The sequence below is a fragment of the Amycolatopsis sp. CA-128772 genome (assembly GCF_002904295.1).
In the GTDB taxonomy this organism is placed as follows: domain Bacteria; phylum Actinomycetota; class Actinomycetes; order Mycobacteriales; family Pseudonocardiaceae; genus Amycolatopsis.
The window spans coordinates 1-57,671 of sequence record NZ_PPHG01000026.1 but is presented as its reverse complement, the minus strand read 5'-3'; the positions used below and the strand labels follow the sequence as shown (position 1 = coordinate 57,671).

The 57,671-nt window shown below is 75.7% G+C and carries 4 protein-coding genes (1 of these 4 running past the window's edge); 1 reads left to right on the top strand and 3 read right to left on the bottom strand.

Annotated elements, in window-relative coordinates; genetic code table 11:
* Positions 1-622, top strand: partial view of an ABC transporter permease gene (locus C2L59_RS11695; protein WP_103349564.1) — the 3' portion only. 146 nt of this gene lie to the left of the window's left edge; only the last 622 of its 768 coding nucleotides appear in the window; its start codon lies off the left edge, out of view; the stop codon is at positions 620-622.
* A 123-nt stretch (positions 623-745) separates the two neighbouring features.
* Here C2L59_RS11695 and C2L59_RS11690 read toward each other — a convergent pair whose 3' ends face one another.
* The 3 genes from C2L59_RS11690 to C2L59_RS11680 all read right to left on the bottom strand — a co-directional run.
* Positions 746-10,195, bottom strand: a complete 9,450-nt coding sequence (locus C2L59_RS11690; RefSeq protein ID WP_370444731.1) for an SDR family NAD(P)-dependent oxidoreductase — start codon at positions 10,193-10,195, stop codon at positions 746-748.
* 37 nt (positions 10,196-10,232) lie between these two features.
* A complete protein-coding gene (locus C2L59_RS48830; protein ID WP_103349562.1) occupies positions 10,233-35,324 on the bottom strand; it encodes a type I polyketide synthase in 25,092 nt (8,363 codons plus the stop codon).
* 26 nt (positions 35,325-35,350) lie between these two features.
* Positions 35,351-57,671, bottom strand: a 22,321-nt coding sequence (locus C2L59_RS11680; RefSeq protein WP_103349561.1) for a type I polyketide synthase, incomplete at its 5' end; no start/stop codon positions are given.

Sequence of the window (57,671 nt, the reverse complement as noted above, 5' to 3'; positions counted from 1 at the left end):
GGGCGTGCCGGCCCAGACGTCCTGGGTGGACCTGACCCCGGCGCTGATCATCCAGATCGCGGCGACCAACGGTGTGTATTGCGGGTTCGTCCTGCTCTCGGGCATCCGCGCGGGCGCCGTCGACCGGCTGCGGGTGACCCCGGCCAGCCGCACGGCGCTGAGCCTCGGCCAGGCCCTGCCGTCGGTGACGCTGTCGCTGGTGCAGGGGGTGATCATCCTGCTGCTGGCGAGCCTGGTGTTCGGCGTGGCGCTGAGCGTGGTGGGCGTGGTGCTGGTCCTGGCGATCACGGCACTGACCGCGCTGGGGATCGCCTGCTGCGCCAACGCGATCGTGCTGAAGCTGCGCAACGAGGACACGTTCTCCTCGATCGTCAACATCGTGATCCTGCCGCTGACGCTGCTGTCGGGCATCCTGCTGCCGATCACCCCGGACCGCGCGCCGATGTGGCTGTACGTGCTGTCGCGGCTCAACCCGCTGGCGTACGTGGTGGACATCAGCCGGGCGAGCTTCCGGGAGACCCTGCCGCTGGTGCCGACCCTGGTGGCCGCGGTGGTGATCATCGCGCTGACCGGGCTGGCGGTGCGGTGGAACTCGCGCACCTTCCAGTCGGTCGCCGCCTGATCGATCCCGTCGGAAACCGGGCCGGGGTTCGCCCCCGGCCCGGTTTCGTGTCTCCCGCGCAGGCATGAAGGCCACCCCGGGGAACCTGGAGTTCCCTGGAGTGGCCTTCACGCATGTCCCCGGTCAGTCGGTGCTCAGCTCCGAGTCGATCAGCCGGAACAGCTCGCCGTCGTCGGCGGAGTCCAGGGACTCCAGGAACTCGCTCTCCCCGCCGAGACGGTCGAGCAGCGCGCGCAGCCGCGTGGTCAGGAAGCCGACGGTCTCGGGAGCCAGTGCGGGATCGTCGGCCAGCGCCTCGAACCGGCTCAGCGACGACAGCACCTGCGCGGACGGGTCCGCCGGCTCCGGGCTCAGCAGCGCGAGCAGGTGCGTGCTCAGCGCCCGCGGGTTCGGGTGGTCGAACAGGACCGTCGCCGGCAGCGTCAGGCCGGTCGCGTAGCCCAGGCGGTTGCGCAGCTCCACCACCGTCAGCGAGTCGAAGCCGATCTCCGTGAAGCCGGTGTCCGGGTCGATCGCCGCCGGCGAGCCGTGGCCCAGGACGCTCGCCGCCAGCTCGCGGACCAGGCCGAGCAGCTCGCGGTCCCGGGCGTCCGGGGCCAGCTCGCCCAGGCGGGGGACGAACGACCGCACGCCGTCGGCGTCGATGCGGGCCGTGCGGCGGGTCTTCGGGACCAGGTCCCCCAGCACCGGCGGGACGATGTGGCCGCGCAGCACCGCCGGGTCCAGGCCCACCGGGACCACCACCGCGGCCGGGGACGCGACCGCGGTGTCGAACAGCGCCAGCCCCTCCTCCGGGGTGAACCGGCGCATGCCGGACTTCGCCAGGCGCTGGGCGTCGACGTCGGCGAGCGCGCCCGCCATGCCGTCCTCCTGCGCCCACGGGCCCCACGCCAGCGACACCGCCGGCAGGCCTTCGGCGCGACGCCGGGCCGCCAGCGCGTCGAGGAACGAGTTCGCCGCCGCGTAGTTGCCCTGGCCGACGCCGCCGAGCAGGCCGCTCGCCGACGAGTACAGGACGAACGCGGCCAGGTCGAGCCCGCGGGTCAGCTCGTGCAGGTGCCAGGCGCCGTCCACCTTGGGGCGCAGCACCTTCTTCAGCCGGGCCGGGGTCAGCGAGCCCACGACACCGTCGTCGAGGACGCCCGCCGCGTGCACGACCGCCGTCAGCGGGTGGCCTTCCGGGACGGTCGAGAGCAGGTCGGCGACGTCTTCGCGGTCGGCGGTGTCGCACGCCGCGACGCGCACGTCCGCGCCCAGGCCCTTCAGCTCGGTGACCAGGTCCGCCGCCCCCGCGGCGCCGAGGCCCCGGCGGCCGGTGAGCAGCAGGTGCCGGACGCCGTGGTGGGTCACCAGGTGGCGGGCCAGCAGCCGGCCGAGGCCGCCGGTGCCGCCGGTGACGAGGACCGTGCCGTCCGGGTCGCCGAAGCCGGGTTCCGGCTGCGGCACCGCCGGCGCCCGGACCAGCCGGGCGCGGTGCGGCACGCCGTCGCGCACCGAGATCTGCGGTTCCCCGGAAGCGACGGCCGCGTCGGCCGCGTCGGCCGCGTCCCCGTCGACCAGCACGAACCGGCCCGGGTTCTCCGACTGCGCCGCCCGGACCAGGCCCTGCACAGCCGCGGCCGCGGGGCCGCCGCCGGTGCGGAACACGACCTGGACGTCGTCGGCGGCGAGGAAGTACTGCAGCTGGTCCAGCACCAGCGCGGTGGCGCGGTGGGTGGCGGCGACCGGGTCGCCGCTCGTGTCCACTCCGACGACGGCCACGCCGCCGTCCTTGGCCGCGGCCACCAGCGCGGCCAGGTCGGTCGCGTCCTCGCCCAGCACGGCGAACCGCCGGCCGGTCGGCGCGACCTCCGGCAGCGGGGTCCACTCGAGGTGGAACAGCGAGTCGTGCCCCTGCTGCCGCGGCGGCGTGGCGGCCGCCCCGAACGACACGGCTTCCGCGGACGCGACCAGTGCGCCGGTGGCGTCGGTCAGGGTGAGGGTGACCGTGTCGCCGGTCCGGCGGAGGTGGACCCGCGCGGCCGCCGCGCCACCGGCGTGGAGCGCGAACCGCGTCCAGCCCGTCACCGGGCGAAGGGGCAGGTCCAGCAGCGTCACGGCCTGCAGCGCCGCGTCCAGCAGCGCCGGGTGCAGCCCGAAGGCGGCGGCGTCGTCCTGGCGCGACGCGGGCAGTGCCACTTCCGCGTAGACGTCGTCGCCCGAGCGCCACGCCGACCGCAGGCCGCGGAAGGCCGCACCGATCCCGGGGTGGTCCTCGTGGAAGCCGTCGAGGACCAGTTCGACCGCGGACGGCGGCCGGTCCGGGTCGATCGCCGGTTCCGGGGCGCCGGGGGCGAGCCGGCCGGCCGCGGTCCGCGTCCAGACCTGCTCACCGGCGGCTTCGGGCCGGGTCCAGATGGTCAGCTCCCGCGTCCCGGCGGGCGCTGCCGGGCCGACGACGACCTGCGCGTGCACCCCGCCGACCGGCGGCAGCGCGAGCGGGACCTCGACGGTCAGCTCTTCGAGGAGGTCGCAGCCGACCTCGTCGCCGGCGCGGACGGCCAGCTCGACGAACCCGGCCTCCGGGAACACGATCACGCCGCCGGCGGTGTGGTCGGCCAGCCACGGCTGCAGCTGCGGCGACAGCGCGCCGGTGAACAGGAACCCGCCGGACTCCGGCAGCGCGACCCCGGCGCCGAGCAGCGGGTGCTCCGCGGAGTGCAGGCCGGACAGGCGCAGGTCGCCGTGCGCGCCGTGGAAGCCTTCGGGCCAGTAGCGCTCCGGGGCGAAGGGGTACGTCGGGAGCGCGACCGGGCGCCCGCCGCCGAAGAACTTCGCCCAGTCCACCGGAACGCGGGCGTGGTGCAGCCGCGTCAGCGCGGTGACCAGTGTCCGGGGCTCGTCACGGACGGCGACCACTTCGCCGCCGGTGAGGTTTTCGGCCGCCATCGCGGCGGCGACGCCGTCCGGGCCGACGTCGAGGAACGTCGTCACGCCCGCTTCGGCCAGCGTCGTGACGGCGTCGGCGAACCGCACGGCTTCCCGGGCCTGCCGCACCCAGTACTCCGGCGAGGTGAAGTCGGCGTCCCCGGCGACGGTCGAGACGAGCGGGATCGACGGCGCCGCGAGGTCCAGCCCGGCCACGACCCGGCCGAACTCGGCCAGGGCAGGTTCGATGAGCGGCGAGTGGAAGGCGTGCGACACGGCGAGCCGCTTGGTCTTGGCGAAGTGCTCCCCCACCGCGAGCACGGCGGCTTCGGTGCCGGAGACGACGATCGAACGCGGGCCGTTGACGGCGGCGATCACGACGTCGTCGCCGAGCAGCGGGGTGACTTCTTCTTCGCTCGCCACCACGGAAAGCATCGCGCCGCCCGGCGGCAGGGCCTGCATGAGCCGGCCGCGCGCGGCGACCAGCCGGCACGCCCCGGCCAGGCTGAACACCCCGGCGACGTGCGCGGCGGCGATCTCGCCGACCGAGTGCCCGGCCAGCTGATCGGCGGTGACGCCCCACGACTCCAGGAGCCGGAACAGCGCGACTTCGAACGCGAAGATCGCCGCCTGCGCGTACTGGGTCCGGTTGAGCAGTTCGGCGTCCTCGCCGTGCATGACCTCGCGCAGCGGGCGGTCGAGTTCGACGTCGAGGTGGGCGAGGACGGCGTCGAGCGCGTCGGCGAACAATGGGTAGGTGGCGGCCAGTTCACGGCCCATGCCGAGGCGCTGGCTGCCTTGCCCGGCGAACAGGATCGCGAGCTTGCCTGCCGGCCCGGCCGCGGTCGGCCCGTCGAGCTCGCGCAGCCCGGCCAGCAGCGACTCCCGGTCGGTCGCGACGACCGCGGCCCGGTGGTCGAAGTGCGTGCGGGTCGTGGCCAGCGCGGCGGCGAGATCCGTGAGATCCGGTTCGGTGGCGAGGAAGTCCGCGATCCGCGCGGCTTGGGCGGCGAGCCGCTCCGGGGTCCGGGCGGAGAGGAGGACCGGCACCGGGCCGGCCACCGAGGCGGGAAGCACCTCGGTGGCCTCGGCCTGTTCGAGGACGACGTGCGCGTTGGTGCCGCTGACACCGAACGACGACACCGCCCCGCGGCGCGGTCGCCCGGTTTCGGGCCACGCGCGTTCCTCGGTGAGCAGCGAAACCGCCCCGGCCGTCCAGTCCACTTGGGACGTCGGCTCGTCGAGGTGCAGGGTCTTCGGCAGGACGCCGTGGCGGATGGCCTCGACCATCTTGATCACGCCCGCGACGCCGGCAGCCGACTGGGCGTGCCCCAGGTTCGACTTGATCGAGCCGAGGAGCAGGGGCTCTTCCCGGTCCTGGCCGTAGGTGGCGAGCAGGGCCTGGGCTTCGATCGGGTCACCCAGCGACGTGCCGGTGCCGTGCGCCTCGACGGCGTCCACGTCCGAAGTGGACAGTCCGGCGGCGGCGAGGGCCTGGCGGATCACGCGTTGCTGCGAGGGGCCGTTGGGGGCGGTGAGGCCGTTGGAGGCGCCGTCGGAGTTGACGGCGGTGCCGCGCAGCACGGCCAGCGGCGGGTGTCCGTGGCGGCGCGCGTCGGACAGCCGTTCCAGCAGCAGCAGGCCGGTGCCCTCGGCCCAGCCGGTGCCGCCCGCGGTCTCGGCGAACGACCGGCAGCGGCCGTCCGGGGCGAGGCCGCCCTGGTAGCTGAACTCGACGAAGGCGCTGGGCGTCGCCATCACGGTGACCCCGCCCGCGACGGCCAGCGAGCACTCGCCGGCGGCCAGCGCCCGCGCGGCCATGTGCAGCGCGACCAGCGAGGACGAGCACGCGGTGTCGACGGTGACCGACGGGCCTTCCAGGCCGAACAGGTAGGAGATCCGGCCGGACAGCACGCTGGTGGCGGCGCCGGTGAGCAGGTGCCCGGCCAGTTCCGGCGGCGGCGAGTAGCCGTTGCCGGAGCCGCCGACGTAGACGCCGGTGGTGCTGCCGCGCAGGTCTTCGGGGTCGACGCCGGCGCGTTCGAACAGCTCCCACGCCACTTCGAGGAGCTGACGCTGCTGCGGGTCCATCGCCAGGGCTTCGCGCGGCGAGATGCCGAAGAAGCCGGCGTCGAAGTTCGCGACGCCGTCGACGAAGCCGCCCTCGTGGACGTAGGACGCGCCGTCGCGCAGGCCGAGCAGGTCCCAGCCGCGGTCGCCGGGGAACTCCGTGATCGCGTCGGTGCCGTCGGCGACCAGGCGCCACAGGTCTTCGGGCGAGCGGACGCCACCCGGATAGCGGCAGCTCATGCCGACCACGACGATCGGGTCGCCGTCCACCACCCCGGCCGCGACCGGGGCCGTCACCTGGTCGTCGTCGCCGAGCAGTTCGGTGGCCAGGAACCGGGCGACGGCGTCCGGGCGCGGGTGGTCGAAGACCAAAGTGGACGGCAGGGTGAGACCGGTGGCGGCGTTGATCCGGTTGCGCAGTTCGACCGAGGTCAGCGAGTCGAAGCCGAGTTCCTTGAACGGGCGGCGCGGTTCGACCGCCGCCGCGCCCGCGTAGCCGAGCAGGCCGGCGACCTGCTCGCGGACCAGGTCCAGCAGCAGGGTTTCCCGCTCGCGCGGGTCGGCCTCGCGCAGGCGGCCCAGCAGGGCCGAGGTCGAGGTGACGTCGGCGCCGGGCGCCGCGTCGAGCGCCCGTACCTCGGGCAGCTCGTCGAGCAGGGTGCCGTCGCGCCGCGAGGTGACCGCGGGGACGAACCGGTCCCACCGGACGTCGGCGAGCACGACGGCGGTGTCGTCGTGGGCGACGGCCTGGCCGAGCGCGAGCAGCGCCTGCCCGACCGGCAGCGGCGGAAGGCCGCGGGCGCGCAGGAACCCGGCGGTTTCGTCGTCTTCGGCGACGCCGGTGTCCGCCCAGGCACTCCACGCGATCGCGGTCGCCGTCCGGCCGCGGTCCCGCCGGTGCCGAGCGAGCGCTTCGAGGCCGGCGTCGACGGCGGCGCGGTCGCGCTGCCCTTCGGCCCCCCACACCGCGCTCACCGACGTGAACAGCACGAACGCTTCCAGTTCGGTATCGGCGAGGGCCTCGTCGAGGCGGACGGCGGTGGCCCACGCGCCGGGGTCGCCGGTCATCCCGGCGGTGTGCACGACGGCGGTCAGCGGCCGGTCCCCGGGAACGTCGGTCACGACTTCGGCACCGCACTCGGTGACCCACTCGGCGACGCGCGCGCCGAAGCCTTCGCCGGCGCCGGTGACCAGCACCGTGCCGTGCGGGCGCCACGGCTCGGCGGCGCCTCCGGCCGCGGCGTGCACGAGCCGGCGGCCGAAGAGCCCGGACGCCCGGACGGCGACCTGGTCTTCCGGGCCGCCGAGGGCGGCGGCGAACCGGGCCGCCGCCCGCTCGTCGAGGGTTTCGGGCAGGTCGATCAGGCCGCCCCAGGCCCGCGGGTGCTCCAGGGCCAGGACGCGCCCGGCGCCCCACAGCGCGGCGCGGGCCGGGTCGGCGAGCGGGTCCGACCGGCCGACGGACACCGCGCCGCGGGTGACGGCCCACAGCGGCACCACCGGATCAGTGGCGGCGAGGAACTCCACCAGCGCGGCGGTCATGGTGAACGTCGTCCCGTCGAGCTCCAGGAACGAGACGACGCCGGCGTACTCGCCGTCGAGGCCGTCCCGGAGGACGCCGACCGGGTCGGCGTCCGGCGCCACCACCAGGCGGTCGGCGTCGAGGGGGATGTCCAGGCCTTCGGGCACCAGCGCGAGCCAGCGACCGGCCGCGGGCGCGCCCGCGGGCAGCGGCTTCCAGGTGACGCGGTGGCGCCAGCCGTCCACCACGGACTGCTCGCCGCGGCGGCGGCGCCACGACGACAGCGCGGGCAGCACCCGGGTCAGCGCGTCCGCTTCGACGTCCAGGGTGCTGCTGAGGCTACCGAAGTCGGCGTCGTCGACGGCGGTCCAGAATTCGGCGTCAGCCGGGTCCGCGCTGCTCACCGAGGCGGGCTCGGGCCAGTAGTTCTCGTGCTGGAAGGCGTAGGTCGGCAGCGGGACGACCCGTGCGCCCTCGGCCAGCAAGCTCGCCCAGTCCGGGCTGACCCCGCGGACGTGGGCCTTGGCCACCGACGTCAGGAACCGGTCGAGGCCGCCGTCGGTGCGGCGCAGCGTCCCGGTGACGACCGCGCGGGCACCGGCGTCCTCGGCGATCTCCTGCAGCGGCACGGTGAGCACCGGGTGCGAGCTGATTTCCAGGAAGGCGTTGTACTGGAGGGAAAGCAGCTCTCGAATGGCTTCTTCGAACCGGACGCGCTGCCGGAGGTTCCGGTACCAGTAGCCGGCGTCCATCCGGGTCGTGTCGAGCCAGTCACCATCCACCGTGGAGAAGAACGGGATCTCCGACGGCCGCGGCCGCAGCCCGGCGAGCGCGGTCGCCAGCTCGCCGGAGATCAGCTCGACGTGCGCGGAGTGCGAGGCGTAGTCGACGTCGATGCGGCGGGCGCGCAGGCCGGCCGCGGTCAGCTCGGCGAGCAGCTCCTCCCCCGCGGCCGGGTCGCCGGCGACGACGACCGACGACGGGCTGTTGACCACGGCGACCGACAGCCGGCCCGCGAACCGGCCGAGGCGGGCTTCGACATCGGCCGCGGGCACCGAGACCGACAGCATCATCCCGGCGCCGGCGAGCCGCCGGGCGATGGCCTGGCTGCGCAGGGCGACCACGCGGGCGGCGTCGGCGAGATCGAGCGCGCCGGACACGCAGGCCGCGGCGATCTCGCCCTGGGAGTGCCCGACGACGGCGTCCGGCGTGATGCCGTGGGCCTGCCACAACGCGGCCAGCGCGACCATCACGGCGAAGGACGCGGGCTGCACGACGTCGACGCGGTCGAGCGGGGCCGCGCCGCGCAGGGTTTCGGTCAACGACCAATCGGTGTACGGGGCCAGTGCGGCCTCGCACTCGGCGATCCGGGCGGCGAACACCGGCGACTCGTCGAGCAGCCGGGCTCCCATGCCCGCCCACTGCGCGCCCTGGCCGGGGAAGACGAACACGACCCGGCCGTCGACGTCGGCGACGCCGGTGGTGACCGCCGGGCCCGGGGTGCCGGAGGCCAGCGCGGCCAGGTCGGCGCGCGGGTCCTCGGCGACGATCACGGCCCGGTGGTCGAGCGCGGCCCGCGACTTCGCCAGGGACCACGCCACGTCGGCCGCCGGCGCGTCCGCGGTTTCGAGGTGGTCGCGCAGGCGCGCGGCCTGCGCGGCGAGCGCGGCTTCGGTGCGTCCGGAAACGACGAAGGCGCGGACCCCGGGCCGCGCTTCGGTGGCGGGCCGTTCGGCGGGCTCGGGTTGTTCGAGGATCACGTGGGCGTTCGTGCCGCTGATGCCGAACGACGACACGGCGGCGCGGCGGACGCGCTCGGCCTCCGGCCAGGCGCGGTTTTCGGTGACGACCTCCACGGCCCCCGCGGTCCAGTCCACGTGGGACGAAGGCTCGTCGAGGTGCACCGACTTCGGCACCACACCGTGGCGCATGGCCTGGACCATCTTGATCACGCCGGCGACACCCGCGGCGGCCTGGGTGTGCCCGATGTTGGACTTCACCGAGCCGAGCAGCAGCGGCGTCGCCCGGCCCCTGCCGTACGTGGCCAGCAGGCTCTGCGCCTCGATCGGGTCGCCCAGCGGGGTGCCGGTGCCGTGCCCCTCGACGACGTCCACATCGGACGCTGCCAGGCCGGCGCTCTTCAGCGCCTGGCGGATCACCCGCTGCTGCGACGGCCCGTTGGGCGCGGTGAGCCCGTTGGACGCGCCGTCCTGGTTCACCGCCGAACCCCGCAGCACCGCCAGGACCTCGTGGCCGTGGCGACGCGCGTCCGAGAGCCGCTCCAGCAGGACGAGCCCGACGCCCTCGGCCCAGCCGACGCCGTCGGCGGCCTCGGCGTAGGACTTGCAGCGCCCGTCCCGCGCGAGCCCGCCCTGGGCGGAGAAGTCCACAAAGGACCCCGGAGTGGCCATGACGGTCACGCCGCCGGCGATCGCCAGCTCGCAGTCCCCGGCGCGCAGCGCCTGCGCCGCCCAGTGCATCGCCACCAGCGACGACGAGCACGCCGTGTCGACCGTGACGGCCGGGCCTTCCAGGCCGAGGGTGTAGGAGACGCGGCCGGACAGCACACTGCCCGCGGTGCCGACACCGAGGAAGCCGAGGGCCTCCTCGGGGAACTGCGCGCCCTGGCCGTAGTCGTGGTACATCACGCCGGCGAACACGCCCGTCCTGCTGCCGTGCAGCGAAAGCGGGTCGAGGCCGGCGCGCTCGATCACCTCCCAGGCGACCTCGAGGAGGTGCCGTTGCTGCGGGTCCATGGCCAGCGCTTCGCGCGGGGAGATGCCGAAGAGGCCAGGATCGAAGCGGCCCGCGTGGTCGAGAAAACCGCCTTCACGAACGTACGAACGTCCTCGTTCATCGCCGAACAGACCTCCCAGGTCCCAGCCCCGGTCTCCCGGGAACGCTCCGATGCCGTCGCCGCCGTCGAGCACGAGGTCCCACAGCCCCTCGGGCGAGGTGACCCCGCCCGGGTAGCGGCAGGCCATCGACACGATCGCCACGGGTTCCGGTTCCGCCGTTTCGAGCTCTTCGACGCGCTTGCGCGTCTTGGCCAGGTCGGCGGTGACCCACTTCAGGTACTCGACGAGCTTCTTGTCCTCGGTCATGACGGCCTCAGCTCTCCTGCTCGAGTCCGGGCCCGTCGCCGAGCCGGCCCAGTTCGTGGTCGATGAAGGCGAACACCTCGTCCGTGCTGGCCGCGTCGAGCCGCTCGGAGACGTCTTCGCCGGCGGGCTCGGCGTCCGGCAGCTTCGCCAGGAGCCGGCGCAGGCGCGCCGCGACGTCCGCTTCCGCGAACTCGCCCGCCGTGCTCGCGGCGAACAGCTCTTCGAGCCGGTCGAGCTCGGCCGGCAGCGAGGTCGCGGCGGCCGGCGCCGGGGCCAGTTCCGCCCGCAGGTGCCCGGCGAGCCCGGCCGGGGTCGGGTAGTCGAAGACCAGCGTCGCCGACAGGGTGAGGCCGGTCGCCGCGGCGAGCCGGTTGCGGAACTCGACCGCGGTCAGCGAGTCGAAACCCAGCTCGCGGAACTCCAGCCCGGCCCCGACCTGCTCGGCCGGGTGCCCGAGCACGGCCGAGACCTGGCTGCGGACCAGGGAAAGCAGCGTCCGCTCCTGCTCGCTCTCCCGCATCCCGGCCAGCCGGCCCCGCAGGTCGCCCGCGGCGGCCCGGTCCGCCCTGGCGGCCGCGCTGCGCCGTCCGGGCCGGCCGACCGGGCGCAGCAGCCACGGCAGTTCGCCGCGGGTGCGCAGGGCCGGCAGGTCGACGCGGACCGGAACGAGGTGCGCGGTGTCGCCGGCCACCGCGCGGTCGAACAGCGCCGTGCCCCGGCCGGCGTCGAGCGGGGGCATCCCGCCGCGGACCATCCGGTCGCGGTCGGCGTCGGTGAGGTCGCCGGTCATCCCGGTGTCCCAGGCGCCCCAGGCCAGCGACAGCCCGGCCAGTCCCCGCGCGCGCCGGTGCTCGGCGAGGGCGTCGAGGAAGGCGTTCGCGGCCGCGTAGTTGGCCTGGCCGGGGGTGCCGATGGTGCCGGCGACGGAGGAGAACAGCACGAACGCGGCGACGTCGCCGGCGAGCTCGTGCAGGTGCCACGCCGCGTCGAGCTTCGGCCCGAACACCGTCTCCAGCCGCTTCGCCGACTGCGACGCGAGCACGCCGTCGTCGACGACCCCGGCGGTGTGCACGACCGCGGTCAGGTCGGGCACCTCGGCGAGCACGGCGGCGAGCGCGGCCCGGTCGCCGACGTCGCAGGCCTCGATCCGGACGTCCGCGCCGGCCAGCTCGGCGACCAGCTCGTCGACCCCTTCGGCGGCCGGCCCGCGCCGGCTGAGCAGCAGCAGCTTCCGCGCCCCACGGGCCACCAGGTGCCGGGCGAACACCCGCCCCAGCCCGCCGGTCCCGCCGGTGATGAGCACCGTCCCCCCGGGGTCCCACGCCGGGGTTTCCGGGGAAACCTCCGCTCGGGCGAGGCGGGCGACGCTCACCGTGCCGTCGCGGAGGAGGAGCTGCGGTTCGCCGGTGGCCAGGGCGGCCCGGAAGGTGGCGCCGTCGGGTTCGTCGGCGTCCAGCAGGACGAACCGGCCGGGTTCCTCGGACTGGGCCGAGCGCACCAGGCCCCAGACGGCGGCCGCGGCGACGTCGTCGCCGCCGACGGCCCCGCGGGTGACGAACACCAGCCGCCGCGCCGGGCTCTGCAGGTACTCCAGCACCTGCGCGCTGAGCGCGTGGGCCGAAGCTGCCGCATCGGGGCCGCCGGTGACCGGGATGGCCAGGACGTCGGCGCCCGACGCCAGCGCGGTCGCGAAGTCCGGGTGGGCGGCGCAGCCGAGGGCGGCGGCGAGCTCGTCCCCGACGGCCGCCCACGTCTCGGATCCCGGCTCGGGGACCGGAACCGGCGTCCAGCGCAGCTCGAACAGCGGGTCGGCCTCGGCGGGCGCCTCGGCCGCGCGAAGGGTGACGCCGGTCGCCGTGAGGACCGGGTTCCCGGCGTCGTCGGCCAGCGCCAAGGTCACCGAGCCCCCGCCCGCGGGGGTGATCCGGGCGCGGGCCCGGCTCGCGCCGGAGGCGTGCAGGGTGACGCCGGTCCACGCGAACGGCAACCCGGCCGGGGCGCCCTCGCCGAAGCCGATGGCCTGCAGGGCCGCGTCGAGCAACGCCGGGTGCAGCCCGAACCGCCCGGCTTCGACGCCGTCGGGCAGGGCCAGCTCGGCACCGACCTCGGCGCCGGAGCGCCAGACGCGTTGCAGGCCCCGGAACGCGGGCCCGTAGCCGAACCCGGCGTCGGCAGCCTGGGCGTAGAAGCCCGTGAGGTCCGCTTCGACCGCCCCGGCGGGCGGCCACGCCTCGGGCAGCGGCGCGGCCGGGACCGCGCGCGGGCCGAGGGTGCCGGTCGCGTGCCGGACCCAGTCGTCGCCCGAGCGCGACGAGATCGTCAGCTCGCGGCGGCCGCTTCCGTCCGGCTCGCCCACGGCCAGCTGCAGGACGACGGCGCCGTCCGGGTCGAGGACCAGCGGCACGGCCAGGGTCAGCTCCTCGACCGCCGCGCAGCCGGCCTCGTCGGCCGCGCGGACCGCCAGTTCGAGGAACGCGGCGCCGGGGAACAGGATGGCGCCGCCGACGACGTGGTCGCGCAGCCACGGCTGGGTGGCCGCGGACAGCCGGCCGGTGAGCACCACGCCCGGCGAATCGGCCAGGGCGAGGGTCGCGCCGAGCAGCGGGTGCCCGGCCGGGGCGAGGCCGAGGCCGGTGGCGTCGCCGCCGGTGGCGGGCCGCGGCCAGAACCACTCGTGCCGGAAGGCGTAGGTCGGCAGCGCGACGCGCCGGGCGCCCGGGAAGCGGGCGGCCCAGTCGACGGCGACCCCGGCGACGTGCAGCCGGGCGAGCGCCTCGGCCACGGCGGTGGCTTCGTCGCGGTCCTTGCGCTGCACCGGGATCACGTGCGCGGCCGGCTCGTCGACGACCGCGGTGAGCGTGGCGTCCGGGCCGAGCTCGGCGAACACCGCCACGCCGGCGGCGGTGAGCCGTCCGACCGCGTCACCGAACCGGACGGTGTCGCGGATCTGGCCGACCCAGTACGCCGGCGACGTGACATCGCCGGCGGACACGACCGGCAGCCGCGGCTCGGCGAACGCCAGCTTCGCGACGACCTCGCCGAACTCGGCCAGCACCGGTTCCATCAGCACGGAGTGGAAAGCGTGGGAGACGCGCAGGCGCCGCTGCTTGGCGAACTTGGCCGCGACCGCGGCCACGGCTTCCTCGCGTCCCGACAGGACGACCGAGCCGGGACCGTTCACCGCGGCCACGTCGACGCCCTCGCCGAGGAACGGCAGAACGTCCTCTTCGGACGCCCGCACCGCGACCATGACCCCGCCGGCCGGCAGGGCGCCCATCAGCCGGGCCCGCGCAGAGACCAGCGCGCACGCGTCCGGCAGGGACAGCACCCCGGCCACGTGGGCGGCGGCGATCTCGCCGACCGAGTGCCCGGTGACGAAGTCGGGGTGCACGCCCCACGACTCCAGCAGCCGGAACAGCGCGACCTCGAAGGCGAACAGCGCGGGCTGCGCGAACTCCGTGCGGTCGATCCGCTCTTCGTCGTCGAGCGCGGCGCGCACTTCCGGGTCGAGCAGGGCCAGGACCTCGTCGAACGCGGCCGCGAACACCGGGTGCGCGGCGGCGAGACCGCGTCCCATGTGGACGCGCTGGGCCCCTTGGCCGGAGAAGAGGAACGCGACCGGCGGCGCGACGCGGGCCTCCCCCTGCACGGCCGCCTCGCCGGCGGCGACGGCCCGCAGGCCGGCGACGATCTCGGCGGGCTCGCCGCCGACGACCGCGGCGCGGTGCGGGAAGGCCGCCCGGCTCGTCGCGGCCGCGTGCGCCAGGTCGGGCACCGGCGAGCCCGTCTCCTCCAGGTGGTCGGCCAGGCGGGCGGCCTGGGCGCGCAGGGCCGCGGGGGTGCGGCCGGAAACCACGACCGGCACCGGACCGGTTTCCGGCGCGCCGGGCCGGGGCGCGGGCGGTTCGGCCGGCTGTTCGAGGATGACGTGGGCGTTGGTGCCGCTGATCCCGAACGACGACACCGCCGAACGGCGGACGCGGCCGGTCCCCGGCCACGCGGTGTTGGCGGTGACCAGGTCGACCGCGCCCTCGCTCCAGTCCACGTGGGACGAGGGTTCACCGGAATACCGCGACTTCGGGACGACGCCGTGCCGCATGGCCTGCACCATCTTGATCACGCCGGCGACACCCGCGGCGGCCTGGGTGTGGCCGATGTTGGCCTTCACCGAACCCAGCAGCAGCGGCGTTTCGCGGCCGCGGCCGTAGGTGGCCAGGAGGCTCTGCGCTTCGATCGGGTCCCCGAGCGGGGTGCCGGTGCCGTGCCCCTCGACGACGTCCACTTCGGACGTCGTCAGCCCGGCGACGGCCAGCGCCTGGCGGATCACCCGCTGCTGCGACGGCCCGTTGGGCGCGGTGAGCCCGTTGGACGCGCCGTCGGAGTTGACCGCGGAGCCGCGGACCACGGCGAGCACTTCGTGGCCGTGACGGCGGGCGTCGGAAAGCCGTTCCAGCAGGACGACCCCGACGCCTTCGGCCCAGCCGACGCCGTCGGCGGAGTCGGAGAACGACTTGCACCGGCCGTCGGCGGCCAAGCCGCCCTGGGCCGAGAAGTCGACGAAGGCGCCCGGGGTCGCCATGACCGTGACGCCACCGGCGATGGCGAGGTCGCAGTCGCCGGCCCGCAGCGCCTGGGCCGCCCAGTGCATGGCCACCAGCGACGACGAACACGCGGTGTCGACGGTGACCGCCGGGCCTTCCAGGCCGAGCGCGTAGGCGACGCGGCCCGACATGACGCTGCCCGCCGTGCCGATGCCGAGGAAGCCGAGCGCCTCCTCCGGGAACTGCACGCCCTGGCCGTAGTCGTGGTACATCACGCCGGCGAACACGCCCGTCTTGCTGCCACGCAGCGAGAGCGGGTCGATACCGGCGCGTTCGGCGACCTCCCACGACGTCTCCAGCAGCAGGCGCTGCTGCGGGTCCATCGCGAGGGCTTCGCGCGGCGAGATCCCGAACAGGCCGGGGTCGAACATCCCGGCCTCGCCGAGGAACCCGCCTTCGCGGGTGTAGGAGCGGCCGCGGTCGGCGCCGAACAACCCGGCGAGGTCCCAGCCGCGGTCGGCCGGGAACGGGCCGACGCCGTCGCCGCCGTCGAGGACCAGCTGCCACAGCCCTTCCGGGGAGGTGACCCCGCCCGGGTAGCGGCAGGCCATCGACACGATGGCGATCGGGTCGTCGGACACCGGGGCCTTGACCGTGGTGCGCGCGACCGGGACATCCTCGCCGGCCAGTTCGCCGCGCAGGAAGCGGGCCAGCACGACCGGGGTCGGGTGGTCGAACACGAGCGTGGCCGGCAGGCGCAGGCCGGTCGCGGTGGCGAGCTGGTTGCGGAATTCGACCGCGGTGAGGGAGTCGAAGCCGAGGCCGCGGAACTCGCGTTCGACGTCGACGCCCGCGGCGTCGAAGCCGAGCACCGCGGCGACCTGGGTGCGGATGACCTCCACCAGCGCCTTGTGTTGTTCACTCTCGCGCAGGCCGGCCAGCCGGTCGCGCAGGGCGTTCGCGGCCGGGGTGGCCCGGCCCGCGCCGCGGCGGCTCGTGCGGCCGACCGGGCGCAGCAGCCACGGCGGCTCGGCCAGGCCGCGGACGCGCGGCAGGTCCAGCAGCACCGGCACGAGCACCGGCTCGGCGAGCGCGACGGCCCGGTCGAAGAGCGCGCAGCCCTGCTCGACCGGCAGCGGCGGCATGCCCGCGCGGGTCATCCGCTCGCGGTCGGCGTCGGTGAGCGTGCCGGTCATGCCGGTCTCCCAGGCGCCCCAGGCCAGCGACGTCGCGGCGAGGCCGCGGGCGTGCCGGTGGACGGCGAGCGCGTCGAGGAACGCGTTGGCGGCGGCGTAGTTGCCCTGGCCGGGCGAGCCGATGGTGCCGGCGACCGAGGAGAACAGGACGAACGCGGCGACGTCCCCGGCGAGCTCGTGCAGGTTCCACGCCGCGTCGGCCTTCGGGCGCAGCACGGTGTCGAGCCGGCCGGCGTCGAGGGAGCCGATGACACCGTCGTCGAGGACGCCGGCCGCGTGGAGGACGGCGGTCAGCGGCCGGTCGGCGGGGATGGCGCCGAGGAGGTCGGCGGCGGCGGCGCGGTCGGCGAGGTCGCAGGCGGCGACGGTGACTTCGGTGCCGTGCGCGGCGAGTTCGGCGACCAGCTCGACGATCCCCTCGGCGTCCCCGCCCCGGCGGCTGGCGAGCAGGACGTGCTTGACGCCGTACTCGGCGGCCAGGTGCCGGGCGAACACCCGCCCGAGCCCACCGGTGCCGCCGGTGATCAGCACGGTCCCGTCCGGGTTCCAGGCGGCGCTTTCATGTGAAAGTGCCGCTTTGCCGAGGCGGGCGGCGCGGGCGGCGCCGTCGCGCAGGAGCAGCTGCGGTTCCCCGGTGGCGACGGCGGCGGGCAGCCCGGCCAGGGAGGCGTCGTCGACGTCGGCGAGCACGAACCGGCCGGGGTTCTCGGTCTGGGCGGAGCGGACGAGGCCCCAGACGGCGGCCGCGGCGAGGTCTTCCCCGGCGACGGCGTCTTCGGTGACGAAAACGATCCGGGTCTCGGTGGCCGTCTGGAGGATGGTGAGGACGTCGGCGGTGAGGCGGTGCGTGCCGGCGAGGACGTCGGTGCCGCCGTGCACCGGGACCAGCAGGACGTCCGGCTCGGCGGCGAGCGCCGTGGGGAGGTCCGGGTACTCCGTGCCCAGGTCCGCGAGCCGGGAACCCAGTACGGCCCAGTTTCCCTCCGGGGTACCGCCGGGCAACGGGACCCAGTCGAGGCGGAACAACGACTCCGGACCGGACTCGACCGGGGTCGCCGCACGCAGGGTCAGCGCGTCGACCGACAGCACCGGCGCGCCGGTTTCGTCGGCCAGGTCCAGGGTCACGGAGTCGTCGCCGGCGCGGGTGATCCGCGCCCGGACCCGGCTCGCGCCCGTCGCGTGCAGTTCCGCGCCCGCCCACGAGAACGGGAGCCCGCCCGGCACTGATTCAGCGAAAGAGATCGCGTGCAGCACCGAGTCCAGCAGGGCCGGGTGCAGGCCGTAGTCCTCGTGGTCCTCGCCCGGCAGCTCGGCTTCGGCGAAGACCTCGCCGTCGCGCAGCCACACCCGGCGCAGGCCGCGGAACTGCGGCCCGTAGGCGAACCCCGCCTCGGCGAAGGTGTCGTAGAACCCGGTCAAGTCGACTTCGGACGCTCCGGCGGGCGGCCACTCCCCCCGGCGCCCCAATGTGGCGTTGGTTGCGTCTGACGCACCGAACGCCACATTGGGGCGCTGGTGACCGGTCACCAAGCCGGCGGGGGCCAGGACGCCGGTGCCGTGCCGGACCCACTCGCCGCCGGTGTGCGAGGACACGCGGACCTCGCGGCGGCCGTCCGCGTCCGGGGCGCCGGCGACGACCTGGACGAGCGGCGCGCCCGAGAGCACCAGCGGCGCCGCCACGGTGAAGTCCTCCACCCGGCCGCAGCCGACGTGGTCGCCGGCCCGCACCACCAGTTCGAGGAACCCGGCGCCGGGGAACAGGACCTGGCCGCCGATCACGTGCTCGTCGGCCCACGCCGCCGAAAGCCGGCCGGAGAAGACGACCTCGCCGGAGCCCGCCACCTCCGTGACCGCGCCGAGCAGCGGGTGCCCGGCCGCGGTGATGCCCAGCTGGTGCGCCCCCGGGACCAGCCGCGGCCAGTACCGCCGCCGCTGGAACGCGTAGGTCGGCAGCGGGACGCGCCGGGCGCCGGTGCCGTCGAACAGCGCCGCCCAGCCGACGGGCACGCCGTGGACGTGCAGCGTGGCCAGCGCGGTGACGGCGGTGGTTTCTTCGTCGCGGCCGGCGCGCAGCAGCGGGGCGAGGACTTCGCCGTCGACGAGCGCGGTGAGCACCGCGTCCGGGCCCAGCTCGGCGAACGCCGTGACGCCGGCTTCGCGCAGCCGGGCGGTCGTGTCGGCGAACCGGACGGTGTCGCGGACCTGCCGCACCCAGTACTCGGGCGAGGTGAAGTCGCCGGCGACCGGCATTTCCGGCTCGCTGAACGTCAACCCCGCGACGACCGCGCGGAAGTCGTCGAGCATGGGGTCCATCGCCGCCGAGTGGAACGCGTGGGACACGGTGAGCCGCTTGGTCTGCTCGAAGCCCGCGGCCGCGGCCAGGACGGCGTCCTCGGTTCCGGACAGCACGACCGACGACGGCCCGTTGACCGCGGCGAGCGAGACGTCGTCGGACAGCAGCGGCCGGACCTCGGCTTCGGTGGCGCGCACGGCGACCATCGCCCCGCCGGACGGCAGCGCCTGCATGAGCCGGGCGCGGGCCGCGACGAGCGTGCACGCGTCGGCCAGCGACAGCACCCCGGCGGCGTGGGCCGCGGCGATCTCGCCGACGGAGTGCCCGGCGACGAACGCGGGCCGCACGCCCCACGAGCGCACCAGCCGGAACAGCGCGACTTCCAGGGCGAAGAGCGCGGGCTGGGCCCAGCCCGTCTCGTCGAGCAGGGCGGGGTCGTCGCCGAAGACGACGTCCCGCAGCGGACGCGGCAGGACCGGGTCGAGGTGCGCGCAGACCGCGTCGAAGGCGTCGGCGAACACGCCGAATCGCTCGTAGAGCCCGCGGCCCATGCCGAGCCGCTGCGACCCCTGGCCGGTGAACAGGAACGCCACCGACCGTTCCCGCGCGACCCCGCGAGCCACCGGGGAGCCATCGACGAGCACGGCGCGGTGTTCGAACGCCGAGCGCGTGGTGGCGAGCGAGAACCCGGCGTCGACCGGGTCGAGGTCGCGGGGCAGGGCGGCGAGCTGGGCTTCCAGGGCGGCTTCGGAGCGGCCGGAGACGGGCCACGGCACCACCCGCGGCGTGGCTTCGCGCCGCGGCGGAGCCGGAGTGAACGCCGGGGCCTGCTCGATGATCACGTGCGCGTTGGTGCCCGACAGCCCGAACGACGAGACGCCGGCCCGGCGCGGGTGCCCGTTCTCCCGCCAGTCGACGGCCTCGGTGAGCAGTTCGACCGCCCCCGAGCTCCAGTCGACGTGCGTCGAAGGCGCGGTCACGTGCAGGGACGCCGGAAGGCGGTCGCGCTGCAGGGCCAGGATCACCTTGATGACCCCGGCGACGCCCGCCGCGGCCTGGGTGTGCCCGAGGTTGGACTTCACCGAGCCCAGCAGCAGGGGCGCGGACCGGTCTTGGCCGTAGGCGGCCAGCAGGGCTTGTGCCTCGATCGGGTCGCCGAGGGTCGTGCCGGTGCCGTGGCCTTCGACGACGTCCACTTCGGACGGCCGCAGCCCGGCGCTCGCCAGTGCCTGCCGGATCACCCGCTGCTGGGACGGGCCGTTCGGCGCGGTGAGGCCGTTGGACGCGCCGTCGGAGTTGACGGCCGAGCCCGCGACGACCGCGAGGACGTCGTGGCCGTGGCGGCGCGCGTCGGACAGCCGCTCGACGACGAGCACGCCGGCGCCTTCGGACCAGCTCGTGCCGTCGGCGGAGTCGGAGTACGCCTTGCACAGCCCGTCCGGCGCGAGGCCGTTCTGGCGGCTGAAGCCGACGAAGCTGACCGGGGTGGCCATCACCGTGACGCCGCCGGCCAGCGCGAGGTCGCACTCCCCCGCCCGCAGGGCCTGCGCCGCGAGGTGCAGGGCGACCAGCGACGAGGAGCACGCGGTGTCGACCGTCATCGCCGGGCCTTCGAGGCCGAGCACGTAGGACAGCCGCCCGGACACGACGCTCGCCGCGACGCCGGTGCCCGCGTGGGCCTCGACGTCGGTGGCGGAGCGGACGATCACCCCGGCGTAGTCCTGGCCGTTCGTGCCGACGAAGACGCCGGTCCGGCTGCCGCGCAGGCCGGTGGGGTCGATGCCGCTGCGCTCCACGGCCTCCCACGACGTCTCCAGGAGCACGCGCTGCTGCGGGTCCATCGCGAGGGCTTCGCGCGGGGAGATGCCGAAGAACTCCGGGTCGAAGTCGGCGGCGTCGGGCAGGAAGCCGCCGCGGTCGACGTAGCTGCTGCCGCGGCCCTCGCCGCCCAGCTCGGACAGGTCCCAGCCGCGGTCGGCGGGGAACCCCGTGATCGCGTCGCGGCCTTCCGACAGCAGCGTCCACAGGTCTTCGGGCGTGCGGACGCCGCCGGGGAAGCGGCAGCTCATGCCGACCACGACGATCGGGTCGTCGGTCGCGTTCGCCGGGCCCGCCACGGCGGTCACCGGGACACCGAGGACATCGCCGCCGAGGACCTCGGCGAGCAGGAACCCGGCCAGGGCCACGGGGTTCGGGTGGTCGAACACCAGGGTCGCGGGCAGGCGCAGCCCGGTCGCGGCGTCGAGCCGGTTGCGCAGCTCGATCGCGGTGAGCGAGTCGAACCCGAGGTCCGAAAACGCCCGGGTGGCCCCGATTTCCGCGGTGCCCGCGTGCCCGAGCACCGTGGCGACGTGCTCGCGGACCAGGTCCAGCAGCACGCTCGCGCGTTCGGCCGCGGGGGTCGCGAGCAGGCGGGTCGCGAGCGCCCCGCCCGCCGCGGGAGCGGTCTCGAGTTCGGCCAGCACCCGGCGCACGACCGGCAGGCCGGCCAGCAGCGGGCTGCGGCGGATGCTCAGCAGCGACCGCAGGACGTCGGCGTTCTGGATGTCGGCGACGACGAGCTGCGCGGCCGGGCCGCCCGCGTCGGCGAGCACGGTGACGGCGAGGCCGGGCTCCAGGCCACCGCCGAGCCCGGCGGCCATGCCGTCCCCGGCCCAGGCGCCCCAGGCGATCGACGTCGCGGCCTGCCCGCGGGCGCGGCGGGCTTCGGCGAGCGCGTCGAGCACCGCGTTGGCGGCGGCGTAGTTGGCCTGGCCCGGGTTGCCGACGGCGCCGGCCACCGAAGAGAACAGGATGAACGCGTCGAGGTCGCCGGTCAATTCGTCGAGCAGCAGCGCGGAGTCGACCTTCGCGCGGAACACGGCGTCGAAGCGGTCCGGGGTGAGGCTGCCGAGGACGCAGTCGTCGAGCACCCCGGCCGCGTGCACCACGGCGTCGGGCCGGTGGGCTTCGAGGAGGTCCGTGAGCTGCGCACGATCCGCGACATCGCAGCGGGCAACGACCACGCGCTCGTCCGGACCGGGCTCGCCGCCGGACCGGCCGGCCAGCACGACCCGCTCGGCACCTTGCTCCAGGAGCCACGTCGTGACGTGGCGGCCGAGTGCGCCGGTGCCGCCGGTGACGAGGACCGTGCCGCGCGGCCGCCACGGCGTGGCCGCGGCGGTCGCCGGGACGAGACGGCGGCCGTGGACACCCGAGGCGCGGACGGCGATCTGGTCGTCGTCGCCGTCGAGGGCCCCGGCGAAGCGGCCGAGGAGCCGGGCGTCGAGGTCGGCCGGAAGGTCGGCCAGGCCGCCCCAGCGGCGCGGGTACTCCAGCGCGGCCACGCGGCCGAGGCCCCAGAGCGCGGCCTGGGCCGGTGCGGTGACCGGGTCGGCCGGGCCGGTGGACACCGCGCCGCGGGTGACGCACCACAGCGCGGTGTCGGCGCCGAGGTCGTCCAGCGCCTGGATGAGCGCGGTGGTCCCCTCGAGCCCGAGCAGCGAGACGACGGTCGGGGCGACCCGCGAGCGCAGCAGCTCGGCCAGCTCTGCCCGGTCCACAGTGGACACGGTCAGCGAGGTGCCCAGCGCGTCCGCGACCTCGCGGACCCACGGGTCGTCCGTGGGCGGGACGAGGACCAGCCGGTCGGCCGCCGTCGCGGTCGGTGTGGGCAAGGGGCGCCATTCCACGCGGTAGCGCCAGCCGTCCACAACGGACTGCCGCTGCCGGCGGGCCCGCAGGGCCGACAGGGCCGGGACGACTGACTCCAGGGCCGGGGCGTCGACCTGCAGGTCCGCCGCCAGCGACGTGAGGTCGCCGTTCTCCACCACCGACCAGAAGGAGTCGTCCGCGGCGGTGCGCACCGCGGGTTCCGGCCAGTAGCGGCGGCGCTGGAAGGCGTAGGTGGGCAGGTCGGTGCGGCGGGCGCCGGTGCCGGCGAACCAGGCCGCCCAGTCGATCCGGGCACCGGCCGTGTACAGGGCGGCCACCGCGGTGGCCACGGCGGCGCGGTCGCCGCGGTCGCGGCGCAGCACCGGGACGACGGCCGCGCCCGGGACGTCGACCAGGCCGCTGAGCACGGCGTCCGGCCCGACCTCGACGAACGCCGTCACGCCGCGCCCGGCGAGCCCGGCGACCGCGTCGGCGAACCGGACGGTGCCGCGGACGTGCCCGACCCAGTACTCCGGGTCGGTGACGTCCCCGGCGGTGACGAGCGGGATTTCCGGCTCGGCGAAGGCCAGGCCGGTGACGACCCGGCGGAACTCGTCGAGCATCGGATCCATGAGGTGCGAGTGGAACGCGTGGCTGACGGGGAGCCGCTTGGTCTTCCCGAACCCGGCCGCCACCGCCAGCACGGCGTCCTCGGCACCGGAGAGCACGACCGAGCGCGGCCCGTTCACCGCCGCCAGGTGGACCTCACCGGTCAGCAGCGGGCGGACGTCCTCTTCGGACGCTTCGACGGCGACCATCGCGCCCCCGGCGGGCAGCGCCTGCATCAAGCGGCCCCGGGCGGACACGAGCGTGCACGCGTCGGCCAGTGACAGCACCCCGGCGACGTGGGCGGCCGCGATCTCGCCGACGGAGTGGCCGGCGACGAAGTCCGGCCGCACGTCCCACGACGCCAGCAGCCGCGCCAGGGCGACCTCCATCGCGAACAGCGCGGGCTGCGCGGTCCCGGTCTGCGCCAGGGCTTCGGCGTCCGAGCCCCAGATGACGTCCCGCAGGCCGGGGTCGAAGAAGGCGAGCACTTCGTCGAGGGCGTCGGCGAAGACCGGGTACGCCCCGGCCAGTTCGCGGCCCATGCCGAGCCGCTGCGCGCCCTGTCCGGTGAACAGGAACGCCGCCACGGGCGGGCGGGGAGTCTCGGCCGGCCCGGTCAGCGCCCGCAGCTCGCGGATCGCCGCCGCGGGTTCGGTGGCGACGACGGCGGCGCGGTGGGCGAAGCTCGCGCGGGTGGTGGCCGCGGCGAACGCGACGTCGAGCAGCTCGCCGGCCGTCTCCAGCTGCGCGGCCAGCCGGGCGGCCTGGTCCCGCAGCGCGTCGGCGGTCCGGCCGGAAACCACGAGCGGCACCGGGATGGCGGCCGTCTCGTCACGCGGCGCTTCCGGTCGTGGTTCGGGGGCTTCGAGGATGACGTGGGCGTTGGTGCCGCTGATCCCGAACGACGAAACACCCGCGCGCCGGACCCGGTCCACCGACGGCCAGGCCACGGCCTCGGCGACGACCTCGACCGCGCCGGCTTCCCAGTCCACGTGGGACGACGGCGTGCCGACGTGCAGCGACTTCGGCACGATCCCGTGCCGCATCGCCTCGATCACCTTGATCATCCCGGCGACGCCGGCCGCGGCCTGCGTGTGGCCGATGTTGGACTTGATCGAGCCCAGCAGCAGCGGCTTCACCCGGTTCTGGCCGTAGGTCGCCAGCAGGGCTTGCGCTTCGATCGGGTCGCCCAGGGTGGTCCCGGTGCCATGCGCTTCGACGACGTCTACGTCCGAAGCGGACAGACCGGCGTTGGCCAGCGCGGCGCGGATGACCCGCTGCTGGGACGGGCCGTTGGGCGCGGTGAGGCCGTTCGAAGCGCCGTCCTGGTTGACCGCGGACCCGCGGACCACGGCGAGGATCCGGTGCCCGTGGCGCAGCGCGTCGGACTGCCGCTCGACGACCAGGAGACCGGCGCCTTCGGACCAGCCGGTGCCGTCGGCGGCGTCGGAGAACGCCTTGCACCGGCCGTCGGGGGCGAGACCGCTCTGGCCGCTGAAGCCGATGAACCCACCCGGGGTGGCCATCACGGTGACCCCGCCGGCCAGGGCGAGATCGCACTCCCCCGCGCGCAGCGACTGCGCGGCCAGGTGCAGGGCGACCAGCGACGACGAGCACGCGGTGTCGATCGTCATCGCCGGGCCTTCGAGGCCGAGCACGTAGGACAGGCGGCCGGAGGCGACGCTCGCGGCCAGGCCGGTCCCGGTCTGCCCGCGCAGGTCGGCGTCGGTCGTCATGAGCAGGTCGGAGTAGGTCTGGCCGTTGGTGCCGACGAACACGCCGGTCCGGGAGCCGCGCAGGCGCGTCGCGTCCAGGCCGGCGCGCTCGAACGCCTCCCAGGACACCTCCAGGAGCAGCCGCTGCTGCGGGTCCATCGCGACCGCTTCGCGCGGCGAGATCCCGAAGAACGCGGCGTCGAACTCCGCGGCGTCGTGGAGGAAGCCGCCCGCCTGGGTGTCGCTGGCCGCGAGGGCGGCGGTGTCCCAGCCGCGGTCGGCCGGGAAGCCGGAGACGGCGTCGCCGCCCGCGGCGACCAGGTCCCACAGCTCGCCGGGACCCGTGACGCCGCCGGGGAACCGGCACGCCATGCCGACGACCACGACCGGGTCGCCGGACACCGGCCCGGCGGTCGCGACGGCGGTGCCGGGGGTGGCCGAGCCGACGAGCTCGCCGCGCAGGAACTCCGCGACCGCGCCCGGGGTCGGGTAGTCGAACACCAGCGTCGAGGGCAGCCGCAGGCCGGTCACCGCGGCGAGCCGGTTGCGGAACTCCACCGCGGTCAGCGAGTCGAAGCCGAGTTCGCGGAACTCCCGCGTGGTTTCGACGTCGTCGGGCGCGTGGCCGAGGACGGTGCCGACCTCGGTGGCGACCTGGCCGGCCAGCAGGCGCAGCTGCTCGGCCGGGCGCATCCCGGCCAGCTGCTCGCGCAGCGAGCCGCGCACGTGCTCGGCGTCGCCGCCCGCGCGGCGGCGGCCCGGGCGGGCGACCGGGCGCAGCAGCCACGGCAGCTCGCCCTGGGCCCGCATGGCCGTCAGGTCGACCCGCATCGGCACGACGACGGCGCTCGGCGAGCGGGTCGCGCGGTCGAACAGGCGCAGGCCCTGCTCGACGGTCAGCGGCGGCACGCCACCGCGGGCCATCCGCTCGCGGTCGGCGGCGGAGAGCGTGCCGACCATGCCGGTCTCCCAGCCGCCCCACGCCAGCGACAGGGTGGCCCGTCCTTCGGCGTGGCGGCGCTGGGCGAAGGCGTCGAGGAAGGCGTTGGCCGCGGCGTAGTTGCCCTGCCCGGCCGAGCCGACCGTGCCGGCGACCGAGGAGAAGACGATGAACGCCGACAGGTCGAGGTCGCGGGTCAGCTCGTCGAGGTGGACGACGGCGTCGGCCTTGGGCCGCAGCACGGTGTCCAGCCGCGCCGGGTCCAGGGAGGCGACCACGCCGTCGTCGAGGACGCCCGCGGTGTGCACGACGGCCCGCAGCGGGTGCGCGGCCGGGATCCGGGCGAGCACGGCGGCGAGCTGGTCGCGGTCGGCGGCGTCGCAGGTTTCGATGGTGACGCCGGCGCCCAGCTCGTCGCGCAGTTCGGCCGCGCCGGGAGCGGCGGCCCCGCGGCGGCTGGTGAGCACCAGGTGCCGGACGCCGTGGACGCGCACGAAGTGCCGGGCCAGCTCGCGGCCCAGGCCACCGGTGCCGCCGGTGATGAGCACGGTGCCGTCGGGCTCCCAGCGCGGCGGCAGGGTCAGCACGATCTTGCCGACGTGCTTCGCCCGGCTCATGTGCCGGAAGGCGGCCGGGGCCTGGCGCAGGTCCCAGCTGCGGATCGGCAGCGGCGTGAGCACCCCGCGGGCGAACAGGCGCAGCAGCTCGCCGAGCAGTTCGGCGGTGCGGTCGGGGCCGGCCTCGCCGAGGTCGAACGCGCGGTAGCGGATCCGCGGCAGCGCGGCGGCGTCGCGGATGTCGGTCTTGCCCATCTCGAGGAACCGGCCGCCGTCGGCGAGCAGGTTCAGCGAGGCGTCGGCGAACTCGCCGGCCAGGGCGTTGAGCACGACGTCAACGCCCGCGCCGCCGGTGACGCGGCGGAAGTCGGCTTCGAACTCCAGCGAGCGGGAGGAGGCGATGTGGTCGTCGGCGACGCCGAGTTCGCGCAGGACGTGCTGCTTGCCCGCGCCGGCCGTCGCGAAGACCTCGGCGCCGAGGTGGTGGGCGAGCTGGATGGCGGCCATGCCGACGCCGCCGGCGCCCGCGTGGATCAGGATCTTCTGCCCGGGCTTGAGCCCGGCGAGGTCGACCAGCGCGTAGTAGGCGGTCAGGAACACCAGCGGGACGGACGCGGCGGTGCGCGCGGACCACCCGGCGGGCACCGGGGCGAGGTAGCGGGGGTCGGCGACGCTGTGGGTGCCGAACGAGCCGGGCAGCATGCCGAAGACGCGCTCGCCGACGCGGGACTCCTCGACGCCCGGGCCGGTCGCTTCGATCACGCCGGCGCCCTCGGCGCCCAGGTCGCCGAGCTGGCCCGGGTACATGCCGAGCACGGACAGGACGTCGCGGAAGTTGAGCCCGGCCGCTTCGAGCCGGACCCGGACGTGCCCGGCGGGCGGGTCGTCCAGGACCGCCGGGCAGGCTTCGGCGCCCAGGTCGTCGATTCCCGCGGGGCCGGCGGTGAGCCGCCACGCCGGACCCGCGGGTGGCCGGAGGTCGCCGTTGCCGGCCAGGCGGCCGAGCCGGGCGACGCGCACGCTTTCGCCGCGCACGGCGAACTGCGGTTCGCCCGAGACGACGAACCCGGTGCCGGGCAGCGGGGCACCGGCCTCGAGGTCGACGAGCACGAACCGGCCGGGCTGCTCGGACTGCGCGGACCGGACCAGGCCCCAGGCCGCCGCGGCGGCGGGATCGGCGATCCGGTCTCCGGGGTCGGCGGCGACGGCGCCGCGGGTCACGAAGACGACCCGGCGGGCGCGTTCGTCGGCGTTCTGCAGCACGCTCAGCGCGGTGGCGGTGACCTCCCGGACGGCGGTGAGCAGGTCGTCGTGCCCGGCGCCGAGGGGCACCAGGAGCACGTCCGGTTCGAGGGCCAGTGCCTCGTCGAGGGTGGCGCACGGGCGGGCGACCGGCACCAGCAGCGGGTCGTCGCCGAGGAGGGCCCAGGTGCCCGCGGGGGCGTCCTTGGCCAGCGCGGCCGGCACCCACGCCGGCTGGAAGAGGGCGTCGTCGTCCGCGTCGCGCTGGGCCGCTTCGCGCAGTTGCAGCGACTGGACGGTGAGGACCGGCTGACCGGTCTCGTCGGTGACGGCGATCGCCACCGACTCGCGGTCCACCGGGGTGATCCGGGCGCGGATGCGGGTCGCGCCCGAGGCGTGCAGGGACACCCCGGACCACGCGAACGGCAGGCCGCCCGCGATCGCGTCCAGCCGCCGCAGCGCGTGCAGGGCCGCGTCGAACAGGGCCGGGTGCAGGCCGTAGTCGCCGTCGGCTTCGCCGGGCAGCTCGGCCTCGGCGAAGAGGGTGTCGCCGTCCAGCCAGGCGCGGGTCAGGCCCCGGAAGGCCGGTCCGTAGACCAGGCCGGTCGCGGCCAGCTCACTGTACACAGTGGACACATCGAGGGCGGTGGCGCCGGCCGGCGGCCACTCGTCCAGCGTGACGGGCGGGTGCTCACCGACCGCGGCGAACCCGGCCGCGTGCTGCACCCACTCGGCGTGCGGATCGGTGCCGCGGGAGGAGATCGACAGCTCCCGGCGGCCGGCGTCGTCGGGGCCGCCGACGGCGATCTGCAGCAGCACCGGCTCGTCCGGGCGCAGCCACAGCGGCGCGGCGATCGAGAGGCTCTGCACGGCCGAGCAGCCGACCTGGTCCGCCGCGCGGACGGCGAGGTCGAGGAACCCGGTGCCGGGGAACAGCACGTGCCCGCCGACGACGTGGTCGGCCAGCCACGGCTGCGCCTGCGCCGACAGCAGCCCCGACAGCACGACACCGCCGGAGTCGGCGAGGTCGACGGCGAAGTCCAGCAGCGGGTGCCCGGCCGGTGTCAGCCCGAGGCGCTCGACGGCGCCGCGGCCCGGCACGATCCGCGGCCAGTAGTGCTGCCGCTGGAAGGCGTAGGTGGGCAGGGTGATCCGGCGGCCACCGGGCAACCACGGGGTCCAGTCGACGTCGGCGCCGGCGACGTGCAGCCGGGCCAGCCCGGTGAGGACGGCGTCGGGTTCCGGACGGTCCTTGCGCAGCAACGGCGTCACGAGCGCGCCGGGCTCGTCGACCATCGCCGCGAGAACACCGTCCGGGCCGATTTCGACGAACGCCGTGACATCGAGCGCCGCCAGGACGTCGGCGAAGCGGACGGTGTCGCGGACGTGCCGGACCCAGTGCTCCGGGTCGGTGACGTCGCCGGTCGTGACGACCGGGATCCGCGGCGGCGCGAACGCCAGCCCGGAGACGACCGCGCGGAAGGCGTCGAGCATCGGGTCCATCAGCGCCGAGTGGAAGGCGTGGCTCACCTTGAGCCGCTTGGTCTTCTCGAACTGCGCGGCCACCCGCAGCACGGCGTCTTCGGTGCCGGACAGCACCACCGCGCGGGGGCCGTTGACCGCGGCGATGCCGGCCCCGTCGGTCAGCCGGGCGCGGACGTCCTCTTCGGACGCTTCGACGGCGACCATCGCGCCGCCGCGCGGCAGGGCCTGCATCAGGCGGCCGCGGGCGGTCACCAGCGTGCAGGCGTCTTCGAGGGTCAGGACGCCGGCGATGTGGGCGGCGGCGATCTCGCCGACGGAGTGCCCGGCCACCTGCGCGGGCCGGACGCCGTGCGCCTCGGCCAGCCGGGCGAGGGCGACTTCCAGTGCGAACAGCGCGGGTTGCGCCCAGCCGGTTTCGGCGAGCAGGCCCGGGTCGTCGCCCCACACGACTTCGCGCAGGCCGGGGTCCAGGTGGGGCAGGACGGCGTCGAACGCGTCGGCGAACGGCTTTGAAGCGGCGTAGAGCTCGCGACCCATGCCGAGCCGCTGGGAACCCTGGCCGGTGAACAGGAACCCGATCGAGAGCGCGTCCGCGGTGCCCCGGGCGACTTCGCGGACGCCGTCCGGGGTGGCCAGGAGCACCGCGCGGTGCGGCAGGCTCGCGCGGGTGGTGACCAGGGAGTACCCGGCGTCGAGCGGGTCGAGCCCGGCCCCGGTGAGCCGGTCGATCTGGGCGGTGAGGGCGTTCTCGGTCCGGGCGGAGACGACCCACGGCACGACCGGGACCGCCGGCCGCGGCGACGGCGCCGGCCGCGGTTGCGGGGCTTCGAGGATGACGTGGGCGTTGGTGCCGCTGATGCCGAACGACGACACCCCCGCCCGGCGGGCGCGCTCCGCGGCGGGCCACTCGACGGCTTCGGAAACCACCTCGACCGCACCGGCCGCCCAGTCCACGTGGGACGACGGCGTGCCGACGTGCAGCGACTTCGGCACGATCCCGTGCCGCATCGCCTCGATCACCTTGATCACCCCGGCGACGCCCGCGGCGGCCTGCGTGTGCCCGATGTTCGACTTCACCGAACCCAGCAGCAGCGGGGTTTCCCGGTCCTGACCGTAGGTGGCCAGCAGGGCCTGGGCTTCGATCGGGTCGCCCAGCGTGGTCCCGGTGCCGTGGGCTTCCACGACGTCGACGTCCCTGGTGGACAGACCGGCGTCGGCCAGCGCGGCCCGGATCACCCGCTGCTGCGACGGCCCGTTCGGCGCGGTGAGCCCGTTGGAGGCACCGTCGGAGTTGACCGCGGAACCGCGCAGGACGGCGAGGATTTCGTGCCCGGCGAGGATCGCTTCGGACTGCCGCGCCAGGACCAGGACGCCGACCCCTTCGGACCAGCCGGTGCCGTCGGCGTCGTCGGAGAACGCCTTGCAGTTCCCGTCCGGGGCGAGGCCGTTCTGCCCGCTGAATCCGACGAACCCGCCCGGCGTCGCCATCACGGTCACGCCGCCGGCGAGCGCGAGGTCGCACTCCCCCGCCCGCAGCGACTGCGCCGCGAGGTGCATCGCCACCAGCGAGGACGAGCACGCCGTGTCGATCGTCATCGCCGGGCCTTCCAGCCCCAGCACGTAGGACAGGCGGCCGGACACGACGCTGCCCGCGATGCCGGTGCCGGTCTGCCCGCGCAGCTCGACGTCGGCGGTGAGGAACAGGTCGGAGTAGGTCTGGCCGTTGGTGCCGACGAACACGCCGGTGCGGGAGCCGCGCAGGCCGGTGGCGTCCAGCCCCGCGCGTTCCAGGGCTTCCCAGGACACTTCGAGCAGCTGGCGCTGCTGCGGGTCCATCGCGACGGCTTCCCGCGGCGAGATGCCGAAGAAGCCCGCGTCGAATTCGGCGGCGTCGTGGAGGAAGCCGCCCGCGTGGGTGTCGGACGCGGCGAGCGCGGCCGCGTCCCAGCCGCGGTCGGCGGGGAAACCGGACACCCCGCTGCGGCCCTCGGCGACCAGGTCCCAGAGGTCTTCGGGGCTCGTGACCCCGCCGGGGAACCGGCAGGCGACGCCGACCACGACGATCGGGTCGTCGTCCCGGCGTCCGGCGGTCACCGCGGTGGCCGGGCCGGCGGCGCCGAACAGCTCGGCCAGCACCAGCCGGGCCACCGCGAGCGGGGTCGGGTGGTCGAACACCAGCGTCGCGGGCAGGCGCAGGCCGGTGCGCGCGGCCAGGCGGTTGCGCAGTTCCACCGCGGTCAGCGAGTCGAAACCCAGGTCGGCGAAGGACTTTTCGGCGCCGACGGCGGCCGGGCCGGCGTGGCCGAGCACGGTCGCGGCGCGGCCGCGGACGAGGTCGGTCACCTTCGCGAGCCGCTCCTCGTCGCTCAGGGCGCGCAGCTGCCCGGCGAGGTCGGCGGCCGCTCCGGACGTCGTGGCGGCCGAGCGGCGGATGCCGCCGGCGAGGCCGCGCAGGATCGGCGGCAGCTCCTCCAGCAGGCGCAGGGCGGCGAGGTCGACGGCGACCGGCACCAGCTGCGCCCGCGGCAGGGTCAGTGCGGTGTCGAACAGCGCCAGGCCCTGGTCGGTTTCCAGCGGCGGCATGCCCGAGCGGGCCATCCGCGCGCGGTCGGCTTCGGCGAGCGAGCCGGCCATGCCGACCGTCCACGAACCCCAGGCCAGGGCGTGGGCGGGCAGGCCGGCGGCGCGGCGGTGCGCGGCGAGGGCGTCGAGGAAGCTGTTGGCGGCGGCGTAGCTCGCCTGGCCGGCACCGCCCATGGTCCCGGCGACCGAGGAGAACAGCACGAACGCGCCGAGGTCGTGGGTCAGCTCGTGCAGGTGCCACGCGGCCGCGGCCTTGGCGGCCAGTACCGGGGCGAGCCGCTCGGGCGTGAGGGCGGTGAAGACGCCGTCGTCGAGCACCCCGGCCGCGTGAATCACCGCGGTCAGCGGGCGGTCGGCCGGGATCGTGGCGAGCGCGGCGGCCAGGTCGGCGCGGTCGGCGACGTCGCAGGCGCGGATCTCGGCGCCGAGTTCCTCCTGTAGTTCCCGCGCTCCCGGCGCGTCCGGGCCCCGGCGGCTGAGCAGCAGCAAGTGCCGGACACCGTGCTCGCGCACGAGGTGCCGGGCCAGCTCGCCCCCGAGTCCCCCGGTGCCGCCGGTGATCAGGACGGTTCCGTCCGGGTCCCAGGCGCCACTTTCACGTGAAAGTGACGGGTCCACGCGGGCGAGGCGGGCCGCGCGGGCGGTGGTGCCACGCAGCTGCAGCTGGGGTTCGTCGAGTGCGAGGGCGCGGGCGATGGTCGCGTCGGTGGTCTCCGCGTCGGCGTCGACCAGGACGAACCGGCCCGGGTTTTCCGCCTGGGCGGTGCGGATCAGGCCCCACACCGCCGCCGCGGCGAGGTCGCCGGCTTCGGTCACGAAGGCCAGGCGCGAAGTGTCCCGGCGGTCATCGGCCAGCCAGTCCTGCGCCAGTTCGAGGGCGCGGGTGGTCAGCGCGCTGAGGCCGTCGAGGGGGCCGCCGTCGTGGGTCAGGCGGACCAGGGTGACGTCGGTGGCGGCCGACGACGGCAGCACGACCGGCACCCAGCGCGGCTCGTACAGCGAGTCCACTTCGGACTCGGTGGTCACGGCGTCCGCGCGCACCGAGCCGATCGACGCCACCGGCAGGCCCGCGGGGTCGGCAAGGGCCAGGGACCCGTCGGCACCGGCCCGGACGCGGACGCGAGCCGCTCCCGTGGCGTGCAGCGAAACCCGCGTCCACCGGGTGGGGTACCCGGTGATCCCCGCGGCCTCGATGACATCCGCGAGGAGGCGCGGGTGCAGCCCGAAGCGGGCGGTCTCGGCTTCGTCGTCCCCGAACGCGACCTCGATGTCCGAGCCCGTGAAGTCCTCGTGGTGCGCGCCGGTGGCGAGGGTGCCCTCGGCGCGGCGGATCCAGCGGTCTCCGGTGCGGGTGTGGATGTCGAGCCGGCGGCGGCCGGTCGCGTCCGGCTCGCCGACGGTGAGCTGCAGGTCGGCGGCCTCGTCGGCGGCCAGCTCCAGCGGGGCGCCGAGGGTGAGCTCCTCGACCAGGTCGCAGCCGAGGTCGAGCCCGGCGCGCAGAGCGAGTTCGACGAACCCGGTGCCGGGGAACACCCCGCCGGTGAGCCACGGGTGGGTGCGCGCGGAGATGCGGCCGGTCAGCAGCAGGCCGTCGGACCCCGCGGGGGCGAGCGACGCGCCGAGCAGCGGGTGCTCGACCGGGTCGAGCCCCAGCCCGGCCGCGTCGGCCGCCAGGTCCACAGTGGACGGCCAGAACCGCTCGCTCTGGAACGGGTACGTCGGCAGCAGGACCGTGCGGGCGCCGGTGCCGGCGTAGAACGTCGTCCAGTCGACGCGCACCCCGGCGGTGTGCAGCCGGGCCAGCGCTTCGGTGAGCACCGCGAGTTCGTCGGAGTTCCGGCGCGCCAGCGGAACAGCGGTGACGTCCGGGATCAGCGGCGTGAGCGCGGCGTCCGGGCCGAGTTCGGCGATCACCGAAACACCGGCATCGGCGAGCCGCGCCACGGAGTCGGCGAACCGGACCGGTTCCCGGACGTGGCTCACCCAGTACCCGGCCGTGGTGACGTCCCCGGCGGCGATGAACGGCAGCACCGGCTCGGCGAACGTCAGCCCGGCCACGACCTGCCGGAAGTCCGCCAGCACCGGGTCCATCAACGGCGAGTGGAACGCGTGCGACACCGCAAGCCGCCGCGGCCGCTCGAAGTGCGCGGCGGCGGCCAGCACCGCGTCCTCGGCGCCGGACAGCACGACCGAGCGCGGCCCGTTCACCGCGGCGATGGCGACGTCGTCGCCCAGGTACGGCCGGACGTCCTCCTCGCTCGCCCGGACGGCGACCATCGCGCCACCGGCGGGCAGCGCCTGCATCAGCCGGGCCCGCGCGCCGACCAGCACGCAGGCGTCGTCCAGCGACAGCACGCCGGAGACGTGCGCGGCGGCGAGCTCGCCGACCGAGTGCCCGGCGACGAAGTCGGGCCGGATCCCCCACGACTCCAGGAGCCGGAACAGCGCGACCTCGATCGCGAACAACGCGGGTTGCGCGTACCCGGTCCGGTCGAGCGCGGCGGCGTCGGTCCCCTGCAGCGCCGCCCGGACGCCCGGGTCGAGCCGGTCCAGCGACGCGGCGAGCGCGCCGGCGAAGACGGGGAACCGCGCGGCGAGCGCCCGGCCCATGCCCAGCCACTGCGCGCCCTGGCCGGTGAAGACGTAGGCCAGCGCGGGCGGCCGCTCGACCGAACCGGTGACGACGCCGGGCGCGTCCTCCTCGGCCAGCCAGGTGCTCAGCTGCGCGCGCGGATCCGGGCCGAGCACGCTCAGCCGCTCTTCGAAGGCCGACCGGGTGGTGGCGAGGGAGAACGCGACATCGAGGGCATCGGCCTCGACGCCGGCGATCCGGGCGGCTTGGGCGCGCAACGCGGCCGGGGTGCGCCCGGACAGCAGCCACGGCGCGGGAACCTCGAGCCGCTCGGTCGTGGTGACCGGGGCGGCGGGCGCCTGCTCGACGAGGACGTGGGCGTTGGTGCCGCTGACCCCGAACGACGAGACCCCGGCCCGGCGCGGGCGGTCCACCGCGGGCCACGGCTGGTTCTCGGTGGCGAGCCGGACCGCACCGGCGGTCCAGTCCACATGGGACGACGGCGGATCGGCGTGCAGGGTCCGCGGCACGACGCCGTGCCGGATCGCCTCGACCACCTTGATGATCCCGGCGACGCCCGCGGCGGCCTGGGTGTGCCCGATGTTGGACTTGACCGACCCCAGCAGCAGGGGCGTCTCCCGGTCCTGGCCGTAGGTGGCCAGCAGCGCCTGCGCTTCGATCGGGTCCCCGAGCTTCGTGCCGGTGCCGTGCGCCTCGACGACATCGACGTCCGAAGCGGACAGTCCGGACGCGGCGAGCGCGGCCCGGATCACGCGTTGCTGCGAAGGCCCGTTGGGTGCGGTGAAGCCGTTGGACGCGCCGTCGGAGTTGACCGCGGTGCCGCGGACCACGGCGAGCACCTCGTGCCCGTTGCGCTGCGCGTCCGAGAGCTTTTCCAGCACCAGCACGCCGACGCCTTCGGACCAGCCGGTGCCGTCGGCCGCGTCGGAGAACGCCTTGCAGCGGCCGTCGGCGGAAAGCCCGCCCTGGCGGCTGAACTCCAGCAGCGATCCGGGCGTCGACATCACGTTCACGCCCGCGGCCAGCGCGAGGGTGCACTCCCCCGCGCGCAGGGCCTGCGCGGCCAGGTGCACCGCGACCAGCGACGACGAGCACGCCGTGTCCACCGTGACGACCGGGCCTTCGAGCCCGAGCGTGTAGGCCACCCGGCCGGACAGCGCGCTCGCCGCGATGCCGGTGCCGACCGAGCCGTCCGCGTCGGCGAGCGAGCGCACCATCAGGTAGGCGTAGTCCTGCCCGTTCGTCCCGGCGAACACCCCGGTCCGGCTGCCGCGCAACCGCTTCGGGTCGAGGCCGGCCCGCTCGATCGCCTCCCAGGACACCTCCAGCAGCAGCCGCTGCTGCGGGTCCAGGGACACCGCCTCGCGCGGCGAGATCCCGAAGAACGCCGCGTCGAAGTCGGTGACGCCGTCGAGGAACCCGCCGGCCTGGCTGACCCCCATGCCCCGCTCGTCGACTCGTGCGCCGGTGACCGCCTCGACGTCCCAGCCGCGGTCGGCCGGGAACGGCCCGATCGCGTCCCCGCCGTCCTCGAGGAACCGCCACAGCGCTTCGGGGCCGCGGACGCCGCCGGGGAACCGGCAGCCCATCGCCACGATGGCGATCGGTTCCGTGGCGGCGGCCCGCAGCTCCTGGTTCTGCCGCTTGAGCCGCTCGGACTCCTTCATCGCGGCACGGAGTGCTTCGACGACCCGGTCGCTCGGGGTGGACATGTGTCAGCTCCGTAGGTTCATCGGGGTCAGGTGGCCTCGCCGTCGAGCGCCGCGCGGACCAGGTCGTCGACCGACATCCCGTCGATGTCGGCGGCCTCGTCCCCGGCCGGGCCGGGCCCGGCCAGTCGGCGCAAGGTGTCCAGCACGCCGCTGTCGCGCAGGCGTGCCGGGGAAACGGCCGCGAGCAGGGCCCGCAGCTCAGCGTTCAATCCCATGGGGTCCAGGTGGTCCTCGGGTACTCGCTCATCGCCGGCGAGCTGCCGCACGAGATCGGCGGCGAGCACGGCGGGGGACGGCTGGTCGAACACGAGGGTCGCGGGCAGGCCGAGCCCGGTCGCCGCGGCCAGCTGGTTGCGCAGCTCGATCGCGCTGAGCGAGTCGAAGCCGAGCCCGGAGAACGGCTGCTCCGGGTCGACCGCGTGCGGCCCGGCGAACCCGAGCACCGCGGCGACCTGCGTGCGGACGACGTCGAGCGCGGCCTTCTCCCGGTCGGCCGTCGGCAGCTTGCCCAGCCGCTCCCGCAGCGCCGTGCCGGCCTCGACCGGCACTTCGGCGGTGAGCCGGTGGTACTCCGGCAGGTCGGTCAGCAGGGGCGCCGGGCGAGCCGCGGTGAAGGTACGCAGGAACGTCGCGTGGTCGATGTCGGCGACCACCGGCGCCGCGTCGGCCGCGACCACGACCTGCGCGAACGCGGTGAGCGCGAGCTCCGGCGGCACCGGGCGGGTGCCGGTGCGCTGGGCCCGGGCCGCCGCGTCGGCGGTTTCGGCCATGCCCGCCCGCCAAGCGCCCCAGGCGATCGAGGTGCCCGGCAGCCCGTCGGCGCGCCGCCGTTCGGCGATCGCGTCGAGCACGGCGTTCGCCGCGGCGTAGTTGGCCTGGCCGGCGTTGCCGACCGAGCTGGACGCCGAGGAGAACAACGCGAAGACGTCGAGGTCCCGCTCGCGGGTGACGCGGTCGAGGACCAGCGCGGACCCGGCCTTCGCCGCGAACACCGCGTCGAACCGGTCCGGGCCGTAGCCTTCGAGCACGCCGTCGTCGAGGACGCCGGCCGCGTGGACCACCGCGGTGACGTCCGCGGTGAGCAGGTCCCGCACCGCGTCCGGGTCGGTCAGGTCGCAGGCGACGACCGAGGCCCGCGGGCCCAGGTCCGCCAGGAGCGCGACGGCGTCCGGGGTGTCCGGGCCGCGGCGGCCGGTGAGCACGACCCGCGCGGCGCCTTCGGCCAGCACCCAGCGGGCGACGTGCTGGCCGAGCGCGCCGGTGCCGCCGGTGACGACGACGGTCCCGCGCGGCTGCCACGCCCGCGCCGACGGACCGGCCGGCGCGCGCACGAGCCGCCGGGCGAACGTGCCCGCCGTCCGCACCGCGACCTGGTCCTCGGTCCCGGCGAGCACCGCGCCCAGCCGGGCGAAAGCGGGTTCGTCCAGGTCGGCCGGCAGGTCCACGAGGCCGCCCCAGCGCTGCGGCTGCTCCAGCGCCGCGACCCGGCCCAGGCCCCACAGCGCGGCCTGCGCGACCGAGGTGACCCGATCCGACGGCACGGCGGTGACCGCGCCGCGGGTCAGGCACCACAGCCGGGCCGCGCTGCCGGCGCCCGCGAGGGCCTGCAGCACCGCGGTGGTGGCCGCGGCGCCCGCGGTCGGCGTGGATTCGTCCAGTCCCAGCAGGGAAACGACGCCGGTGACGCCCTCGAGCGCCGTGGTCAAGGTGCCGGGGCCGGTGACCTCGGCGCCGAGCGCGGTGACCACGCCGGCGACCCAGGGGTCTTCGGCGAAGCCCGCGGGCACGACGACCAGCCACCTGCCGTCCGGCACCGTCCCGGCGGCGCCGCCGAGCGGCTTCCACGCGACCCGGTACCGCAGTTCGTCCACAGTGGACTGCCGGGCCCGGCGGTGCTGGAGGTCCAGCAGGGCGGGCAGCACGGCGTCGAGCGCGGCCGGGTCGACGTCGATCTCCTTGGCGAGCACGCCGGCGTCCAGCCCGGTCAGTAAGTCCGGGGCGACGGTGCCGGCCGGGGTGTCCGGCCAGAACCGCTCGTGGTGGAACCGGTAGGTGGGCAGGTCGACCGGGCGCGCCCCGCCAAACAGGGCCGCCCACTTCACCGGGGTGCCGCCGATGTCGAGCCGGGCGAGGGCCGAGAGGAGCGTCGGCTCGTCCGCGCGGCCGGCGTGCAGGGCGGCGGTCACGACGGTGTCCTCGCCGGTGAGCGTCCGGGTGAGCGCCGCGAGGGTGCGGTCCGGGCCCAGCTCCAGGTACTTCGTGACGCCGAGCCCGTCGAGCGTCGCGATGGCGCCGGCGAACCGCACCGGGCGGCGGACGTGCTCGGCCCAGTACGCCGCCGTGCCGAGCTCGCCGGTGACCGGGGACGCGGTGACGGTGGACACGACCGGGAGCGCCGGCGGGGCGAACTGCACCCCCGCGGCGATCCGCTCGAACTCGTCCCTCATCCCGTTCATATGCGACGAGTGAAACGCGTGGCTGACCCTTAAATGCCTAGTCTTTCGGCCGCGGGCCGCGACCAGGTCCGCGACCTCGGCGACGGCGCCGGTGTCCCCCGAAACGACCACCGCTTCGGGCCCGTTGACCGCGGCGATCGACAGCGGCCGCCCGCTGATCAGCTCCTCCGCTTCGGTTTCGGTGACCTGCAGCGCGGCCATCGCCCCGCCCGGCAGCTCCTGCATGAGCCGGCCGCGGGCGGCGACCAGCCGGGCCGCGTCGGCCAGCGACAGCACGCCGGCCGCGTGGGCGGCGGCGAACTCGCCGATCGAGTGGCCGGCCAGGTAGTCCGGCCGCACGCCCCACGACTCGACGAGCCGGTAGAGCGCGACCTCCACGGCGAACACCGCCGGCTGCGACCACCGGGTCTGCGCCAGCAGCTCGGCGTCGTCGCCGAAGACGGCGTCCCGCAGCGAACCGGGCAGTTCGAGGTCCAGGTGCGCGCAGGCTTCGTCGAAGGCGCCGGCGAACACCGGGAACCGCGCGTACAGGTCGCGGCCCATGCCCGGGTACTGCGCACCCTGCCCGGAGAACAGGAACGCGAGCTTGCCCGCCGTGGGCTTGCCGGTGTGCACCCGCGGCGACGGCGTTCCGGCGGCGAGGGCGCCCAGCCCGGTCAGCAGCTCTTCGCGGTCCCCGGCCACGACGACCGCGCGCGACTCGAACCACGCGCGGGTCGCCGCCGCGGAGAAGGCCACGTCGGGCAGGGCCAGTTCGGGGTGCGCGAGCAGGTGGTCCCGCAGGGCCCGGGCCTGGTTGCGCAGGCCGTCGCCGGTGCGTGCGGACAGCCGGACCGGCACGGTCGCCGGGGCGGTGGCCGGGCGCGGGTCCGCCGGGGGCGCCTGCTCCAGCACCAGGTGCGCGTTGGTCCCGCTGGCGCCGAACGCGGAGATCCCGGCCCGGCGCGGGTGCCCCGTCTCGGGCCACGGCGTGCTCTCGGTCAGCAGCGCGACGCGGCCCGCGGACCAGTCGACGTGCCCGGACGGCTGGTCGACGTGCAGGGTCTTCGGCAGCAGCCCGTGCCGCATGGCCAGCACCATCTTGATCACCGCGGCCGCGCCCGCGGCCGCCTGCGTGTGGCCGAGGTTGGACTTGACCGACCCCAGCAGCAGCGGCGTCTCCCGGTCCTGGCCGTAGGTGGCCAGCAGCGCCTGCGCCTCGATCGGGTCGCCGAGCTTCGTGCCGGTGCCGTGCGCCTCCACGGCGTCCACTTCGGACGGCGCCAGCCCGGAAACGGCCAAGGCGCGCTTGATCACGCGCTGCTGGGCCGGGCCGCTGGGCGCGGTGAGGCCGTTGGACGCGCCGTCGGAGTTGACCGCCGACCCCCGCACCACGGCGAGGACGGTGTGGCCGCGGCGGCGGGCGTCGGACTCGCGTTCCAGCACGATCATGCCGACGCCTTCGGACCAGCCGGTGCCGTCGGCGGCGTCGGCGAAGGCCTTGCAGCGCCCGTCCGGCGAAAGCGCGCCCATCTGGCCGAACTCGACGAATCCGGTGGGGCTCGACATCACCATGACCCCGCCGGCGACGGCCAGGGAGCACTCGCCCGCCCGCAGCGCCTGCGCGGCCAGGTGCAGGGCGACCAGCGACGACGAGCACGCGGTGTCGACGCTGACCGACGGGCCTTCCAGCCCGAAGGCGTAGGAGACGCGGCCCGACAGCAGGCTGGCCGCCTGCGCGGTGGCCTGGTGGCCGGGGGTGTCGGTGGGCGGGGTGTAGTCGCCCGAGCCGCCGCCGATGTAGACGCCGGTGTCGCCGCCGCGCAGCGCCGTGGCGTCGATGCCGGCGCGTTCGAACGCCTCCCACGCCACTTCGAGGACGAGCCGCTGCTGTGGGTCCATCACGATCGCTTCGCGGGGCGCGATCCCGAAGAAGCCGGGGTCGAACTCGGCCGCGTCGTGCAGGAAGCCGCCCTCCTTGGCGGCACTGCTGCCGGGGCCGTCGCCGGTCAGCGTGGCCAGGTCCCAGCCGCGGTCGGCCGGGAAGCCGCCGATGACGTCCCGCTCGTCGACGACCGCGCGCCAGAGGTCCTCGGGCGAGCCGATGCCGCCGGGGTAGCGGCAGCTCATGCCGACGATGACCACCGGGTCGTCGGCGAGCGCCGCGGGAGCGGCCTCGGTGGTGACTTCTTCCTCGCCGAACAGTTCGGCCAGCAGGAACGTGGTCAGCTCGCGCGGGGTCGGGTGGTCGAACACGAGCGTCGCCGGCAGCCGCAGCCCGGTTTCGGCGCTCAGGGCCGTGCGCAGGTCCATCGCGGTGAGCGAGTCGAAGCCCAGCGCGGAGAACGCGCGGTCGGGCTCGATCCGGTCGGTGCCGGTGTGCCGCAGCACGCTCGCGGCGGCGGTCCGGACCAGGTCCAGGACGACGCCGGACCGCTCGCCCGGCGCCAGGCCGCGCAGGCCGGGCCCGGTCGACGGGGCCGGGGTGTACAGCGGTGACAGCAGCGGGCTCGGCCGTGCCGCCGTGAACGCCGGGCCGAAGCGGTCCCAGCGGACGTCGGCGACGACCGTGGTGAGGTCGGCGGACCGCACGGCGGCGAGCAGCGCGGCGGTGGCGGCGGCCGGGTCGAGGACGGGCAGCCCGCTCTCGCGCAGGTGGGCTTCGTCCTCGCCGGTGCCCGCCCAGGCCGAGCAGGCGACGACGGACGCGGGTTCGCCGCGGTCACGCCGTTGCCGCGCGAAAGCCTCCAGTTCGGCGGCCTCGGCGGCTTCGTCACCGCGGCCGCGGATGCCCCACACCCCGGCGACCGAGGTGAGCAGGACGAACGCTTCCAGGGGCCACTCGGCGTACCGCCTGGCCTCGTCGAGACTTCCGCTGTGGACGACCGCGACGGGCGGGGACGTCAGCGCGGCCGGATCGCGGACGACGTCGGCACCGGGCAGGTGGTCCGCGAGGAGTGCGGCCGGGCCGTCGCCGGTGACGAGCACGGTGCCGCGCGGCTCCCAGCGTTCGCCGCCCCCGGTGGCGCGGGTCAGGCGGCGGCCGTAGACCCCGGCCGCGCGGACGGCGACCTGGTCTTCGTCGCCGCCGAGCACCGCACGCAGCCGGGCCACCACGCGGGTGTCCGAAAGGGACGGGACGTCGACGAGCCCGCCCCAGCGCTGCGGGTCGTGCAGGGCCGCAACGCGGCCGAAGCCCCACAGCGCGGCGGGCCCGTCGACGCGCTCGGCCGGGGTGACCGCGACCGCGCCGCGCGTCACGCACCAGACGGGAACGTCGACCGCACGCAGGAGTTCCCTGGTCCCCGCCACGGTTTCCCGCAGGGACACGACCAGGTCGGCACCGGCCAGCTCGCGGCCGGCCCCGAGGGCTTCGGTGACCCGATCGGCCCACTCGGCGTCTTCGCCGGGGACGACCACGATGTTCGCGGCCTTCGGCTCGGCGACGGTGACCGGCTGCCAGGTGATCCGGTAACGCAGTTCGTCGGCCGCGGCTGCTTCGGCCTGCTTGCGGCGCCAGGCGGCGAGCGCGGGCAGGACGGCCTCGAGCGCGGCGGGTTCGACGGCGAGCCGGTCCGCCAGCCCGGCGGTGTCGGCGCGATCGACGGAGGCCCAGAAGCCGTCGTCGGCCGGGCCGCCGGCGACGGCTTCGGGCCAGTACCGCTCGTGCTCGAACGGGTAGGTGGGCAGCTCGGCGCGGCGGGCACCGGTGCCCGCGAACCACGCGGCCCAGTCCGGGTTCACGCCCGCGGTGAACAGCGTGCCCAGCGCGATGGCCACACTGTCCTCTTCGGACCGGCCGCGGCGGGCCAGCGGCACGATCACCCGGTCGTCGGCCGGTTCGACCAGGGGGGCCAGCGCGGCGTCCGGCCCGACCTCGACGAACAGCGACACCTCGGCCAGCCGGTCGAGGGCGTCGCCGAAGCGGACGGTTTCGCGGACGTGCCGCACCCAGTACTCGGGGTCGGTGACCTCGCCGCCGGTGACCAGCGGGATGACCGGGGCCGCGAACCGCAGCCGCGTCACGACGTCCCGGAACGCGGGCAGCATCGGGTCCATCAGCGGCGAGTGGAAGGCGTGGCTGACGGTGAGCCGCCGTCCGCCGCCGAAGTTCGCGGCGACCGCGAGCACGGCGTCTTCGTCCCCGGAGAGCACGACGGACTCCGGGCCGTTGACCGCCGCGATCGCCACCCCGTCGACGAGGTGAGCGCGGATTTCCGCTTCGGGAACGCGCAGGGCGACCATCGCGCCGCCCTCGGGCAGTTCCTGCATCAGCCGAGCCCGAGCCGAGACGAGCGTGCAGGCGTCTTCGAGCGACAGCACCCCGGCCACGTGGGCCGCGGCGACCTCGCCGATCGAATGCCCGGCGACGAAGTCCGGGCGGACACCCCACGACTCCAGCAGCCGGAACGCGGCGACCTCGAACGCGAACAACGCGGGCTGCGCCCACCCGGTGCGGTCCAGCTCCGCCGCGTCCTCGCCCCAGGCGACGTCGGCCGGCGTCATCCCGAGGTGCGCGCAGACCTCGTCCCACGCGTCGGCGAACACGGGATACCGCGCGTACAGCTCGCGGCCCATGCCCGGGCGCTGGGCACCCTGGCCGGAGAACAGGAAGGCGGTGACCCGCTCGCGGGCCACGCCCCGGCTCACCACCTCGCCGCCGATGAGCACCGCGCGGTGCTCGAGTGCGGCCCGGCCGGTGGCCAGGGTGTAGCCGGTGCCGAGCGGGTCGCCGTCCACAGTGGACACCAGGGCGTCCAGGGCCGTGGCCGACCGCGCGGACACCGGCCACGGCACCACGGCGGGCGCGGTCCCGGGCACGGCGGCCCGCGCGGGCGGAGCTTCCAGGATGACGTGCGCGTTCGTGCCGCTGACCCCGAAGGACGACACGGCGGCGCGGCGCGGGCGGGCCGTCTCCGGCCAAGCGGTGGTCTCGGTGACCAGGTCCAGGGACCCCGCCGTCCAGTCCACGTGGGACGAGGGCGTGCCGGCGTGCAACGTCTTCGGCACGACGCCGTGCCGCATCGCCTGGACCACCTTGATCACCCCGGCGGCGCCCGCCGCGGCCTGGGTGTGGCCGAGGTTCGACTTCACCGAGCCCAGCAGGACCGGCGTCTCGCGGTCCCGGCCGTAGGTGGCCAGCAGCGCCTGCGCCTCGATCGGGTCACCGAGCGTCGTGCCGGTGCCGTGCGCCTCCACGACGTCGATGTCCGCGGCGGACAGCCCGGCGTCGGCCAGCGCGGCCCGGATGACCCGCTGCTGCGAGGGACCGTTCGGGGCGGTCAGCCCGTTCGACGCACCGTCTTGGTTGATCGCGCTTCCCCGCACCACGGCCAGGATCTCGTGGCCGTGGCGCAGCGCGTCGGACTGCCGCTCGACGACGAGGACCCCGGCGCCTTCGGACCAGGCCGTGCCGTCGGCGTCGTCGGAGAAGGCCTTGCAGCGGCCGTCGGCGGCGAGACCGCCCTGGGCGTCGAACTCGGTGAAGGAGAACGGGCTGGTCATCACCGTGACGCCGCCGACCAGGGCGAGCGAGCACTCGCCGCCGGCCAGGGCGCGGGCCGCCCAGTGCAGCGCGACCAGGGACGACGAGCACGCCGTGTCGACCGTGACCGCCGGGCCCTCCAGACCCAGGGTGTAGGAGAGCCGTCCGGAAAGGACGCTCGCCGTGGTGCCGGTGGCCATGTGCCCGGCGACATCCGCGTCGGAGTTGAGCAGCAGCCCGGTGTAGTCCTGGCCGTTGGTGCCGACGAACACGCCGGTGGCGCTGCCGCGCAGGCTCGCCGGGTCGATCCCGGCGTGCTCCAGGGACTCCCACGCCGTCTCCAGCAGCAGCCGCTGCTGCGGGTCCATCGCCAGGGCCTCGCGCGGCGAGATGCCGAAGAACGCGGCGTCGAACCCGGCCGCGTCGGGCAGGAACCCGCCGTGGCCGTCGCCGAGCTTCGCGAGGTCCCAGCCGCGGTCGGCCGGGAACGGCCCGATCGCGTCGCCGCCGTCCTCGAGGAGCTGCCAGAACGTGCGGGGTGAGGTGATCCCGCCGGGGAAGCGGCAGCCGATGCCGACGATCACGACGGGGTCGTCCGCGGTGGCGCGGGCGGCGGCCCGGGTGGTCACGGGTGCGTCGGCGCCGAGCAGCTCGCCGAGCAGGAACGCGGTGAGTCCCCGCGGGGTCGGGTGGTCGAACACCAGGGACGACGGCAGCGCGAGCCCGGTCGCCGCGCCGATCCCGTTGCGCAGCTCGACGGCGGTGAGCGAGTCGAACCCGAGGTCGGCGAACGCCGCGTCCGGAGCGACCGCGCCGGCGTCGGCGTGCCCGAGCACCAGCGCGACCTGCGTGCGCAGCAGGCCGAGCAGGTGCTTCTCGCGGTCGGCGGGCGGCAGCGCGGCGAGGGTGCCGCGCAGGTCGCCGCGCTCCCCCGCTTCCCGCGCTTCGCTCAGCACGGCCTTGGCCCGCGGCAGGTCGGCCAGCAGCGGGAACGGGCGGCCGAGGGTGAAGGCCGGCACGAACCGCGTGAAGTCGATGTCCGCGACCACGACCGCGGTGTCGCCGGCGCCGATCGCGCGCCGCATCGCGGCGACGGCCCGGTCCGGTGGCAGCAGCGCGAACCCGCCGCGGCCGACGCGGTCCTGCACGTCCGCGTGGCCGCCCAGCATGCCCGCGCCCGCCCACGGGCCCCACGCGATCGAGGTCGCCACCCGGCCGGCGGCCCGGCGCCGCTCGGCGAGTGCGTCGAGGTGGGCGTTGGCCGCCGCGTAGTTGCCCTGCCCGGCCGCGCCGAACGTGCCGGCGGTCGAGGAGAACAGCACGAACGCGTCGAGGTCGCGGTCCGCGGTCAGCTCGTCGAGGTGTTCCGCACCGACGCACTTCGCCTCGAAGACGCGCGCGAACTGCTCCGCGGTCAGGGAATCCGTGGTGCCGTCGTCGACCACGCCCGCGGTGTGCACCACGGCGGTCAGGTCCGGGATCGCCGCGATGACCCGGGCCAGCGCGTCACGGTCGGTGACGTCGCAGGCTTCGACGGTCACGTTCAGCTCGGCGGCCAGCTCGGCCGCGCCCGGGGCATCCAAGCCCCGGCGGCTGAGCAGGACGAGGTGGTCGGCGCCCGCGTCGGCGAGCTGCCGCGCGACCTCCGCGCCGAGGCCGCCCGTGCCGCCGGTGATCAGCACCGTGCCCCGCGGGGTGTAGTCCGTCATACGCCCGGCTGGTGCGGTGGTGAGCCGCCGCGCGAAGACGCCCGAGGGCCGGATGGCGACCTGGTCTTCGTCGCCGATTCCGCGCAGGACGGCGAAGAGGCGGCCGGCCGCGCGGGCGTCGAGGACCTCGGGAAGGTCGACGAGCCCGCCCCAGCGGTGCGGCTGTTCCAGGCCCAGCACCCGGCCGAGGCCCCAGAGCGCGGCCGCGTGCGGGTCGGGCGCGGGGTCGGCCGCGCCGGTGCTGACGGCGCCGCGGGTGCCCCACCACAGTGGAGCCTCGTCCCCGAGTTCCCGCGCGAAGTGCAGCGATTCGGCGGGGTCGGACAACAGCGAAATCACGTGGTCGGCTTCAGGCAGCTCGGCGCCCGGCTCGACCCGGGTACCGCCGATGGCTTCGGCGACCGAGTCCGCCCACGGGTCGTCGTGGGCCACGACCAGCACCCTGCTGGGCGCGGCGGGCTCGGCGCGGACCGGGCTCCAAACCACGCGGTAGCGCCAATCGTCGGCTTCGGACTCTTCGCGCACGCGGTGGCGCCACGCGGTGAGCGCGGGCAGCACGGTGCCGAGCGCGTCCCGATCGACGTCCAAAGTGGTCGACAGCTCTTCGACGTCGGCCGCTTCCAACGCGGTCCAGAAACCGGTGTCGGCCTCCGGTGCCGCCGCGGCGGGTTCCGGCCAGTAGCGGGACCGTTGGAAGGCGTACGTGGGCAGGTCGATCCGGCGGGCGCCGGTCCCGGCGAAGAACGCGGACCAGTCCGGCCGGTAGCCGCGCGCGTGCAGGTCGCCGAGCACCGCGGCGACGGTCTCCTCCTCCGGCCGGTCCTTGCGCAGCATCGGTTTCGCGGTGGACATCGCCGACAGGACCGCGTCGGGCCCGAGTTCGATGTAGGCAGTGACCCCGGCTTCGTCGAGGGTCGTGAGCGCGTCGGCGAACCGGACGGCCTCGCGGGCGTGGCGCACCCAGTAGTCCGGGCCGTCGGCGAGGTCCGCGCCGGCGACAGTGGACACGAACGGCAGTTCCGGTGCCGAGAAGGTGAGCCCGGCGATGGCGCCGCGGAACTCGGCCAGCATCGGGTCCATCAGCGCGGAGTGGAAGGCGTGGGACACGGTCAGCCGCTTGGTCTTCTCGAACCGCTCCGCGAAGGCGAGCACGGCTTCTTCGGGTCCGGATACCACAATGGACTCAGGCCCGTTGACCGCCGCGATGTCGACGCCGTCCGGCACCTGCGCGCGGACGTCGGCCTCGCTCGCGCGGATCGAGACCATCGCACCGCCGGCCGGGAGGGCCTGCATGAGCCGGCCGCGGGCCTGCACCAGCGTTGCCGCGTCGGCCAGGGACAGGACCCCGGCGACGTGCGCGGCGGCGATCTCGCCGACGGAGTGCCCGGCGACGTGGTCGGGCCGCACGTCCCAGGACTCGAGGAGCCGGAACAACGCGACTTCGATCGCGAACAGCGTGGGCTGGGCGTACCGGGTTTCGTTCAGCTGCTTCGCTTCCGGCTCGCTGAAGAGCAGCCGCTGATCCAGCCCGAGGTGCGCGAGGACTTCGTCGAGGGCCTCGGCGAACACCGGGAACCGCTCGTACAGGTCACGACCGGCGCCCGGCCGCTGGCTGCCCTGCCCGGTGAAGAGGAACGCCGTCGTGGGCCGGGTCGCCGACGTGCCGCGCAGGACGTGCGTGGCGGATTCGTCGTCGGCGATCGCCTTGAGCCCGCTTTGGATCTCGTCGCGAGTGGCGGCCAGGATCACCGCCCGGTGGCTCAGGTCGGCGCGGGCCGTAGCGAGGGTGAAGGCGAGGTCGGCCGGCTCCCCCGGCCACCCGCGCAGCCGGGCGGCCTGGGCGCGCAGGGCCTCCGGCGTCCGGGCCGACACCACCACGGGCACGGTCCCGGGCACCACCGGCTCCGGCTCGTCGACCGCGACCGGCTCGGGAGCCTGCTCCAGTACCGTGTGGACGTTCGTGCCGCTCAGGCCGAACGACGACACCGCCGCCCGCCGGGGCGCGCCGGTCTCCGGCCACGCGGTCGCCTCGCCGAGCAGCCGGATCGCGCCGCTCGACCAGTCGATGTGCGACGACGGCGTGCCCGCGTGCAGGGTTTGCGGCAGCACGCCGTGGCGCATGGCCATGATGAGCTTGAGCACCCCGGCGATCCCGGAGGCCATCTGCGTGTGGCCGAGGTTGGACTTGACCGAGCCGAGCAGCAGCGGCCGTTCGCGGTCACGGCCGTAGGCGGCCTGCAGGGCCTGGACCTCGATCGGGTCGCCGAGCGGCGTGCCGGTGCCGTGGCCTTCGACCGCGTCGATGTCCGAAGCGGACAACCCGGCGCTCGCCAGGGCCTGGCGGATCACGCGTTGCTGCGACGGCCCGTTCGGGGCGGTCATGCCGTTGGAGGCGCCGTCGGAGTTCATCGCCGAGCCGCGGACGACGGCGAGGATCTCGTGGCCGTTGCGCCGGGCGTCCGAGAGCCGTTCGACCAGGACGAGCCCGACGCCTTCGGCCAGGCTCATGCCGTCGGCGTCGTCGGAGTAGGCCTTGCAGCGGCCGTCGGGGGCCATCGCGCGCTGGCGGCTGAACCCGATCCACGGCGCCGGCGTCGCCATCACGGTGACCCCGCCGGCGAGCGCGAGCGAGCTCTCACCCGAGCGCAGCGACTGGCACGCCAGGTGCAGCGCCACCAGCGACGACGAGCACGCCGTGTCCAGCGTGACGGCCGGGCCCTCCAGCCCGAACAGGTAGGCGATCCGTCCGGAAAGGACACTCGACACCGCGCCGGTGATCATGTGGCCTTCGGACCCCTCGGCCGCGTTGAGCACGGTCGAGCTGTAGTCCTGGTAGCTGGCGCCGACGAACACGCCGGTCCGGCTGCCGCGCGCCGCGGCCGGGTCGACCCCGGCGCGTTCGAAGGTCTCCCAGGCGACTTCGAGGAGCAGGCGCTGCTGCGGGTCCATCGACAGGGCCTCGCGCGGCGAGATGCCGAAGAACCCGGCGTCGAAGTCGGCGACGCCGTCGAGGAAGCCGCCGAGCGTCGAGTAGGTCTTGCCGCTGCGGTCGGGGTCGGCGTCGAACAGCCCGGCGGCGTCCCAGCCGCGGTCGGGCGGGAACGACGAGATCGCGTCGCCGCCGCCGATGACCAGGTCCCACAACGCTTCCGGCGAGGTGACCCCGCCGGGGAACCGGCAGCTCATGCCCACGATGGCGATGGGTTCGTCGGTGGCGGTGGCCACCACGGCGGTCTCGCCGGTCACCGGGCCGTCGAGGGTGGACAGGATGAACCCGGCGAGCGTTCCGGCGTTCGGGTAGTCGAAGACGACGGTGCTGGGCAGGCCGAGCCCGGTGACGACCTCGAGCCGGTTGCGCAGGTCGACCGCGGTGAGCGAGTCGAAGCCCAGCTCGCGGAAGGCGCGTTCGGCTTCGACGGCGTCCCCGCCGGAGTGCCCGAGCACGGCGGCCGCTTCGGCGCGCACGAGGTCGACGACCAGCCGGCGTCCGGCGGTCGCGGGCAGCGCCCGGACCCGGCTCGCGAACGCCGACGCGTCCGCGGGGCCGGCGGCCGCTCCGGCGAGCTCGCGGACGGCGGGCAGCTCGGAGAACAGCGGGCTGGGCCGCACCGACGTGAAGACCGGGTGGTAGCGGTCCCAGTCAAGATCGGCGATGAGCAGCGACGTCTCGTCGTCGGCGAGCGCGCGCTCGAGCCCGGCCAGCGCCAGCCGCGGTTCCATGAACCGCAGGCCGCTGCGCAGGATCCGGCCGGGGTCGACCCGGCCGAGCTCGCGGTCGTCGGCCCAAATGCCCCAGGCGACGGTGGTGGCCGGGACCCCGCGGGCGCGCCGCTGCTCGGCGAGGGCGACGAGGTGGGCGTTGGCGGCGGAGTAGGCACCGTGGTCCCCGCTGCCCCACAGCCCGGCGGTCGAGGAGTAGAGCACGAAGTGTTCGAGTTCGCCCTCGTCGAGGAGCTCGTCGAGGACGGCGTCGAGGTTCGTCGCGCCGGTGACCTTGGCGTCGAGCACCTCGGCGAAGGCGGTCGCGTCGGTGCCGGTGAGCGGGGCCAGTGCGATGTGCGCGGCGGTGTGCACCACGGTGGTGATCCGCCGGCCCTCGTCCTTGAGGCGGCCGATCAGCGCGGCGACGGCGGCCCGGTCGGTGATGTCGAGCGACACCACCTCGGCCGACGTGCCGAGTTCGGCCAGCAGGGCCTGGGCCCCGGGGGCGTCCGGCCCGCGGCGCCCGGTGAGGACGAGGTGCTCGACGCCTTCGGCGGCGAGCCGGCGGGCCAGGTGCGGGCCGAGGGTGCCGGTGCCGCCGGTGATGATGGCGGTGCCGTGGGGCCGCCAGGCGCGCCGCGGTGCGCCGCCGACCGGCGCGGGCACGAGGCGGCGGGCGAAGACGCCCCCGGAGCGGATCGCGAGCTGGTCTTCGTCCCCGGCCCCGGCCAGGACGGCGACGAGCCGCCGCGCGGCGGCCGCGTCGAGCGTTTCGGGCAGGTCGACGAGCCCGCCCCAGTGCGCGGGGTGTTCGAGGGCGGCCGACCAGCCGAGGCCGTGCACCTGGGCCTGGGCGGGATCGCGGATGGGGTCGGCGGGCCCGGTGGAGACGGCGCCGCGGGTGAGCGCCCAGACGCGCGGCGCGGGCTCGGTCCCGGCGACGGCCTGGACGAGGGAAAGGGTGCGGAGCAGGCCGCGGTCGAGACCCGGGTGGTCGGTGGGGGCGTGATCGGCGGCGAGGAGGGAGACGATCCCGGCGACCTCGCCCGGATCACCCTCCGCGGGGCCGGCCGCGCCGGCGAGGGCCGCGGCCAGGTCGTCGCGGCCGACCTGGTCCGCACCCAGCACGACCGGGCGGACCCGGGCGCCGTGGGAGCGCAGGGCCGCCGCGACCTCCTCCTCGCCCGGCTCGCCGGCGCCGAGGACCAGCCAGGTGCCGGACAGCGTCGTCCCCGCCGGGCGGACCGGGCGCCACGCGATCCGGTACCGCCACGAGTCCACAGTGGACGCTTCGTCGCGGCGGGCGTGCCAGCCCGACAACGCGGGCAGCAGTTCGTCCAGGGCGGTCCGTTGCCGGTCGTCGAGGTCGAGCAGGCTCGTGAGCCCCGCCCGGTCGTCGCGGGCGATCGCCTGCCACAGCTCGTCGTCGGCCGGAGCCGCCGCCCCGGTTCCGGTTTCGCCGATCGCCCAGTAGTGCTCGTGCTGGAACGCGTACGTCGGCAAGTCGACTCGCCGGCCGCCGGTGAGGGTGTCCGCCCAGTCGACCGCGACCCCGCGCGTGTGGGCCTCGGCGAGCGACTTGAGGAACCGCGCCACCCCGCCGTCGTCGCGGCGCAGCGTGCCCAGCGCCGTGACCGGCACCCCCGCGGCCTCGGCCAGCTCGCCGATCGCCATGCCGAACACCGGGTGCGGGCTCGACTCCACGAACACCGAGTGGCCGTCGGCGACCGCGGCCCCCAGAGCCGCGGCGAACTCGACCGTGCCGCGCAGGTTGCGGCACCAGTATTCGCCGGTCAGCTCGGCCGGCTCGACCAGCCCGCCGGTCACCGTCGAATAGCACCGCACGCCGGTGGCCCGCGGGGAGACCGGCGCCAGCAGCTCGGCCAGCTCGGCCGCGATGCCGTCGACCTGCGGCGAGTGGGCGGCGAAGTCGACGCCGTCCAGCCGCCAGCGCATCAGCCCGGCCTTCGCCAGCCGGACCTCCAGCTCCGCCAGCGCGGCGGGCTCGCCGGACACGGTGACCGACCGCGGCCCGTTCACCGCGGCGACGGCGATCCGGTCGGCCAGGTCCCCGATCAGGGCGAGCACCTCGTCCCGGCCCGCGACGACCGACAGCATGGCGCCGTGTCCCGACAGGTGCTCGGCGATCAGCTTCGACCGCAGCGCCACCACGCGCGCACCGTCCTCGAGCGACAGGGCACCCGCGACGCACGCCGCGGCGATCTCGCCCTGCGAGTGCCCGATCACCGCGACCGGCTCGACACCGTGCGCGCGCCACAGCTCGGCCAGCGACACGAGCACGGCCCACAGCACGGGCTGGACGACGTCGACCCGGGTCAGGGAATCGTCGTGCAGCACGTCCGCGAGCGACCACCCGACGAAGGGCTCGAGCGCGGCGGCGCACTCGGCCATCCGCCCGGCGAACACCGGCGAGGTCGTCAGCAGCTCCCGGGCCATGCCGAGCCACTGCGAGTCCTGGCCCGGGAAGACGAACACCGGTGCGCCGGACCGTTTGGCCGTGCCCTGCACGAGCGCGGGGTCGGCGGTGCCCCCGGCGAGCGCGGCCAGGCCGCGGCGCAGGTCGGCGAGGTCCTCGCCGACCACCACGGCCCGCTGCTCGAACACCGCGCGGTGGCGGGCGAGCGTCCGGGCGACGTCGACCGGATGCTCGTCGGTCAGGAAATCCAGCAGCCGCGCCGCCTGTGCCTGCAGGGCGGGCGTGCTCTTGGCCGACAGCGGCCACCCCACCGGACCGGTGGACCCGGGTTCCGGGGCGGTTTCGGCCGCGGGTGCGGCCTCGATGATCGCGTGGGCGTTGGTGCCGCTGATGCCGAACGACGACACGCCGGCGCGGCGCGGGCGCCCGGTCTCCGGCCACGCCGCCGGCTCGCCGAGCAGCTCGATCGCCCCGGCCGACCAGTCGATCTTCGTGGACGGCTTGGCCACGTGCAGGGTGCGCGGCAGCACGCCGTGGCGCATCGCGTGCACCATCTTGATCAGGCTGGCGACGCCGGCGGCGGACTGGGTGTGCCCGATGTTGGACTTCACCGAGCCGACCAGCAGCGGGCGTTCGCGGTCGCGGCCGTAGGTGGCCTGCAGCGCCTGGGCCTCGATCGGGTCGCCGAGCGCGGTGCCGGTGCCGTGCGCGTCCACGGCGTCCACTTCGGACGGTGCCAGCCCGGCGTTGGCCAGCGCTTGGCGGATGACGCGCTGCTGCGACGGGCCGTTGGGCGCGGTGAGGCCGTTGGACGCGCCGTCGGAGTTGACCGCGGTCCCGCGCACGACGGCGAGAATCGGGTGCCCGTGGCGCTGGGCCTCGGACAGCCGTTCCAGCACGAGCATCCCGGCGCCTTCGGCGAGGGACATGCCGTCGCCTTCGTCGGAGAACGCCTTGCAGCGGCCGTCGAAGGCCAGCGCGCGCTGACGGCTGAACGCCACGAACGGGTCGGGCGAGGCCATCACCGTGACGCCGCCCGCGATGGCCAGCTCGGACTCGCCGGAGCGCAGCGACTGGCAGGCCAGGTGCAGCGCGACCAGCGACGACGAGCACGCCGTGTCGACGGTGACCGACGGCCCTTCGAAGCCGAACAGGTACGACAACCGTCCGGAAAGGACACTCGGGATGGTGCCGGTGACGAGGTGGCCTTCGGTGCCGTCGCCGGTCGCGACGCCGTAGTCCTGGAAGCTGGAGCCGACGAACACGCCGGTCCGGCTGCCCCGCACGGACGCCGGGTCGACGCCCGCGCGCTCGAACGCCTCCCACGACACTTCGAGCAGCAGCCGCTGCTGCGGATCCATCGACAGCGCCTCGCGGGGCGAGATGCCGAAGAATCCGGCGTCGAACTCGCCGGCGTTCTCGAGGAACCCGCCCAGCGTCGAGTAGGTCTTGCCGCCGCGTTCGGGATCGGGGTCGAACAGGCCGGCGGCGTCCCAGCCGCGGTCGCCGGGGAACGGCGAGATCGCGTCCACGCCCGCGGTGACCAGGTCCCAGAGCTGCTCGGGCGTGGCGACACCGCCGGGGAAGCGGCAGCCGATGCCGACGATGGCGATCGGCTCGTCGGTGGCGCCCGTCGCGGCGGCGACGGCCTCGGCGGTGCCCGAGCCGTCGATCTCGGTGCGCAGGAACGCGACCAGGCCGAGCGGGGTCGGGTGGTCGAACACGAGCGTCGCGGGCAGCGCGAGCCCGGTGGCGTCGGCGAGGCGGCGGCGGAGCTCGACGGCGGTCAGCGAGTCGAACCCGAGGTCGCGGAAGGCGCGTTCCTCGGCGACGGCGTCCGCGGTGCCGTGCCCGAGCACGGCGGCGGCCTCGGTGCGGACCAGGTCGAGCAGCGCGCGGTCGCGTTCGTCCCCGGACATCCCGGCGAACCGCGCGGCGAAGGCGCTGACCGCGGCCGTGACGGCGACGGGCTGCGCCTCGGCGAAGGCGTCGAACAGCCGGGAGGCGCGGGTGGCGGTGAAGACGGGCAGGAAGGTGTCCCAGGCGACGTCGGCGACGACGACGGCGGTGTCGTCGCGAACCAGGGCGCGTTCCAGCTCGGCGAGGGCGTGCCCGGCCGGCAGGAAGCCGAGCCCGCGGCGGCTCAGCTGGCGGGCGACGTGCTCGTCGGTGGCCATGCCCTCCTCGGCCCACGCGCCCCACGCGATGGCGGTCGCCGGACGACCGGTGCTCCGGCGGGCCTCGGCGAGGGCGTCGAGGTAGGCGTTCCCGGCGGCGTAGGCGGCCTGGCCACCGCTGCCCCAGACGCCGGCGACCGAGCCGAAGAGCAGGAAGAAGTCCAGGTCGTGGCCGGCGAGGAGGGTGTCGAGGTGCGCCGCGCCGGTCGTCTTGGCGGCCATGACGCGGGTGAGCCCGGCGAAGTCCGTCGTGTGGACGGGGTCCATCGCCTGCGCGACACCGGCGGTGTGCACGACACCGGTCAGGCCGGGGTGCTGCCGGAGCAGGGCTTCGACGGCGGCCCGGTCGCCGACGTCGACCGCGGCGATGGTGACGCGGACGCCGGCTTCGGTGAGTTCTTCGCGGAGGTTTCCGGCGCCCGGCGCGTCCGGGCCGCGGCGGCTGACGAGCACGAGGTGCTCGGCGCCGGCGTGCGCGAGCCACCGGGCGACGGACGCGCCGAGGGCGCCGGTGCCGCCGGTGACGAGGACGGTGCCGCGCGCGTGGAAGCGGCCGGCGGATTCGGTGGGCCGGTAGCGCGTGATGCGCCGGCCGAAGGCGCCTTGGGGCCGGAGGGCCACCTGGTCTTCGCCGCCGGTCCCGGCCAGCACGGCCGCGAGCCGCCGGCCGGCAGGCAGGTCGAGAGCGGCGGGCAGGTCGACCAGGCCGCCCCAGAGCGCGGGGTGTTCGAGCGCGACGGTCCGCCCGAAGCCCCAGATCCGCGCGGCGACGGGGTCGGGGCCGCGGTCGCCCGCCGTGGCGACGGCACCGGAGGTGAGGCACCAGAGGCGGGCTTCGAGGCCGGTGTCGGTGAGGGCCTGCACGAGGACGAGGAGGTCTTCGAGGCCGCGGTCACCGGAGGCGGGCAGGTGGATGACGCCTTCGACCGGCCCGGCCGCGGTCAGGGCCGCGGCAAGGACGGCACGGCCGGGGGCCGCGGCGGGCCCGCGCTCGGCCGGATCTGCGGCGAGGGCAGCGCGGCCCGGGCCCGCAGCGGGCCCGCGCTCGGCCGGATCCGCAGCGAGGGTGGCGCGGCCCGGACCCGCGGCGGGCCCGCGCTCGGCCGAATCCGCGGCGGGGGCAGCGCGGCCGGGGCCCGCGACAGACCCGCGCTCGGCCGCATCCACAGCGCGCGAGTCGCCGTCCCCCGCAGGGGTTTCCGCAGTCACAGCGTCCGCCGGCGCCGTCGCGAGGTCCGCGGTGGCGATGCGGGTCACCGTGGCACCGTGGGCGGTCAGCGCCGCCTCGACCTCCGCGCCTTCGTCCGCGCCCGTCGTCACCAGCAGCCAGCGGCCGCTCAGGGCCGGGGTCTCCGCGGTCCGGAACGGCGTCCACTCCACCCGGTACCGCCAGGACTTCGCCGTCTCCTCGGCCGCGCGGCGGTCGCGCCAGCCGGTCAGCGCCGGGAGCAGCGTCTCCAGTGACGACCGCTGCTCCTCCCCCAGGTCCAGCAACCCGGCCAGCTCCGTCGCGTCACCGCGGCCGATCGCCGCCCACAGCGGGCCCTCCGCCTGCTCCGAAGGCCGCGGCACCGGCGCCGCCCAGTAGTGCTCGCGCTGGAACGGGTACGTCGGCAGGTCCACCGTGCGGCCGCCGCCCAGGTACGCGCGCCAGTCCACCGCGCAGCCGCGTGTGTGCAACGCGGCCAGTGCGGTCACCGCCGCCTCCGCCTCCGGGCGGTCCTTGCGCAGCAGCGGCACCGTGCCCGGCCGGTCGAGCAGGGCCGAGAGCGTGCCGTCCGGTCCCAGTTCCAGGTACGTGGACGCGGTGTCCGCGACCGTCTCGGTGAAGCGGACCGTCGCCCGCACGTGCTCGACCCAGTACTCCGGTGAACACACCTCACCCGGGGAAACGAAGGGCAGGACCGGCGAAGAGAACCGCAACGACGAGACCACCGCGCGGAACGGCTCCAGCATCGGGTCCATCAGGTGCGAGTGGAACGCGTGCGACACCGACAGCCGCGTCGTCTTGCCGAAGCGGGCCGCGACCGCCAGCACCGCCTCTTCGGCACCCGAGAGCACCACCGACTCCGGCCCGTTCACGGCGGCCAGGTCGACCCCGTCCACCAGCACCGCGCGCACGTCCGCTTCGGACGCCCGGACCGCGACCATGGCCCCGCCGGGCGGCAGCGCCTCCATCAGCCGGGCGCGGGCCGACACCAGCGTGCAGGCATCCTCGAGCGACAGCACCCCGGAAACGTGCGCCGCCGCGATCTCGCCGACCGAATGCCCGGCGACGACGTCCGGGCGCACGCCCCACGACTCCAGCAGCCGGAACGCCGCCACGCCGAACGCGAACAGCGCCGGCTGCGCGTTCCCGGTCCGGTCCAGCGCGGCCGCGTCCGCACCCCGGACGACGTCGCGCAGGCCCGGGTCGCACCGGTCCAGGACGTCGCCGAACACGGAAGCGAACACCGGGAACCGCGCAGCCAGCTCCCGGCCCATGCCGAGCCGCTGCGCGCCCTGACCGGGGAAGACGAAGGCCAGGCCGCCACCGGCGGCCGTCCCCTGGACCACGCCCGGTGCCGGAGCGCCGGCCGCCAGCGACGCGAGGGCCGTCGGCACGTCCGGGCCGAGCAGCACGGCCCGGTGCTCGAACGCCGTCCGCGTCGTCGCCAGCGACCACGCGAGATCGCCCCGCGGGACGTCGAGCCGGGCCAGGTTCGCCGCCTGCGCGCGCAGGCCTTCCGCGGTCCGCGCCGAAAGCAGCAGCGGTGCGTCCTCGCGGGTTTCGGCGGGCGGCAGCGACACCTCCGGCGCGGCTTCCAGCACGACGTGCGCGTTGGTCCCGCTGATGCCGAACGACGAGACGCCCGCACGCCGCGGCCGGTCCGAAGCCGGCCACGGTGTCGCCGACGAAGCCAGCGCGACCGCGCCGGTCGTCCAGTCCACATGGGACGACGGCGTGCCCGCGTGCAGCGAAGCCGGCACCGTGCCGTGCGCCATCGCCAGGACCATCTTGATGATCCCGGCGACACCGGCCGCGGCCTGCGTGTGCCCGATGTTGGACTTCACCGAACCGAGCAGCAGCGGCGCCGGCCGGTCCTGCCCGTAGGTGGCCAGCAGCGCCTGGGCCTCGATCGGGTCGCCGAGGGTCGTGCCGGTGCCGTGCCCCTCGACGACGTCGACGTCCGCGCCGGCCAGCCCGGACGCCGCCAGCGCGGCGCGGATCACGCGCTGCTGCGACGGCCCGTTCGGTGCGGTCAGGCCGTTGGAGGCGCCGTCGGAGTTGATCGCCGAACCCCGCAGCACGGCGAGCACGCGGTGGCCGTGCCGGCGCGCGTCCGACATCCGCTCCAGCACCAGCACGGCGACGCCTTCGGACCAGCCGACGCCGTCGGCGTCGTCCGAATAGGACCGGCACCGGCCGTCGGGGGAAAGGCCGCGCTGGCGGGAGAATTCGACGAACGAGTTCGGGGTGGACATCACCGTCACGCCGCCAGCGAGGGCGAGCGAGCACTCCCCCGACCGCAGCGCGTGCGCCGCCCAGTGCAGCGCGACCAGCGACGACGAACACGCCGTGTCCACGGTGATCGCCGGGCCTTCGAGGCCGAGCGCGTAGGCGACCCGGCCGGACACGACGCTCGACGCCGTGCCGCTGCCCTGGAAGCCTTCGAAGTCACCGCCGGCCAGCACCAGGCCGTAGTCGTTGTACATCACGCCGGCGAACACCCCGGTCGCGCTGCCGCGCAGGGTCCGCGGGTCGATCCCGGCGCGCTCGATCGCCGTCCAGGACGCCTCCAGCAGCAGCCGCTGCTGCGGGTCCGTCGCCTCGGCTTCGCGCGGGCTCATGCCGAAGAACGCGGCGTCGAACTCGCCCGCGTCGTGCAGGAAGCCGCCCTCGCGGGTGTAGGACGTGCCGGCGTGGTCGGGGTCCGGGTGGTACAGCGCGCCGAGGTCCCAGCCGCGGTTGACCGGGAACGGCGACGTCGTGTCACGCCCCTGGGCCACCGCCGCCCACAGGTCTTCCGGCGAAGCGATGCCACCGGGGAACCGGCAGCTCATGCCGACGATGACGATCGGGTCGTCGGCGGCGGCCGCGATCCGGGTGACGGCCGGTCCCCCGGTCCCGGCGCCGAGCAGCCGGTCGCGGAGGTGGCCGGCGAGCGCGGCCGGGGTGGGGTAGTCGAACGCGGTCGTGGCCGGCAGCCGCAGGCCGGTGGCCGCATCGAGCCGGTTGCGCAGCTCGACGGCGGTCAGCGAATCGAAGCCGAGCTCGGCGAACGACCGCGCCGGGTCGACCGCGCCGGCGCCGGCGTGCCCGAGCACCGCGGCGACCTCGCGGCGCACCAGGTCGGCCACCCGCGCGGCGCGCCCGGCGTCGTCCAACGTGGCCAGCTGGTGGGCCAGCCGCCCGGCGCCC

Coding starts and splice junctions, on each gene's coding strand:
- C2L59_RS48830 (WP_103349562.1), bottom strand. CDS start 35,324: ATGTCCACCCCGAGCGACCGGGTCGTCGAAGCACTCCGTGCCGCGATG.